Below are 57,671 nucleotides of genomic sequence, written 5' to 3' on the forward strand. Positions count from 1 at the left end.
GTCACCCAGGATTTCGTCATGCAGAACGCCAAGGCGTTCACGGCAGCCACACCCAAGGCTTTCCTGAAGAATCTCAAGCTGCTGGCCAAGACCACCGACAAAGGTCCGGGCTTGAAGAAAGCTTTTCGGCGCTTCTGCGCGGTGTGGAGTCGGTGATCGAAACCATGGGCGGCGAGAGCGGCACGCTGAAGAGCATGGGTGGGCATCCGCTGACCCATGTGCTCGGTGAAACCTTCTACAGTGTGGTGCCGTTTCTGTATGGCGAGCATTACGCCAAGCTGGCGGTGGTGCCGGTAGCACCGACGCTGACCGAGTTGACGGATCAACCTGTCGACCTGGACGATAAACCGGACGGCCTGCGTGAAGCGGTCAGTCATTATTTTGCAAGCCATGGGGGTGCGTGGGAAGTGCGTATCCAACTGGCCACCGATCTCGACGAAATGCCGATCGAGGACGCTTCGAAAGTCTGGTCCGAAGAGTTGAGCCCCTACGTCACCGTGGCGCGAATCGAGGTGCCGGCGCAGGAGGCCTGGAGCGAAGAGGCTATTCAGACCATCAACGAGCAGATGTCATTCAGCCCGTGGCACGGTCTGGCCGCGCACCGTCCTCTGGGCGGCGTCATGCGCGTGCGCAAGCCGACCTATGAAATGTCCACAGGCTTTCGCGCCCAGCACAACGGCTGCCCGATTCACGAGCCGCGCTGAACCTCCTGGCCGGGGGTCAATGCCCGGCCGACGCGTAGGCGGGAAACCGGGTGGTGAAGGTGGTGCCGGCTTGAGCGCTGGACACTACCTCGACGATACCGCCGTGGGCCTTGGCAATCTCGCTGACGATGAACAGGCCAAGGCCCACACTGCGTACTTCGCGGCCTGCCTCCGAGCCCCGTGTCATGGGCGAGAAGATCGAACTCAACTGGGCTTCGTCGATCGCTTTGCCCTGATTGTGCACGGTGATTTCGACCGCGCCCTGAGCTGCCGCGACTCGCACCTCGATCGGAGTGGTGCCATCGCCATAGGTCATGGCGTTGGACACCAGATTGCCCAGCAACTGTGCCAGACGATCTGCATCGGCCTGGCAGAACAACGCTTCGTCGCTGGCGCTGAAAACGATCGTCCGTTGCGGGTAGAGCAGGCGCAATGAATCCACGGCGGCCGCAATGGCGCGGTCCAACTGTACCGGTGCACGGCTGACGGCCAGGCCCTGGCCGATGCGAGCCTGGGTAAAGTCCAGGAGATCGTTGATCAGCCGCTGCGACCGTGCGGTGGCATCGCTGATATGGCCGAGCATTGCGCTCTGGCGCTCGGACATGTCCAGCGAACGCAGATACTGTGCGGCCATGGAAACCACTTGCAGTGGGTTGCGCAGGTCGTGGCTGACGATGCCGATCATCTGCTCGGCGAACAGTGCGCGGTCGACGGCCAGTTCACGTTGCCGATTGAGTTCGTGCTCGAGCGCGACATGACGCTGCAGGGCGTCCTCGGCCTGTCGCTTGGCTTGCAGCAGTTCCTGTTCGAAACGGATTCGGTCGGCGACGATGAACGCCGATATCTCGTCGAACACACCGCCGTTGTGATCGCGGCGACTGGCGTTGAGTACCATCGGCGTGACCTTGCCGTCGGCCGTCAGGAAGTCCAGCTTGACCTCGGCAATCGAGCGCTGCATCACCAGCAACGGCATCCAGTGCGTTTGATAGAAGATGCGGCCGCCCACGGTGAGCAGCTCCTGCAGCTTGCGTACCCCGATCAGCTGTTCGCGGGTGTAGCCCAGCCAGTGGCAGAAGGTCTGGTTGACCTGAAGGATCAGGCCCTTTTCGTTAGTCAGCAGCAGGGCGCATGGAGCTTGCTGGTAGAGCGCCTCGGCGTCGGGCTCGGCGGTCATGCGTGCAGGCGGCCGCAAGTCTGGGTCAGGAACGTCTGGATGGCGCCGATGCAGGCTGCGGGCTGGCTCAGGTGCGGGCAGTGGCCCTCGTTCTCGATGACCACCATGCGGCAGTCGGTGATAGCTTCGGTCAGGTATTGGCCAACGGCCTTGGGCGCAATGAAGTCGTCCGAAGACTGGATCACCAGCACCGGCTCGCGCAGCTCGCGCACGTCCGCACGGCTATCGGTGAGGAAGGTGACGCGGGCAAAACGCTTGGCGATGTCCGGGTCGGTCTGGCAGAAACTGTTGGTCAGCTCGACGCCCAGTTCCGGATGTTCGGGATTGCCCATGATGCTCGGCGCCATGGCACTGGACCAGCCCAGATAGTTGCTTTCAAGGGTCGCGAGCAGGGCATTGATATCGTCGCGGCTGAAGCCGCCGGGATAGTCCGCATCGGTAATGTAGCAGGGCGATGGGCCAACCATGGCATGGGCGCCGATCAGTCCGGGGCTGCGCTTGGCGGCCATGGCGCCGGCCATCGCGCCGACCGAGTGACCGATGAACACCACCGGGCCCTCGCCGAACTCCTGGATGATCTCGACGATGTCGTCGGCGTAGCCCGCCAGTGTCGAGTACTTGTCGATGTCGTAGGCGCTCACGTCCGAATTGCCGCAGCCGACCATGTCGAACAACACGGTCCGGTAATGCTTGGCAAAGGTCGGCTCGACCAATCGCCACATGTTCTGGTCACAGCCAAAACCATGGGCGAACACCAGCGTCAACGGACCTTGGCCCTTGATCACCACGTTGTTGCGAGCCTGAACCGACATCCGTGAAATTCCTGTTTGCGCAAGCGAGCATGCGGGGCCAATCGGACCGCTAGTCTACCGGAGCATAGCCACCAGCGTCAGGCTCGCCAGCGTTTTCAAACGGTGTTTTTTCTCACGTGTTCGAGCAGTGCCTGCAGCGGGTGACGGACCGTGTGACCTTCTTCGCGCTTGACCTGGCTGCGGCAGGAGTAACCGTCGGCAAGCAGATTGCCAGCGTCATGATAACGGGCCAGCAACGGCTGCCAGGACTGCCCGTAGATGACCTTGGAGGTGGCGACATTGCGCGCTTCGTGGCCATAGGTCCCGGACATGCCGCAACAGCCACTCGCCAGCACCTGCAGGGTCGCGCCCAGACGGCTGAACACCTGTTGCCAATGGGTGATGCTGCCGGGCTCGTTGGTCTTTTCGGTGCAGTGCGGCAACAGCTGGTAGACCCCGGCGGTGCCCGGCTGCTGGGTTTGTGGCAGCACCTGGGCAAGCCATTCCTGAGGCAACAGCACGGTAGGGGCGTGGTCCTGGCCCAGGGTCTTGGCGTACTCCTGGCGATAGACCAGGGTCATGGCCGGGTCCAGGCCGACCAGGGCGATACCGCTGGCCTGCAATTGGCGCAGTGATTGCGCGTTGTGCCGCGCGGCCTTGTCGAAAGCACCAAGAAATCCCTGCACCTGCAGCGGCTTGCCGTTGGCCGCGAAGGGCGCCAGGTAGATATCGAAACCCAGCCGCGCGATCAGTTCGAGCCAGTCGGCCATGACCGGTGTGTCGAAGTAACGGGTGAAGGCATCCTGCACCAGGACCACGCTACGCTGACGCTGCTCGGTGGTCAGCCGGGCGAGCTGCTCGGCGCTCGCCGGGCGTACGTTCCAGTCCCGGCAGTGAGCCTGGAAATCGACCAGGCTGAGCAACGGGCTGTCGACCATGCCGGCCACGTGTTGCAGCGCATGACGCACCGGCGAGAACGACATGACCGCGTTGTAGGCCCTTGGAAAGCGTGCCAAATACGGAATGCTGAATTCCAGCGAACCGATCAGGTAGTCCTTCAGCGGCCGTAGGTAGCGGCCATGGTAGAGCTGCAGAAAGCGCGAGCGGAATTCCGGCACGTTGACCTTGACCGGGCATTGTCCGGCGCACGACTTGCAGGCCAGGCAACCGGCCATGGCGTCGTAGACCTCATGGGAAAAGTCTTCGCGGCCCATTCGCCGAGCCAGGCTGTTGCGGGCGCGTTCGAACAGGCTGCCGCTGGCGGTGTGCAATACGTTGGCGCCGTGCAGGCCCTGCAGGCGCAGCCATTCGCGGATCAGCGAGGCGCGTCCCTTGGGCGAATGAATGCGGTTGCGTGTGGCTTTCCATGACGGGCACATGGCGTCGTTCGGATCGAAGTTGTAGCAGGCACCGTTGCCGTTGCAGTGCAGCGCACTGTCGTAGCTGCGCCAGACGCGCTCGTCGATGCGGCGATCCAGTTCGCCGCGCAGGGTCACCTCGTCGACTTGGGTAAGGCGTGCACTGGCAACGCTGGCCGGCGTGGCGATCTTGCCGGGGTTGAGCTGGTTGAACGGGTCAAAGGCGGCCTTGAGCGCCTGCAGGGCAGGGTACAGCTCGCCGAAATACTCGGGCACGTATTGCGAGCGCAGGCCTTTGCCGTGCTCGCCCCAGAGCAAGCCGCCGTGGCGCTGCGTGAGGGCCGCGACCTGATCGGAAATGGGCCGGATCAGGGCCGCCTGACGCGGATCCTTCATGTCCAGGATCGGCCGCACGTGCAGCACCCCGGCATCGACATGGCCGAACATGCCGTATTGCAGGCCGTGACTGTCGAGCAGGGCGCGGAATTCGCCGATGTAGGCCGCCAGGTTGTGCGGCGGGACCGCGGTGTCCTCGACGAACGGCTGCGGCCGGGCCTCGCCCTGGACGTTGCCGAGCAGGCCGACCGCCCGCTTGCGCATGGCATACACGCGCCCCACCGCCAGGGCGCCGACCGCCAGGGTGTGCCCCAGGCGCCGTACCGTGGTGTCCTGCTGCAAGTGGGCGATGAACTGCTCGACACGCTGCTCGACCACGTCCAGGTCGTCGCCGCTGAATTCCACCAGGTTGATGCCCAGGGTCGGCGCCTGTGCGTCAGTGGGGAAGTATTCGGCCACGCCATGCCAGACGATGTCGTTCATCGCCAGCAAGAGGACTTTGGAGTCGACGGTTTCGATCGACAGCGGCTGGTGCGCCATCAATGCGTTGGCATCGTTCAGCGCGTCCATGAAGCCGGCGTAGCGCACGTTCACCAGGATCGAATGCTTGGGGATCGGCAACACGTTCAACTTGGCCTCGACGATGAAGCCCAGCGAGCCTTCCGAACCGCACAGCACGCTGTTCAGGTTGAAGCGCCCGTCGGCCTCGCGCAGGTGGGCCAGGTCGTAGCCGGTGAGGCAGCGGTTGAGCTTGGGGAACACCGCGTCGATCAGCTCGGCCTGCTCGTCGGCGATGGTCGATGCGCAGCGATAGACTTCGGCGATCCGCCCGTCGCCAACCCGATTAGCCTGCAATTGCGCGGCATCGAGGGTATGGCTGTGCAGGCGCTCGCCACCCAGCAACAGGGTGGTCAGTTCCAGCACGTGGTCGCGGGTCTTGCCGTAGGTGCAGCTGCCCTGGCCGCTGGCGTCGGTGTTGATCATGCCGCCAATGGTTGCGCGGTTCGAGGTCGACAGCTCCGGTGCGAAGAACAGGCCGTGGGGTTTCAGGGCCGCATTGAGCTGGTCCTTGACCACGCCGCTCTGCACTCGCACCCAGCGCTGCCCGACGTTGATCTCCAGCACCTGATTCATGTGCCGGGAGAGATCCACCACCAGGCCATCGGTCAGCGACTGGCCGTTGGTGCCAGTACCGCCGCCGCGCGGGGTCAGCACAACGCCGCGATGTTCCGGCTGGCTGGCCAGGTGCGCGAGCAGTTGCACATCGGCCTCATGCCGGGGGAACACCGCCGCCTGGGGCAGGCGCTGATAGATCGAGTTGTCAGTGGCCAGGACCGTGCGGGTGGCGTAGTCGTCGACGATCTCGCCCTGGAAACCCGCACCTTCGAGCTGGCGCAGCAGTGCCTGGTAGGGCGCAAGAGGGGCTTTCTGGCGGGACAGTTCGGCGATCATGGCAGGCGGTATCCGGCTGGTTTGAAGGGTCTGCATTCGAAATATGCGGGCTGGCAGTGGGCACTGCTTACCGCAGTCGCTCTGCAGAGACAGGCCTGCCCATGCTGCAGGTTGCTTGCAACACAGGGGGTGTGGACGTATTTTCGCGAATGCACGACGAGCTGGCAAACGTATATCCTTCGGTTTTTGCATGAGTTCAATGAATGAATCCCAGACGGCTCACGCCCTCCATGTCGTTGTTGCTGGCGTTCGAAGCGGCCGGCCGCCACGGCAGTTTCACTCGGGCGGCGGCCGAGTTGGCCCTGACCCAGAGTGCAGTGAGCCGACAGGTGCAGGTGCTCGAAGCGCTGCTGGAAGTGACGCTGTTCAGGCGTGACGGCAGGCACATCGAGCTGACGGCGGCGGGCGCGCTGTATCAGCACGAACTGGCCGGAGCGCTGGCGCGCATTCGTGGCGCTACCCTGCAGACCATTTCGCACCGTGCCGAGGCCGATACCCTGCAACTGGCGGTGCTGCCGACCTTCGCTTCCAAATGGCTGATGCCGCGGATGGGCGATTTCTACGCTCGCCATCCCGGCAGCCTGGTGCATATCCATTCGAGAATCGTGCGTGGGGACCTGTCCGAAGGCGCGCAGGACATGAGCGCGATCATCTGCGCGGGGTCGGGGCAGTGGCCGGGCTATATGGCGCACCGGCTGCTCTCGGAGAAGCTGGTGGTGGTGGCCAGCCCCAGGGCCCTGCCTGGGCATGCGCAGGTGTCGCTGCAGGACGCCGCTCGGCAATTGTTGCTGGGCGTGGTGTCGCGCCCCCACGCCTGGTCGGACTGGTTCGCCAGCGTCGGGCTGGCAGGCTCGCCGAGCATGCGCCTGGGGCCGAGCTTCGAGCACACCGCGCATTTGATTCAGGCCGTCATCGCCGGGATCGGGATCGGCCTGGTGCCGCGCATCCTGGTGCAGGACGAGATCGCCCAGGGTGAGTTGGTGACCCTGTTCGAACCCATGGAAAGCGGGCGCGGCTACTACCTGGCGTACCCGACGCACAACCAGCAGCTGCCGTCGCTGGTAGCCTTCCGCGAGTGGTTGTTGTCCATTCCGTTTCCGGACAGTTGATCGGATACCCGATCCCCTGTGGGAGCGGTCATCGGCCGCGAAGGGCGCCCTGCGTATTATCTGCCGTACCGCGGCGCTCATTTCGCGGCCACAGACCGTTCCTACATGTTCTGTAGCAACTTCGCCAACCAACCATCGAAGCGGCTAGCTGTCAGAGTGCCACTGACCATGAGGAATCCCTGTGTTTCATATCTATGCGACTGTCGCCTTCCTGTATGTTGCGCTGCGCTTCGTCTACCCGCTGCCCCTGGCCACCGGCTGGCGCGTGCTGATCGGCCTGGCACTGCTGGCCGCGTCCAAGTACCACATGTTGATCCTCGCCTTCACCGGGACGATGTACTCGCCCGAAGTGCCGTACGCGGTGGCCTATGGCGCCGGATGGGCCTTCACTGCGTTTGCCCTGTTGTTCGTGTTCGTGCTGGTGCTGGACCTTGGCATCCTGTTCACCCGTCTGGTCCGGCGCCATCGCCCGTCGCGCGAAGCCCTGGTCAAGTGGCGCTGCGGCGTCGCGGCCCTGGCGGTAGCAGTCTCGGGTTTCGGCGTTGCCCAGGCCACCCGCGTACCCGAAGTGCGTCAGCTGGAACTGCAGATTCCCGGGCTTGCCGCGTCGATGGACGGCTTCAGGCTGGTGCAGTTGTCCGACCTGCACATCAGCGTGCTGTTTCCCGAGCCCTGGGTGGAAGAAGTGGTCAAGCGCAGCAACGCGCTGGCGCCTGATCTGGTGGTGATCACCGGCGACCTCATCGATGGGACCTTGCAGGCGCGGGCTACCGATGTGAGGCCGTTGGCGCAACTGCGCGCCCGCAATGGCGTGATCGCCATCCCCGGCAACCACGAATACTATTTTGGCAACGAAGGCTGGATGGCCAGATTCCGCGAAGCCGGCATGCACAGCCTGATCAACCAGCATGAAGTGGTTGGCGACGCGCGCGGGCAGTTAATCATCGCCGGTATCACCGACAAGGTCGCCACCCAGTACGGCGGCAGTGCGCCGGACCTGGATCTGGCCCTGCGCGGCGCACCGGCCGGGGCGCCGGTCGTCTTGCTCAACCACCGACCTGCGGGGATCGATGAGGCGATCGCTGCCGGGGTCGACCTGCAGCTTTCCGGGCACACCCACGGCGGGATGATTCGCGGCTTCGACCAGGTAGTGGCCAGGGCCAACGAAGGCTTCGTCTCGGGTCTGTATCGGCGCGCCGGCCTGCAGTTGTACGTCAGCAACGGCAGTGGGTTGTGGAACGGCTTTCCAATCCGCCTGGGCGTACCGTCCGAGATCACCGAGTTCACCTTGCGCGCAGTACCGTCCGGCCAATGAAACGGCAGCGCAGGGGAATCAACGGCGCAGGCCGTACTCACTTGTCTGACGCGTGTTCAATCACAACAGGGGCGAGCAGATGAGCAATGCATTCAAGGTCGGCGATGCGGTGCGCTGGAATTCCGAAGCAGGGGAGATTCACGGCAAGGTGACCAAGGTCCACGTCAAGGATGTGGAATTCATGGGCAAGCACCGCCCGGCGTCCAGGGACGAACCGCAGTACGAGGTGAAGAGCGACAAGACCGGGCATTCGGCGCTCCACCACGCCGATGCCCTGCACAAGGCGTGAAGATCCAAGCCGCACCCCCTGTAGCAGCGGCGCAAGCCGCGTCGGCGCTGCACGAGGTGGGTCAGGCGCAACATGGGTGAGGGCCTGACGCGGCTTGCGCCGCTGCTACAGGGAGCGCGCAAGCCGCAGGGGGATGCATGCGCAGGGGCAAGCTCGGGGTTATCTGAAATCCGCGGCGCTATGCCGTTCCGGCACTTGGGTCGCTTCATCGCCCCAGGTGCGGTTGACCCGCTGGCCGCGCTGCACCGCAGCGCGTTGTGCGATGTCCTCGGCCCAGCGCTGTAAGTGAGGGTACTCCTCGACCGACAGAAACTGCGCGGCGTCATACAGATTGCCGCGCACCAGTTGCCCGTACCAGGGCCAAATGGCGATGTCGGCAATGGTGTAGTCGGCACCGGCCACATAACGGGTCTGGGCCAATTGCTGGTCCAGTACATCGAGCTGGCGCTTGGCTTCCATGGTGAAGCGATTGATCGGGTATTCCAGCTTCTCCGGTGCATAGGCGTAGAAATGCCCGAAGCCGCCGCCCAGGTAAGGCGCCGCGCCCATCTGCCAGAACAGCCAGTTCATCGCTTCGGTACGGGCGACGGGGTCCGCCGGCAGGAACTCCCCAAATTTCTCCGTTAGATACAACAGGATCGATCCCGACTCGAACACCCGCACGCTTGCGCCTGCGCTGCGGTCCAGCAGCGCGGGAATTTTCGAGTTCGGATTGATTTCCACGAAACCACTGGAGAACTGATCGCCATCGCCGATGCGAATCGGCCAGGCATCGTATTCAGCCTCGGCGTGGCCCAGTTCCAACAGCTCCTCGAGCATGATGCTGACCTTCACACCATTGGGCGTCGCCAGTGAATAGAGCTGCAGCGGGTGCTTGCCCACCGGCAATGGCTGTTCGTGGGTGGCCCCGGCAGTGGGGCGATTGGTCTTGGAGAACTGGCCGCCGGAGTCTGCGTCGTTTTTCCAGACCTTGGGCGGAACGTAGGGGGTAGGGCTCATGCAGTGCGCCTCCTGATGGGCTTGAGATGTGCCTTCACGGTGCTTGAACACCCGTGCCTGGCATGGGAAGTATGTGGTGAAGATAGGACTTGGCCCGGGCCGGTACAGTTCATCCCCGTACCGTTCGGGACCCGTTGCAGTACCGTCGAATAGCAACCAGCTGTTTTTCAAGAATATTTGTTGCGCATGGGGTTTCCTGTGGAAAAGAAACCTGATAAATTCCCGCTCGTTCATGCAGAGGCCAGCAATTGGCACTTCTTGCACCGGATACAGGGGCGTCGCCAAGCGGTAAGGCAGCAGGTTTTGATCCTGCCATGCGTTGGTTCGAATCCAGCCGCCCCTGCCATTAACCGGTCACTTGAACCAGCATTCTCGTCCCATCCTCTCTCTACCCACAATATACTGTGCATCGATCCCGTTGCGATCGCTTCTATTGACGGCACCTCGAACATTGCGTGGCGAAACGCCTGTGGTCGCTACCTTGGCCTTCTGGCATCGCTTGCGTCTGGAACTGTGCGGTCAGGCCACTGCCTATAAGGCATAGCGATGCAACCATTGATATCACCTTGATAGGGTAGTTGGAGGCGTTCTGAATCACACGACAAACGTGGCAACTGCTTCCCAGGTCGAGCGTCTGCGCCGGGTATTGCAAGAAGCGGGTTTCGATCCGAGCGACGCTCGGACCCGTGCCGCCCTGGAGCAGCTGCAAGCGTCGGTTCCACATCCAGAGCTCGCAGACGATGACGCTGAAGGTCTATCGCAGGCCACGAGTGATGCCCGTGAACGAGCGGCCCTCGAAAGCTTCAAGGAAACCCAGGAGCGTTACCGCCTGGCCGTCAAGGCCACCAACGACGCGATCTGGGATTGGGACCTGAGCCGCAACCATGTGGTGTGGAACGAGGCGCTGGAACAAGCTTATGGGCATCCTCTGGCTTCAGTGGAAGGCACCGGCGAATGGTGGATCGAGCACATCCACCCAGAAGACCGCACCCGCGTCGACACTTCCATCCATGCGGTGATAGACGGCACGCTGTCGGCTTGGTCCGGTGAATACCGTTTCCAGCGGCACGATGGCAGCTATGCCGAAGTGCTCGACCGCGGCCACGTGATCCGCAATGCCGAAGGCCGGGCGGTGCGCATGATCGGCGCGATGCTCGACCTGACCCGCACACGCGCTGCCGAAAGCGCGCTGCGTGAAAGCGAAGAGCGCTTCCGCAAGATTCTTGAAAACATCGAATCGGCCTTTGCCATCGTCGAGGTCAAGTTCGACGAGCAGGATCTGCCGGTCGATTACCGGTTCCTGGAAGCCAACCCGGCCTTCGAGCGCCAGGCCGGGGTCAACCTGCGTGGGCGTTGGGTGACCGAATTCGCTCCGGACCTGGAACAATTCTGGTTCGACACCTATGGCCATGTGGCCAAGACCGGCGAGCCCGCGACGTTCGAGAACTACGCCGAAGCGTTCAAGCGCTGGTTCGATGTGCGGGCGGTGAAGTTCGGTTCCAGCGACGAGCGCATCATAGCCATCATCTTCAGCGACGTTACCGAGCGGCGTAATGCCGAGGAGCGGTTGCGCGCCAGCGAGGCCGTGGCCCGGGAAAACATCGAGCGCGTCCAGCTGGCACTGGCGGCCGGGGCCATCATCGGGACGTGGCACTGGCATCTGCCAACCGATCGTTTTGCGGTCGATGAGGGGTTTGCGGCGGCGTTCGGGCTGGACCCGAAACTGGGCCGCGAAGGCCTGAGCCTCGAGACGATCGTGGCCACTGTGCATCCCGATGACCAGGAGGGCTTGGCTGCCGCCATCGATGAAGTGATCCAGCGCGGTGGCAGTTATTCCCATCAGTATCGCGTGCGCCGGGCCGACGGCCACTACTACTGGATCGAGGCCAACGGTCGCGTCGAGAACGATGCCCAAGGCCAGCCACTGCGTTTTCCAGGCGTGCTGATCGACGTCGAGGCGCGCCGCTCGGTCGAGGCCGAGCGCGATCGGGCCCTGTCTGCGTTGCGCGCGCTCAACGATACGCTGGAGCAGCGAGTCACCGAACGCACGGTCAAGCTGATCCAGGCCGAAGAAAAACTGCGCCAGTCGCAGAAAATGGAAGCGGTCGGCCAGCTCACCGGTGGTCTGGCCCATGATTTCAACAACCTGCTGGCGGGCATTTCCGGCGCGCTCGAGCTGATGAGCACGCGCATCGCCCAAGGCCGCTGGATGGAAACCGACAAGTACATCAGCACTGCCCAAGGCGCCACCAAGCGCGCGGCGGCGCTGACCCACCGTTTGCTGGCCTTCTCGCGGCGACAGACGCTCGACCCGCGACCTACCGACGTCAACGTGCTGATGGAAGGCATGACCGAGCTGATCCAGCGCACGGTAGGCCCCAGTATTCGCGTGGAGACGGTCGGCGCCATCAACCTGTGGCCGACCCTGGTCGATGTCAGCCAGTTGGAAAACGCGTTGCTCAACCTGTGCATCAACGCCCGCGATGCCATGCCCGATGGCGGTCAGATCACCATCGAGACGGCCAACCGCTGGATGGACCGGGAGGCGGCCCGTACCCATGACATTCCCGAAGGGCAATACCTGTCGGTCAGCGTCACCGACACCGGCACCGGTATGTCGCCGGATATCATCGCCAAGGCGTTCGATCCGTTTTTCACCACCAAGCCCATCGGCCAGGGCACAGGCCTGGGCCTGTCGATGATCTATGGCTTCGCCAAGCAGTCGGGTGGCCAGGTGCGGATCTATTCCGAGCTGGGGCAGGGCACCACCATGCGCATCTACCTGCCACGTTATTATGGCGAGGTCGATGACGAACTGCCGGAAACCCGCGAGTCGCTGGCTGCCGCGGCCCATGCCGGAGAAACCATCCTGGTCGTCGACGACGAACCGACGGTGCGCATGCTGCTGATCGATGTGCTCGGCGATCTGGGCTATACCCTGATCGAGGCGGCGGACAGCCTCGCCGGGCTCAAGGTCCTGCAGTCGGATGTGCGCATCGATCTGCTGATCACCGACGTCGGTTTGCCAGGCGGCATGAACGGCCGGCAGATGGCCGATGCCGGGCGTGAGGTGCGCTCCGACCTCAAGGTGCTGTTCATCACTGGCTACGCGGAAAACGCAGCGATCGGCAACGGCTATCTGGGTCCGGACATGCAGGTGCTGACCAAACCGTTTGCCATGGATACCCTGGCTGCCAGGGTCCGGGAGCTGATGAGCCTTTGAGCCGCGCGTCGTAGCGCAGGCCTTCGCAGGAGTTGTCGATGAACCGATTCGTTGCCACCACGGCAGATCTGCAACCCGGCTGGCAGTCGCGATGCCGCCTTGGCTCAGTGGAAATCCCCGCGCACTACATGCGTGGCGGTACGTCGACTGGCGTTGTCCTATGGGAGCCGTTGCTGCCTGCCGACAGCGTGCTGCGCGAGCAGCTGCTGCGCCAATTGATGGGTGTGCCGGCCGCGGGCAGCTATGCCGGCAATCGGCAGATCACCGGCCTGGGCCGTGGCCCGGCGACCAGCAACAAGGTCTTCGTGATGAACACCGAGCGCGTCGGCGACGGTGTCCGTTTGATCAGCACCCTGGCGCAGCTGGCCAGCGATCACGCGCAGATCGACTGGAGCGTCAACTGCGGCAACATGTCCAGTGCGCTGCTGCTGTGGGCGCTGGACATGGAGCTGCTCGAAGCATCGGCCAGTGGCCTCTGCGAAGTCGACATTCGCAATACCAACACCGGCGTGATCACCACGGCGCGCATGCAGCGTGATGCGCAAGGACGTTTCACCGAAACGGCGATTCCCGGCGTGATGGGCGAGTATCCGGCGGTCGATCTGTTTCTCCATGCACCGGTGGGCAACAAGACCGGCGCCCTGCTGCCGACCGGAGCGGTAATCGACCGCATCGAGGGCATCGAGGTGTCCTGCGTGGACGTAGCGGTGCCGATGGTCATCGTGGAGGCGAGCAGCCTGGGCAAGACCGGCCATGAACCTGTGGCGACACTGGCGGCCGATCAAGCCTTCATGGCCAAGCTGCGTACCCTGTGGACCCAGGCCGGATTGAAAATGGGCCTGCGCCGCAAGGATGGCGTGTTGATGACCGCCGCCGAACTGGGCCGCAGCGAAACCATTCCGAAAATCTGCATCGTCGCCGCCCCACGCGATGGCGGCAACATCGCGGTGCGCTACTTCACGCCTCAGACCGGCCACGCCTCCATGGCCGTATCCGGCGGTTGCTGCCTGGCTGCCGCCTGCCTGCTGCCGGGCACCACTGCCCACCGCGTGGCCTTGGGTATTGCCACACCGGGTGTATCCCTCATGGACATCCAGGTCAGCATCGAAAACCCGGCCGGGCGCCTGGACACCACGGTTGTGGCGGCCTTGGACGCTGGGCACCTGCAGATCCACAGCGCGGCCTACCGCCGCAGCACGCAGATCCTAATGCGCGGCCATGTGCCGCTGTCCGGGGCTTCGAGTGAACTGCAACAGGCACTGCTCGGCGTTCGATCCTGAGCCACCGAGCCCTGCAGGGCCCGGCAGCAGCGGGTAGCTACGGCATGCCCAGCCAGTTCGGCAGGGCCAGGGAGATGAAGGGCACGTAGGTCACCAGCAGCAGGAACATCAGCAGGATCGACAGCCACGGCAGGGCGGCGCGAATGGTCTGGCCCAGGGTCAGTCCGGTGACGGCCGAGGTGACGAACAGGTTCAGGCCTACCGGCGGATGGACCAGGCCGATCTCCATGTTGACCACCATGACGATGCCCAGGTGAATCGGGTCGATGCCCAGCTCCATGGCGATCGGGAAGAAGATCGGCGCCAGGATCAGGATGATCGCCGAAGGCTCCATGAAGCTGCCGGCCACCAGCAACACGATGTTGACCATGATCAGGAAGCCCAATGGCGTCAGTCCTTCGGACAGCACCCAATTGGTGATCTGCTGCGGTATCTGTTCGGTGGTCAGCACGTGGGCGAAGAGCATGGCGTTGGCGATGATGAACAACAGCATGATCGTCAGCCGGCCCGATTCGAGGAGCACCTTCGGGCATTCGGCGAGGCGCATGTCCTTGTATACGAACAGCGCGATGAACGCCGAGTAGACCGCCGCCACGGCGGCCGCTTCGGTGGGAGTGAACATGCCGCTGTAGATGCCGCCGAGGATGATCACCAGCAACAGCAGGCCCCAGAAGGCACGACGGGCAGTGCTCAGCCATTCGCGGAAGGTGGCCCTTGGCTGCGCCGGCAGTTTCTTGATCCGCGCAACGATGTAGATCACCACCATCAAGATCACGCCGAGCAGGATGCCCGGAATCACCCCGGCCATGAACAGCTTGCCCACCGAGGTCTCGGTGGCCGCCGAATACACCACCATCACGATCGAAGGCGGGATGAGAATGCCCAGGGTGCCAGCGTTGCAGATGATGCCGGCGCCGAACTCGCGTGGATAGCCGGAGCGCACCATGCCGGCTACGGCAATCGAACCGACCGCTGCAACGGTGGCCGGCGACGATCCGGACAGCGCGGCGAACAGCATGCACGCCAGCACCGCAGCGATCGCCAGGCCGCCGCGGATATGGCCCACGCAGGCGTTGGCGAAATCGATCAGCCGTTGTGCCACGCCGCCGGTGGTCATGAAGGCGCCGGACAGCAGAAAGAACGGGATCGCCAGAAAGGTGTAGCTGTCCGAGGTCTCGAACAGTTTGATCGCCAGCGAGCTCAGAGAGTCCTGGCTGAACAGCAGGATCGACACCGCGCCGGACAGGCCCAGCGAAATGGCGATGGGCACGCCCAGGAACATGAACACGAACAGCAGCAGGAACAGGCAGATAACGGTCATCAGCGTTGCTCCTCGCCAGGGTGGGCCAGCTTGCTGGCTTCAGCAGCCTCGTCGGCCAGGCCCAGCCCGGTCTGCCGATGGCTGTAGATGCGGTACATGATTTCCAGGTAGCGGGCGATGATCAGGGCGAAGCCGATCGGCACGATCAGCGCGATGTGGCCGACTTCGATGCCGTAGCGATCCAGGTCCTCGGCACCGATGCCGGCCACCAGAACCGCCGACACCCACTTGATGCTGGCGACCAAAAACAGGCCGGCATACAGCAGGCAGCAGCCGCAGGCGATCATCGCCAGGACACGCTGGGCCGGCTTGCTGGTTTTCTTGACCAGCACGTCGACTCCCAAGTGGCCGGCAGTACGCACGCCATAGGCGATGCCGAAGAAGATCAACCAGCCGAACAGTGCTTTGGTCAGCGCGATGCTCCAGGTCATTTCCTGGGCGTAACCCATCAGGTGATCACCGATACCGGCGAACAGATCGCTGCTCCACGCCCATTTGTCGCTGAGGACGTAGAACATCGTGTAGAGGTTGTTGAGCGCGACGTAAGTGAACGTCACCAGTGTCATGGCAGCCAGCAGGAAGGCGATCATGCCTTCTTCGAAACGCTCCCAGACTTGCCTGAGCGATTGCATAGGAATTCTCCGAACGTCGTGAGAGCGACCGCCGCCCACCGGGCAGCCGCGCGTCCATCACCGCTGGCCCTAGCCAGCGGATGCAGGGTACGGGACAGGTGCTTACGAGGCCTTGTTGGAGGCTTCGGCTGCCTTGATCAGGTCGGGTCCGATCTGCTCGGAGAATTTGTCCCAGACCGGGCGCATGGCTTCGCGCCACTGTTCGCGTTGCTCGGCGGTCAGTGGGTCGATCTCACTGGTCTTGGCATCGATGATTTTCTGCCGGGCGGTCTGGTTCAGGGCCTCGGCCTGCTTGTTCACCTCGACGGTGACCTGGTCCATGAGCGTTTGCAGTTCGCCGCGGACATCGTCGGGCAGGCCGTTCCAGAACTTGGAGTTGGTGATCACCATGTAGTCGATCAGGCCATGGTTGGTCTCGGTGAAGAACGGCTGGACCTCATGGACCTTCTGGCTTTCGTAGTTCGACCAGGTGTTCTCGGTGCCATTCACGGTGCCGGTCTGCAGGCCCTGGTAGACCTCGGCGAAACTCATCTTGCGCGGGTTGGCGCGGATCGCCTTGAACTGCTCCTCGAGTACGCTGGAGGCTTGCACACGGAATTTCAGTCCGCGGGCGTCCTTGGGCAGGATCACCTTCTTGTTCGCCGACAGTTGCTTCAGGCCGTTGTGCCAATAGGCCAGGCCATGAATGCCCTTGTCGTCCATCGAGGTCAACAGCGCCTTGCCCTGCGGCCCCTGCTGGAAGCGGTCGACCGCAGCCAGGTCATCGAACAGGAACGGCAGATCGAAGATCTGCACCTGCTTGGTGTAGTGCTCGAACTTGGCCAGCGAGGGGGCGAGCATCTGCACGTCGCCCAGCAACAGTGCTTCCATCTCTTTGCCGTCGCCGAACAACGAGGAGTTGGGATAGACCTCCACTTTCACCTTGTCCTTGAGCTTGGGGTCGGCGGCCACCAGTTTCTGGAACAGCAGTGCGCCTTGGCCCTTGGGGGTGTTCTCCGCCACCACATGGGCGAACTTGATGACGACGGGATCGGCGGCCTGGGCCAGGGTTGCCATCGAAACGGCGGCGGCGCAGAGCAGCGCCTGGGTCAGCTTGAACATCGAGATCACCTTGTTATTGTTGTAGGACAATCCATTTTCGGCGGCTGTTTCGAGCCAACCGGCCCGATGCAGCGTAGAAGTGTTTTCAGCTTCAGGGTCGCTCAATCGCGCCTGTGGCGAAAATCTGTATTTGCATAACCCGGCGTTCGGCTCTGGCGAACGCCAATGTGCAGGCTAGCCGCCCGACAATTGCACCAGGCGTCTGGCACGCAGCAGTACCGGTGCATCGATCATCTGGCCCTCGAACTGGAAAGCCCCCGCACCTCCCGCAGCCGTACTGGCCGCCAGCACCGCATGAGCCCATTGGAGCTCTGCCGCGCTGGGCGCCAGTGCGGCATGAATGACCGCCACCTGTCTGGGGTGAATGCACAGTGCACCGCCGTAGCCGAGGTTGCGCGCGTGTTCGATGGCGCGTTGCAACCCCGGCGTGTCGTCCAGGGCGGCGAACACACCGTCCAGGGGCGGCAACAGGGCGGCGGCCCGCGAGTGCAGTTGCACGCTCATGCGGCCCTGATCCAGAAAAGCCTCCGCCGCGGGTGTACCGTGGCTCAGGCCCAGATCCAGGGCCAGGTCCAGACTGCCGAAGCACAGGCGCTGCACCCCGGGGCCATGGGCGATCGCCTGCAGCGCCAGCAAGCCTTTGGCGCTCTCGATGATGGGCCACAACGGTTTGCCGCTCTGGCAGGCCGTGGCGAGTTGCGCGCAGGTCTCGGTCTTGGGCAGCACCACCCCCACCACACCAGGATAGTTCGCGCAGAAGGCCAGGTCGCTGGCGTGCTGGGCATGCCCTGGGGCATTCACTCGAACCATGACCTGCGCCGTGTCGGTGTGCCGGAGGAAATCTGCAAGGTGCTGACGCGCGTGGGGTTTGAGTGCTTCTTCCACGGCGTCTTCGAAATCGACGATCACCGCGTCGGCGCCAGCGGCCAGGGCCTTGGCGAACCGTTCGGGGCGGCTGCCCGGCACGAACAGCGCCGAGCGAAGGGGAGAGGTCGGCATGGCGCGGATTCCCGTGTTGGTCGTGGCACGCCGCAGCAGGCGGCGGCGATACCGAAGGTGCCGGTTGGTGCGTCAGATCACGCCGCTGGCGCTCATCTGCGCCCGTTGATCGGCGGAGTAGCCCAATTCCTCGAGAATCCCCGCCGTGTGCTGTCCCAGCGCGGGCACCGCGTCCATGCGCGGGACGAACGCGGTGTTGCTGGCCGGCGGCAACAAAGCGGGAAGCTTGCCGGAGGGGCTGTCCACCTCACGCCAGCGCTCGCGTGCGGCGAGTTGCGGATGCCGCCAGACGCCGGCCATGTCGTTGACCTGGGCATTGGCGATCTGTGCGGTTTCCAGACGGGCCAGCACCTGTTCGACCGACAGCTGCGCAAAGCTGTCGACGATGATCTGCCGCAGTTCATCGCGGTTGCGCGAGCGTTCGAAGTTGCTGGAAAAGCGCGCGTCGTCGGCCAGCGACGCATCCAGCAGCACCTTGTCGCAGAACAGCGCCCATTCACGCTCGTTCTGCAGGCCGAGCATGATGGTCCCGCCGTGCCCGGTCGGGAACGGTCCGTACGGATAGATCGTGGAATGCGCCGCACCGGCGCGGGCGGGCGGTGGCGCACCCTTGTAGGCGTAATACAGCGGATAGCCCATCCACTCCACCAGGCTTTCGAGCATCGACACGTCGATCCGGCTGCCCACCCCAGTCTTGTCGCGCAGCATCAACGCCGAGAGCACCCCGGTGTAGGCGTACATGCCGGCGGCGATGTCGGCGATCGAGCAGCCGGCCTTGGCCCGCTCGTCTTCGCCGGGGCCGCCGGTCACCGAGAGAAAGCCGCCCTCGCTCTGGATCAACAGGTCGTAGGCTTTTTTCTTCTCATAGGGGCCGCCTTCGCCGTAGCCGGAAATGTCGCAGACGATCAGTCGCGGATAACGCGCGTGCAACGCCTCGAACGACAGGCCCATCCGCGCTGCAGCGCCGGGTGCCAGGTTCTGCACCAGCACGTCGGCCTTGGCCAGCAGGCCGTGCAGGACCGCGTCGGCGGCTTGCTGCTTGAGGTCCAGGGTCAGGCTTTCCTTGGAGCGGTTGGTCCAGACGAAATGCGACGCCAGGCCGTCGACACGCTGGTCGTAGCCACGGGCGAAGTCACCGCTGCCGGGGCGTTCGATTTTCACCACGCGCGCACCGAGGTCGGCCAGTTGGCGGGTGCAGAACGGCGCGGCGATGGCGTGTTCCAGGCTGACGACGGTGATACCGTCCAGCGGACGCGGGTTGAGCTCGGTCATGGGGTCACCTGTGGGTCAGAACAAATCGTTCAGGGTCGATGCGTCGCGCAGGTGCCAGATCTTGTCGATCAACACGCGCGCCTGGCTCGCTGTACGTGCACCGGAAAAGGCCAGCAGACGCAGGAACTTGTCTTCCAGTTCTGCGCGCGAAAGGGTATTGCCAGGGTCGCCCTTGGGCTCGTCGATCGCGGCGCTCAAGGTGCGGCCATCGGTGCTGGTGACGACGACCCGTCCCAGCCAGCGCGCGGGGTAGGCGGCGTCGACCTCGCGGTCCAGCTCCATGCTGACCTTCTCTCGGAAGCCGTCGACAGCAGGGTCGGTCAGCGCCAGATCGCGGAACTCGATCAATTGCGCACTGCCGTGTACGGCAATCAGACCCAATACCGCGCCCATGGAAAACTTGGCCTGGTGCACCGTGCTGGGCTTGACTACCCGCCCGAGCACATCGATGGCAGCCTGATGGACGCGCGTGACGACCTTGGCGATCTGTTCGTGCTGCAGGCCCTCGCGTTGCATCAAGTGCAGCAAGGCGTCGGCGGCAGGGTGGGTGTGGCGGCACGATGCGTGGAACTTGAACGAGGTTTCCGCCAGCGCCCAGCGGCTGCCGAGCCGATCGTCCAGGCGGGTGGCGTCGGCGTCGCTGGACATACCGGCCGCCAGGCCTTGCTCGCCTTCGAGGATGTTGCGCGCACCGCTCAAACCGTCTTCGGTCATGTACGCCGCCAGCAAGCCATCGGCAGCAGCCTTGGCGGCGTGCAACTGCTTGGAATCGGCCGCATCGCGCAGGAATTCCCAGAGCCCGGCGGCCTGGGTGCCGGCAGTGCCCAACAGGTTGATGAACTGTTCGTGGTCGAACCTCAGCAGCTTGCCCACGGCCACGGCGGCAGCCAGGGTGCCGACCGTGGCTGTGGTGTGGAAGATCCGATAGTGGGAGCGGCCCATGAACTCGCCGATGCGGATGCCGGCCTCGTAACCGGCCACGGCCGCCAGCAGCAGCTCGCGCCCCGACTTGCCGCGATCCTGAGCCGCAGCCAGGACGGCGGAAAACACCACCGTGGCCGGGTGCAGTACCGAGCTGTTGTGCAGGTCGTCCTGCTCGACCAGGTGCGACGCGGCACCGTTCACCAGCGCGGCGAAGTAGGCCGATGTGCCTTGGCCGCTGCCCAGCATCCTGGCGGGGCCGTCGCCGGGCCCCATGCGCCGTGCATAGCGCTCGAACAGGGGAATGGGATGGGCACCCTGGCTGGCCAGCGCCGAGCCCATCCAGTCCAGGAACAGGTCTTCGCAACGGGCGAGGACGGGCTCGGGAATGTGCTCGTAGTGCAGGTCGGCGAGGAAGGTGGCCAAACGGTGCGTGGCGTTCATCGACAGCTCCTCAGAAACTGCGTGGCAATTCGAGCAGATGCTCGGCCACGTAGGACAGGATCAAATTGGTGGAGATCGGCGCGACCTGGTACAGGCGGGTTTCGCGAAACTTGCGCTCGACGTCGTATTCGCAGGCGAAACCGAAGCCGCCGTGGGTCTGCAGGCAGGCATTGGCGGCCTCCCAAGAAGCCTTGGCCGCCAGGTACTTGGCCATGTTGGCGCTGGCGCCGGCGTTCTGCCCGCTGTCATATTCGACACAGGCGCGCCAGCGCATCAGGTCGGCTGCTTCGATCTCGATGTGCGCTTCGGCAATCGGGAACTGCACGCCCTGGTTCTGTCCGATCGGCCGGCCGAAGACCACTCGATCGCGGGCGTAGGCACTGGCCTTTTCGATGAACCAGCGACCATCGCCGATGCATTCGGCGGCGATCAGCGTCCGCTCGGCATTGAGGCCGTCGAGGATATAGCGAAACCCCTTGCCTTCTTCGCCGATGAGGCTGTCGGCGGGCAGTTCGAGGTTGTCGAAGAACAGCTCGTTGGTCTCGTGGTTGACCATGTTGGCGATCGGCTGCACGGTCAGCCCCTTGCCGATCGCTTCACGCAGATCGACCAGGAAGATCGACATGCCTTCGGATTTCTTCGTCACCTGGGCCAGCGGTGTAGTACGCGCCAGCAGAATCATCAGGTCCGAATGCTGCACTCGGGAGATCCACACCTTCTGCCCATTGATGACGTACTTGTCGCCCTGGCGCACGGCGGTGGTCTTGATCTTGGTGGTGTCGGTGCCGGTGGTCGGCTCGGTTACCGCCATCGATTGCAGGCGCAATTCGCCACTGGCCAGCTTGGGCAGGTAGTGGCGCTTCTGCGCCTCGCTGCCGTGGCGCAGCAAGGTGAACATGTTGTACATCTGCCCATGCACCGTGCCCGAGTTACCACCGCAGGCGTTGACCTCTTCGAGGATCACCGAGGCCTCGGCCAGGCCCAGGCCCGAGCCGCCGTATTCGCTGGGAATCATCGCCGAGAGCCAGCCGGCATCGGTGAGGGCCTTGACGAAGGTTTCAGGAAAACCCTTCTCCTCATCGATCTTGCGCCAGTAGGCTGCGTCGAATTCTGCGCACAGGGCACGAACGCCCTCGCGGATGGCATTGAGGTCTTCTTCATCGTAGACGGACATGGCACGGTTCTCGGAGTCGATGATGGGTTCGCGGTCAGTGGCCGGACTGGGGCGGGGAGCTGGAGTCGAAGGTGACATCGGCGCTTTGCGCGACGCCCGCCTCGTTGCCGGCCCACAGCCGCGCCTTGCCCTGTTCGAGCAGGCAGCCACTGAGCTGGAACGCAGTGGGCACGGTCAAAGGGCGTACGCCGCGGTAGGCGAAGTGGCGCACAGGCTTTCGAGGGTTGGCGCGGATGAAGCTGCGCAGCAGCAAGGTGGCGATCAGCGGCCCGTGCACCACCAGGCCAGCGTAGCCCTCGACGTCAGTCACGTAGGGGTGGTCGTAATGGATGCGATGGCCGTTGAAAGTGACGGCCGAGTAGCGGAACAGCAGGGTCGGGGTCGGCTTTACCGTTTCACTCCACTGCGCAGCGACCGGTGCAGGGTCACTGGACAGTTTGGGAGGGTTCGGCTCCCGGTAGACGATGTCCTGCTCTTCGCGCAGGCACAGGCGGCCGCCCTGGGTGTAGTCGTGGCGCACCGTGACGAACAGCAGCGCGCCGGTGTGGCCGTGCTTTTCCTCGATACGCAGGATAGTGGACAGGCGCTCGGCGGCGCTGCCCACCGTCAGTGGCGCGATGAACTCCAGACGGCCACCGGCCCACATGCGGTTGCGATTGTCGGCGGCGGGCAGAAAGCCGCCGCGCAACGGGTGGCCATCGGTGCCCAACTGGTCTTCCGTGACTGGCGCCTGGAAAAAGCACCACTGCCACAGGGGCGGCAGCGGCTCGCCGTCTTTTGGCGCAGGTTCGCCGAAGGTCGCGGCGATGCGCTCGGCAATGTTCTGGCTGAGCACATCCTGCGCCTGTTCGGTGCGGCCCATCCAGGCGCTGTAGTCGATGGCTGAATCTGATGCGCTCATGGTGGCCTCTGCATTTTTGTTGTGCTGCGATGATGCGAGGGCCGCGGCATTCTGTGAATTTGCATTTGCGTAAGGCGGCGTTCATATTTGCCGAACGCTTGAAGGTAGGATCCCCACCATGCACTTCGACCTGGCCGACCTGCGCCTTTTCATCCATATCGGCGAATCACCCAGCCTGACCCAAGGCGCGCGCCGGGCGTTCCTCTCGCCGGCTGCGGCCAGTGCCCGGATCAAGGCACTGGAGCAGCAACTCGATACGCGCCTGCTGTACCGTGACAGCCGCGGCGTAGAGCTGACGCCGGCAGGGCAGAAGCTGCTCGTGCATGCCCGGCTGATCATGCGTCAGGTCGACTACCTCAAGGCCGACTTCACCCACCTGGGCGCCGACTCGGCCGGGCACATCCGTATCTTCGCCAACACCACGGCGGTGACCGAGTTCCTGCCCGAAGTGCTGGCCGGTTTTCTCGCCCGGCGCCCCGGGGTAAGCGTAGATCTGCAGGAGCGCCTGTCGCGCGACATCGTTCGCGGCGTGCTCGACGGCAGCACCGACATGGGCATCATCGCCGGCCCGGTCGAAGCGGCGGGGCTGCAGGTAATGCATTTCAGCACCGACCGGCTGGTACTCACCGTGCCCGTGGGGCACGAGCTGGCACAGTGCAGGCGCATCAGCCTGAAACAGACCCTGGCGTTTCAACACATTGCCCTGCACGAAGGCAGCACCTTGCTCAGCTTTCTGCGTGAGCACGTCGAGCGAATCGGCCAGGGGCTGTCGCTGCGCATCCAGGTGTCGAGCTTCGAAGCGATCTGCCGGATGGTCGAGGCCGGGGTCGGCATCGGTATCATTCCAGAGTCGGCGGCCCTGCGGCACAGCCGTACCATGCGCCTGGTGACCATCGAACTGGACGAGCCCTGGGCGATACGCGAGCGCAGCATTCTGGTACGCGAGCTCGAGGCGTTGCCCGGCACGGTTCGCGCGCTGATCGCCACTTTGATGCCGACACCGGTGCCGGATTGAGATGATGCGTTGCAACTTGGCCCCAGGCTTTCTATCATCGCCGCGGGTGCACCGCTGCATACGGCAGGGGGCAGGTTAAAGTTCAGCGTTGGTCGGGCCGCCAGCGGAGAGCCACCGTGCCTGCAAAAAGACCGGCGACACCTGCCATCCCCCGTCCTCAACAGCTCACCGAACGCGCCCTGGCGGCGCTCGAACGCTTCTCCCACATCGAGGCCGTCAGCGGCATCGTGTTGCTGCTTGCCGCGATCACCGCACTGGTCTGGGCCAACAGCTCGATAGGGGATTCCTACGAGCACTTCTGGCATACCCAGGTCACCTTGGGCCTCGGCGATTTCAGCGTTTCGCAGTCCCTGCATTTTCTGGTCAACGATGGCCTGATGACCATTTTCTTTCTGGTGGTGGGTGCCGAGATACGCCAGGAAATCAAGGATGGCGCGCTGGCCAACCTGCAGCTGGCAGCCCTACCGCTGGGTGCGGCACTGGGTGGCGTGCTGATGCCCGCCTTGCTCTACCTTGCTCTCAACCACGGCACACCGGCCAGCGCCGGCTGGGCAGTGCCGACCGCTACCGACATCGCTTTCGCCGTGGGCGTGCTGGCGCTGCTGGGTAAATCCATTCCCGCCAGCGTGCGGATCCTGCTGCTGGCACTGGCGATCATCGACGATATCGTGGCCATCCTGATCATCGCCGTGTTCTATACCGCCAGCCTCGACTACCTGGGTCTGCTGGTGGCCGTGGCCGGGTTGCTGCTGGTGCTGCTGTTCCAGCGCATGGGCATCAGCAAGGCATATGCCTATGTGTTGCCGGGCGCGATCGTCTGGTTCGGCCTGCTCAAGACGGGCGTCCATCCCACCCTGGCTGGGGTGATTCTGGGCTTGATGACGCCGGTCTATTCGAAGCCGATGAGCGAGCGCCCGGTGGATATCATCCGCCGCAATTTCAACGAGCTGATGGAGCGCTTCACCCCCGGCAGCGACAACCGCGAGGCGGTTGCCGAGCCGCTCAGGCAGTTGCGCGATGCGCAGCGCGAAGTGCTGCCGCCGGTGCAGCGGATACAGGTCGGGCTGCATCTGTGGGTGGCGTTCGGCGTCATGCCGTTGTTTGCGCTGGCCAATGCCGGGGTCAGTTTCGCCGGCGCCAACCTCAGTGACGCGGTGTCGCAGCATGTGTTTGGCGGGGTGATGCTGGCCCTGGTGCTGGGCAAACCGCTGGGCGTGCTGCTGTTCAGCTTTCTGCTGGTCAGGCTGAACATCTGCAGGCTGCCCGAGGGTGTGACCTGGAGTGGGGTAGGCTTGGTCGGTCTGCTCGCCGGGATCGGCTTCACCATGTCGATCTTCATCGCGTCGCTGGCGTTCTCCGACCCGACCCTGCTGGCTTCGGCCAAGCTCAGTGTACTGGCGGCGTCCACGGTGGCGGCGGTGCTGGGTCTGGTCTGGGGCAAGCTCACGTTCGGCAAGAAGCGGCCTGCGTGATAGCGATGGCCTGAGGTTGCGCTGGCCTTGGTGAGAGGCCTGAGCTTGTTCTGGCTTTTGTGGGAGCGGGCTCTGCCCGCGAAGAGGCCAGCGTGGACCTCTTCGCGGGCAGAGCCCGCTCCCACATGAATCTGCTGCTGGTCACATGAGTCTGCTGCAGCCCACATGAATCTACTGCTGGCCATATGAGTCTGCTTTGGCAAGAGCCTAGGTGTTCATGGAAGGTCGCGGCTGGCCGATAGCCTTGTATCGGTTCCGCGCATTCTCTTTCAGGCCATCCATGCTCAAGTCCAGTTTCACCTCTCCGGCATCCTCCGCCAGGCCTGCGAGCAGCACCGCCCTGGCGCAGACCTCGTTGGTCACCTTTTGCGCCAGCCTCGCCGTGGTCTTTGCACTGGCAGTCGCTCTGTCCCTGTATTTCGCCCACGGTCTGGATCGCACCGAGCGCGTCCAGGGTCAGTCGATGGTGCAGAAAAGCATCGAGTCCGAGCGCCGGCTTCTGCAACTGACCATCAAGGACTACTCGTTCTGGGGGGAGGCCTATCGGCACCTGCATCTCAAGGTGGACATGGAATGGGCCTATGTGCGGGAAAACTTCGGTCCGGCGTTGTACGACGATTTCGGCTACCAGGCCGCGTTCGTCATAGGGCCGGGCAACCGCTCGGTGTATGCGGTAATCGACGGCAAGTATGAAACCATAGCGGCTGCGGATTGGCTGGGCCGCCCCGTCGATGAGTGGGTCGCCGCCGCACGCGCCCTGGCCGACGACGAAAAGGTCTTCACCGCACTGACCAGCCTGGCCGGAACACCGGCCCTGGTGGTGGCGGCAGCGATCACGCCCAGCACCGACCCTACGGTGCAGACCGACGACCGGCCGCCGTCGGTCATGCTGGTGGTCAATCGGCTCGATCCGCAGCGGCTTCAGGCGCTCGGCGAGAGCATGGGCCTGCGCGGGCTGCGGGTGGCCCGTACCGATGACACCACGGCTGCCCACGCGCTGGTCGCGGCCGAGCACGGCATGACTCTCGACATGCAGTGGGACGCAGCAAGGCCGGGACGACAGATGATCATCGTGGTATTGCCCATGATCATCCTGGCGACGCTGATCATCCTCGGCATGACCTGGGTCATGCTGCGGCGCAATACCCGCGCTGCGCGCGCCCTGGACGGCAGCCACGAACTGCTGCGCGACAGCCAGGTGGCGCTGGCGCTGAGCGAGTCGCGCTTTCGCGACGTAGCCGAAGCCAGCTCCGACTGGATCTGGGAAACCGATGGCGATGGTCATGTCACCTACCTGTCCGACCGCTTCGAGACGGTCACTGGCGTGGGCAAGGCGCAATGGCTGGGCATCTCGATCGACGACCTGGTCGAATTGCCCCAGGGCACGCTCCTGGCGTGGCTGCGCGGCAATCCAGGGCAGGGCAACCTGACCACCGAATGCAGCTATATGGACGTGCATCGGCAACGGCGTACGGCGCGGATCGCTGCGCGGACCATCGGCGATCAAGGCTTTCGGGGTACCGCCACCGATGTCACCGAGGAGATTGACGCGCGGCGACGGGTCGAGTACCTGTCGCGCCATGACGTGCTGACCGGCCTGCCCAACCGCAGCCAGTTGCGCGACTACCTGGAAAGCCGTCTGGAAAACGCGCTTGCCGCCCGCCAGCCCCTGGTCATGCTGACCATCGACCTGGATCGCTTCAAGCCGGTCAACGACTTGCTCGGCCATGCTACCGGCGACCGCGTGCTGTACCAGATCGGCGAGCGCATCAGGCAATGCGTGCGCAGCCAGGACATCGTCGCCCGGGTCGGTGGCGACGAGTTCGTCATGGTCGTGGCGGGCGCGGTCGGGCATGCGGAGATCGAGGCACTGTGTCGACGGCTGATCGAGCTGATCGAGCAGGTCATCGAGGTCGACGACCAGGACATCCATGTCAGCGCCAGTATCGGCATTGCCGTGTCGCCGGGCGATGCGGCGCACGCCCCTGAACTGCTGCGCTATTCGGACATCGCCTTGTACGAGGCGAAGGCGAGCGGGCGCGGCACCTGGCGTTTCTATGATGGCGACATGAATGAGCGGATCATCGAACGTCGGCGCCTGGAAAGCGACCTGCGCTATGCGATCAAGCATGGCGAGTTATGCCTGCAATACCAGCCGCGCTTCCGCATTGCCGACGGCCAGATGGTCGGGGCCGAGGCGCTGGTGCGCTGGCAGCATCCACAGCGTGGCCTGCTGGCGCCTGATGCATTCATTCCGATCGCCGAAGACACGGGCTTGATCACCGCACTTGGCGACTGGGTGATGAACGCGGCCTGCCGGCAGGCCAGTCAATGGCCTGAAGAGCTGTTCGTGTCGGTCAACGTGTCTTCCAAGGAGTTCCAGGGCGGACAATTGGTGGAGCGGGTCAGGGCCGCCTTGTTGAGGTCGGGCCTGACGGCGGCGAGGCTGGAGCTTGAGGTTACCGAAAGCGTGATGCTCGAAGATGCCGACAATGCGTTGACCCTGATGCGAGCGCTGAAGGGCCTCGGCGTCCGGCTGGCCATGGATGATTTCGGCACCGGCTATTCATCGCTGAGCTACCTGCGCACGTTTCCCTTCGATGGGCTCAAGATCGACCGCAGTTTCGTCGGCAGGCTGGGCGACAGCCAACCCGACCTGGCCATCATCGAGGCGGTGATCGGCCTGGGTCGGGCACTGTCGCTGACGGTGACGGCCGAAGGCGTGGAAACGCTGGAACAGCTGCAACTGCTGGATTCGGTGGCTTGCGACGAGGGCCAGGGTTATTACCTGAGTCGGCCCCTGGACGGCGCGCGGTTCGAAGAGCTGCTGCTGGCCAGTTGCGCGCGTTGATCGACCAGGCCAACCCTCCAAAGCCCGCGGGTATCGCATGCACCGCCGACGCGGCTCGCGCCGCTGCTACAGGGGCTGCGCGTGACTGCTGACGCGGCTTGCGCCGCTGCTACAGGGGCTGCGCAGGTGTGTGGGGGTGTGCGTGACCGCCGACGCGGCTTGCGCCGCTGCTACAGGGCTGCGGGGGTGTGTGGGGGCGCCTGCACTCCCCGTAGGAGCGGTCATCGGCCGCGAAGGGGCGCTGCGGATTATCTGGCACACCGCGGCAACGGCTGCGCGGCCACAGACCGCTCCTGCGAAGGCCCTGCGGGAACGCCTGTGTCCCCTGTAGCAGCGGCGCGAGCCGCGTCCGGGGGCAACGCGTGGCTGCGGGTACACGCCCACCGTCACTGACCGGGCCGGTGCAGCTTTTCCAACGCCTGCAACTGCATCAGCAACGGATGATACGGCGCGCGGGTACCTGCACCGTCGGCGTCGCCGAACACGCCTGCGGGACAATAACGGCCGTCATCCCAACCCGGATAGTCCAGGAACGGGTACCAGCACAGCCCCTGCACATCGACCCCGCGTTGCAGCGCCACTGCCAGCTGACTGCCCACGTAGTCCAGCCACGGCCCTCGCGCATCACCCTCGGCGCCGGTTTCGGCCAGCAGGATCGGCCTTCCATAACGCCGATGGAGCTCAGCCAGCAGCCCGGCCAGCGGGCGGAACTCGGGGTGCCCGCGCAAGATCCGTTCGCCATTGTACCGCCACTGATTCTGCGGGTAGAAGTTGGCCCCGATGATGTCCAGGTACGCTTCACAGCCGCCCAGCCCCGGCCACTGCCGACCGGCCAGCATGTCCCAGGCCTGGAACTGCGACAGCCGCTGACCCTCGGCGCGCTCCTGGTCCACGGCGCGTGATGAGTCCGGCACGACGTGAATCAGCGGGTCGCACTGAACCAAACGCGCCGCAGGCGCCTGCGCGCGAATGGCCTCGATCGCCTCGATGCTGGCCCGCACCAGCTGATGCTTGAGTTCCAGCCCACGGCCATGCGCGCCGGGGTTGAAATAGCCGACGTCGCCGCCGGCCCAGCTCCAGAACGACATCTCGTTGACGGGGGAACAAAAGGGCGCCTCGAAGCCTTCATCGACCATCAGCCGTGCCGCGGCCCCGGCGAAGCGCGCAAAGCGTTGGACGAATTCGGGTCGCCAGATATCCAGGCCATCGGGGTAGCCGTAGTGACACAGGTCCCACACCACCTGCAGATTGCACTCGCGGGAGGCGCGCAGCAGGGGCAGGAAACTGCTCCAGTCGTAATACCCTGAACGCTGTTCGATCACATGCCAGCGCAGGCCGTCGCGCGCGGCACCAATGCCACTGGCCAGCAACTGACGATAGTCATGGGCCGCCCAGCGCAGATGGCCGGTGCTGACCTGCACATCCACACGTTCACCATCGCGCCGCCGCTGCGCGGCGCATTCGTAGCCGGCCATGATGAAGGTATTGAACAGGCCAGGCGGCTTCAAGCGCCTTGCTCGTCGAGCGCCGTCGACGCCCCGGCTCCCTCGGTCGGCAAGGCTTGCTGCTCGATCCGTTGATACAGTGCCAGCGCCTGGCCCACGACCTGATCCATGTTGTAGTACTTGTAGGTGCCCAGTCGCCCGAGGAATGTCACCCCCGGCGTGTCGTCCGCCAGCGCCTTGTAGCGTTGATACAGCTGGGCGTTTTCGGCTCGCGGAATCGGGTAGTAGGGGTCGCCTTCGGCGCAGGGGTATTCGTAGGTGATGCTGGTGTGCGGATGTTGCTGACCGGTGAGGTGCTTGTATTCGGTGATGCGCGTGTAGGGCACCGCTTCATCGGGGTAGTTGACTACGGCCACCGCCTGCAACTGTGGTTGCTGGAGGGTCTTGTGTTCGAAGCGCAGCGACCGGTAGGGCAGGCGACCCAGGCGGAACTCGAAGTATTCGTCCACCGGGCCGCAATAGATCAGCTGGGTGCACGCCAACTGCTCGCGCACCTGGGCGAAATCGGTGTCCAGCAACACGTCGATGCGGGGATGGTCGAGCATGTTCTCGAACATGCGCGTGTAGCCATCGAGCGGCATTGCCTGAAAACTGTCGGTGAAGTAGCGGTCGTCGACGTTGGTGCGCGTGGGGATCCGCGAGGTCACCGACTTGTCCAGCTGCGAAGGGTCCAGGCCCCACTGCTTGCGGGTGTAGCCCTGGAAGAACTTCTGGTAGAGCTGCTCGCCGATCTGATTGATCACCACATCCTCGGAGGTGCGGATGCATTCAACCGGCTGCGCCCGTTCGGCAAGAAAGCGCTCGGCCCCGGCCTCGTCCATCTGCAAGTCGAACAGCGTATTGAGCGTGGTCAGGTTGATCGGGATCGGCACCAGGTGGTCGTCGACCTGGGCCAGCACGCGGTGCTCGTAAGGGCGCCACTGGGTGAAACGCGACAGATAGTCGACGATGCGCTGGGCGTTGGTATGGAAGATGTGCGGCCCGTAGCGGTGGACCATGACGCCCGCTGCATCCAGGTGGTCGTAGGCGTTGCCGCCGATATGCTCACGGCGGTCGATCACCAGCACGTTCATGCCAAGCCCTGCGGCCAGGCGCTCGGCAATGACGCTGCCAGCGAAGCCGGCACCCACCACCAGGTAATCATAAGGGCGTCCATCGCCGTGAGCGGACGGACCACGGCAGGCGCTGTCGAGGGTTACCTGAGGCATTCGATCTGCTCCTTCATGGCGTTGCAGGTCTTGTCCCACGACATGCCATCCAATGCGGCATCGGCCTGGACGACCACGCTGTCACGGGCTTCGGCACCCAGTGCGCGTTCCACCGCAGCGATGAATGCCGCGGGGGTGTCGGCGATGCTTACGACACCGCTGGTGCCATAGCCGCTGATCACGTCGGCAATCGGTGTCGACACCACCGGGCGCCCGCCAGCAAGGTATTCGGGGGTCTTGGTCGGGCTGATGAAGCGCGTGGAAGCATTGATCGCGAACGGCATGAGGGCAACGTCCCAGCCGGCCAGGTAGTGGGGCAATTGCTCATACTGCTTCGCCCCGAGGTAGTGAATGTTGGCGCGTCTTGGCAAGGTCTGCGGATCGATCTTCACCACCGGGCCGATCAGCACGATCTGCCACTGCGGCCGCTGCCGGGCCAGCTCATCGACCAGGTGGATGTCGAAACGCTCGTCGATGACACCGAAGAAGCCCAGCCGCGGGTGGCCGATCGCGGCCTGATCGGCCGGATCGGGCAGCAACGCCCGGGCCTGGGCGAAGTGGGCGATGTCGACACTGCTGGGCATGGCGTGGGCGTTGCCGTGCTGATGGCGCTTGGCCACCCATAGACTCTGCCCCCCGGTGAACACCACGTCGGCACGCGCCAACAGTTGGCGTTCCCTTTCGATGAGTTCCGGCGGAGCGCCCATGAACGCGGACAACTCGTCCATGCAATCGAAGATAGTCACCTGGCCGTGCAGATGGTCAGTGAACGCCAGGCTCATCGGGGTCAGGTACCAGAGCAGCAGTTCGGCGTCGCGGTGCTGGGCCAGGTAGCCATCGAGCAGGTCGCGCTGCATCGCGATGACCTGGTCGTGAGGGGTGCCCGCCGGCAGCTGCGGCACCAGCACGGTCACGCCGTGTGCTGGATGGCTGGCCAGCAACTGCGGTTGCACATGCTCGGCGAACAGCGGTTCTTCGAAGAACAGCACGTCGTAGCTCTGCGCCAGGCGTGACATGAGGTGCTGGGGTCGCTGGTAGACGAACCCCCAGCGCAAGTGCGACAGACATAGCATCAGCGGTCGGCCTGTGGGCGTCGCGGTGCGCGCTGGAGTGGACAGTGGGGCAGGGGTGAAGCCGGGCGGCGCCACATCGGTCATGGGGGTGTCCTTGGTCAGTGCCTGAATCGGGACTGAAGCCAGGTTGAGCTGGGCTTCGACGCCACCCGTATGGATGTTGCAAGGCAGTGCGGCGAGCGAGTGCATGCGCGCGGTGCGTTGGTAATGATTGAGACGCCGTCGCTGCAGGAGGCGTTCAACTTTGATTTGCCGACCGCCTGGGATATGCCAACCGTCTGGCTGCCGCCTGGAACTCCGCGCCACCGCGCGCGCCCATAGTTTCATAGGCCTGATCCCGTCGTCGTATCACGCAGGTGCTATCCCTTGATCTTGACCGGTGCGCCTGCGGGCGACGGGAGCGACGGCGATGATTCTGGTCACAGGCGGTACGGGTTACATCGGCGCACAGGTGGTGCTGCAACTGCTTGCTCATGGGCAGACTGTGGTGATCTTCGACAACCTCTGCAACAGCTCGCGTGCAAGCCTGGAGCGTATTGCCCGGCTGGGCGGACGGCGGGCCCGGTTCGTACTCGGCGACGTGCGCAACCGAGCGCAGCTGGATGCCCTGTTCGCGGATTTTCCCATCGCTGCGGTGATTCACTGCGCAGGCTTGAAAGCGGTTGGCGAGAGCGTGCGCGAGCCGTTGCGCTATTACGACAGCAATGTCGGCGGCAGCATTGCGCTGTGCCAGGCGATGGCGGCCGCCGGTGTCTTCACGCTGATTTTCAGCTCTTCGGCGACGGTCTATGGCGACTGCGCCACGATGCCCATCGACGAAACCTGCGCCACCGGATTGCCGACCAACCCGTACGGGTTTTCCAAGCTGATGGCGGAGAACGTCATGCTCAGCCTGGCGGCTTCGGATGCGCGCTGGTCGGTCGGGCTGTTGCGCTATTTCAACCCCATCGGCGCCCATGAATCGGGCGAGCTGGGCGAGGCGCCGGCACAGGTGCCGAACAACCTGCTGCCGTACCTGCTGCAGGTGGCCAGTGGGCGGCGCGACGTGCTGCAGGTGTTCGGCAACGACTACGCTACGCCGGACGGCACCGGCGTTCGTGATTACGTGCATGTGATGGACCTGGCCGAAGGGCACTGGCGGGCTTTGCAGGCATTGTTGGGCGGCAGCGGGGTGCGCGTCTGGAATCTGGGAACCGGGCGGGGGTATTCGGTATTGCAGGTGGTCGATGCTTTCACCCGCACCTGCGGAGTGCCCATCGCCCTGGCCTTCGAGCCCAGGCGCACGGGCGACGTGGCGCAGTGCTGGGCCGACCCAGGCAAGGCGCGCCGCGAGCTGGGCTGGCAGGCCCGACGCAGCCTGGACGACATGCTGCGCGACGCCTGGCGCTGGGAGTGCCGCCTGGCAGAGGAACACCGGCCCATCGTCTATACAACCGAAACCTCTACCCCGATCCCTGTAGCAGCGGCGCAAGCCGCGTCCGGATACGCCGCGGTGTGACAGCCGGATAGCATGCACCGCCGACGCGGCTCGCGCCGCTGCTACAGGGGCTGCGATGGTGTGGGGGGATGTGCGTGACCGCCGACGCGGCTTGCGCCGCTGCTACAAGGGGCTGCGGTGGTGTGGGGGATGTGCGTGACTGCCGCCAGCACCCTGCGTAGGAGCGGTCATCGGCCGCGAAAGGGCACCGCGGATGGTCTGGCACACCGCGGCGACAACTTCGCGGCCACGGACCGCTCCTACGAAGGCCCTTGAGGAACACCTCCGTCCCCCTGTAGCAGCGGCGCAAGCCGCGTCCGGACACGCCGCCGTGTGACAGCCGGATAGCACGCACCGCCGACGCGGCTTGCGCCGCTGCTACAGGGGCTGCGGTGGTGTGGGGGGGTGTGCGTGACCGCCGACGCGGCTTGCGCCGCTGCTACAAGGGGCTGCGGTGGTGTGGGGATGTGCGTGACTGCCGCCAGCACCCTGCGTAGGAGCGGTCATCGGCCGCGAAAGGGCACCGCGGATGGTCTGGCACACCGCGGCGACAACTTCGCGGCCACGGACCGCTCCTACGAAGGCCCTTGAGGAACACCTCCGTCCCCCTGTAGCAGCGGCGCAAGCCGCGTCTGGATACGCCGCGATGTGACAGTCGGATAGCATGCACCGCCGACGCGGCTTGCGCCGCTGCTACAGGGGGCTGCGGTGGTGTAGGGAGATGTGCGTGACCGCCGACGCGGCTTGCGCCGCTGCTACAGGGGCTGCGGGGGTGTGGGGAGATGTGCGTGACCACCGACGCGGCTTGCGCCGCTGCTAGAGGGATTTCAGTGCATCGGTCGCTGCGGGGTGTTGGACACCCCGCAACACTTGTATTTACAACACCACGCTCGGCAGCCAGAGGGAGATGGCCGGAATGTAGGTGACCAGCATCAGCACCAGGAACAGCGCCAGGTAGAACGGCAGCAGCGCCTTGACCGTGGCTTCGATGGTCACCTTGCCGACCGCCGCACCGACGAACAGCACCGCGCCGACCGGCGGTGTGATCAGGCCTATGCCCAGGTTGACCAGCATGATCATGCCGAAATGCACCGGATCCACACCCACGCTGACGATCACCGGCAACAGGATCGGTGTGAGGATCAGAATCAGCGGCGCCATGTCCATGATCGTGCCCAGCATCAGCAACATCACGTTGATGCACATCAGGATCACGTAGCGGTTGTCCGACAGCGTCAGGAACGCCGTGGTGATCTTCATCGGGATTTCCATCAGCGTCAGGATGTAGCCGAAGCTGGCAGCGAAACCGATCAGAATCATCACGATGGAAATGGTCCGCGCCGCCCGGTGCATCAGCTTGGGCAGGTCGCGCCACTTGTAGTCGCGGTAGATGAACATGGTCACGAAGAACGACCACAACACGGCGATGGCTGCCGATTCGGTCGCGGTGAACACGCCCGAAAGAATGCCGCCGAGAATGATCACCAGCGCCATCATTCCCCACAATGCCTCACCGGCGATCTTAAGCGCCTGGCGCATCGGAATGACTTCGCCCTTGGGATAGTTGCGCTTGCGCGCAAAGATCATGCACAAGCCCATCATCACCGCACTGAGCAACAGCCCTGGCATGATCCCGGCCATGAACAGCGAAGCGATCGACACCGAGCCGCCAGCGGCCAGCGAGTACAGCACCGAGTTGTGGCTCGGTGGCGTCAGCAGGGCCTGGACCGAGCCGCTGACGGTCACGGCCGTGGAGAAATCACGCGGATAGCCGGCCCGTTCCATTTCTGGAATCAACACCGAACCCACCGACGCGGTATCGGCGACCGACGAGCCGGAGATGGCCCCGAAAAAGGTCGAAGCGACGATGTTGACCAGCGACAACCCACCGCGCACGAAACCCACCAGCACGCCGGCGAAGGCTACGAGCCGGCGCGACATGCCGCCTTCGGCCATGATCGCACCCGCCAGCACGAAGAACGGAATGGCCAGCAGCGAGAATTTGTTCACCCCACCGGCAATCTGGATCATCAGGGCGTCGGCCGGGATGTCGATCCACCAGGCACCTATCAATGCCGACAGGCCCAGCGCATAGGCCACCGGCATGCCCACCAGGATCAAGGCGATGAAGCTGCCCAACAGTATGAGAGCATCCATTTACGCGGCACCTTCACTGGCTTCTACGACGTCGAACCGCATCACGGCGCGGTGGCTCTGGTCACCCAGGAACAGCTTCTCGAGGATGAATACCAAAGTCACGATGCCGCCGATCGGGATGGGCAGGTAGGAAATGCCTACCCGCATGGAAGGAATTTCACCCAGGTACTGGTTCCAGGTGTTGGCGCACAGCTTGAAGCCCTTGAAGATCATGAACAGCGCGACCACCGCCATCAGGAGCTGAACCGCGAATGCCGCCACTCGGCGAATCTGCGCCGGCATGCGGTCCACGGCCATGGCTACCGCCATGTGTGCGCCGGCGCGGTAGCTGGCGGCGGCGCCGAAGAAGGTGAAGACCACCATCAGCAGGATTGCCACCGGCTCCGGCCAACTGGAACCGCTGCCCAGTGCGTAGCGGGTAAAGATGCCCCATGGAATGATCAGGGTCATGGTCAGGACCGACAAGCCGGCGATCCCGATGCACACCCGGTAAAGCAGGTCGTTGAAACGCAGCACAGTGTTTTTCATGAGGCTCACCCAGCGGCGGGGGAGCGGGCACATGCCCGGTCCCCCGTGGTGTTGACGGACAGACTTACTTGACGGCTTCGATGCGGGTGATCAGCTCTTTGTACGGCGCGCCGTACTTGTCGCGCACTGGCTGGGTCGCATCGTAGAAGGCTTTCTTCTGCTCGGGCGTGAGGGTGATGAACTCTACGCCACCGGCCTTGAGCTTGGCTTCGGCTTCGCTGGATTTCTTGTCCCACAGCACGCGCTCTTCCATTTGTGCTTCGCGAGAGAGCTTTTTCACCAGCGCCTGTTGCTCGGGGTTGAGCTTGTTCCAGGTGATCTTCGACATCACGATCGGCTCGGGCAGGATCAGGTGTTCAGTGAGCGTGTAGAACTTGGCGTTCTGGTAGTGGTTGTGTTCGAGCATGGTCGGCGGGTTGTTCTCGGCGCCGTCGATCACGCCGGTCTGCAGGGCGCTGAAGATCTCGCCGGTGGCCATGGCGATGCCGTTGCCGCCCATCTGGTTGATGGTGTCGATGAACACCGGGTTGCCTTGCACGCGGATCTTCATGCCCTTGAGGTCACTGATCTGCCGTACCGGCTTCTTGGTGTAGAGGTTGCGCGTACCGCCATCCATCCAGCCCAGCGCGACCAGGTTGAATTCGGAGTTGGTGATCTTGTCGAGAATCTCCTGACCGATCTCGCCGTCGATGATGCTGCGCATGTGGGCTTGGTCGCGGAAAATGAACGGCAGGTTGAACACGTTCACGTCCGGTACTACCGGGCCGACGATGCCCAGGCTGACGCGGGTCATCTGCACCGCGTTGCTCTGCACCTGCTCGACCACTTCCTTCTCGGAACCCAGTACACCGCCTGCGAACATCTTGAAGCTGATCTCGCCCTTGCTCTGCTCTTCGAGTTTCTTGCCCATGGCCTGCTCGGCCACCACCGGCGGGTAGCCGGCCGGGTGCACTTCGGCGAACTTGATCTTGATCTCGGCCTGCGCCAGCCCGGACAGGCAGAAGGCGAGCGGGAGAGCGGCTACGAGTAACGTGCGTTTGAAATCCATGGATAACTCCAGCGTTGTTGTTGTTTTAAAGTCGCAAAGGATTCAGTTGTCGCCAAACGGCCCGGCGGCCACGAAGGCGCCGCCCTGATAGACCCTCGCCGGGTCGTCGGCGGCAGGCATCGGCTGAGCTTCGATCTTGTCGCGGAACACTTCCGAGCTGTCCTTGGGTGTGAAGCCCAGGTGCGCGGCAAAACGGTTGTCCCACCACAGATCGCGGTTGGCCGAGGCGCCATACACCACCGTGTGGCCGACGTCCGGGGTGAACAGACTCAGCTCGATGAGGCGGGTCAGGTCGTCGAAACTGAGCCAGGTGCTCATCATTCGGCGATTGGCTGGCTCGGGAAACGAAGAGCCGATGCGGATGCTGACGGTTTCGATGCCGTAGCGATCGAAGTAGAACGTTGCCAGGTCTTCGCCGTAGGACTTGGACAGGCCGTAATAGCTGTCCGGACGCCGGGGCGAATGGGCGTCGATGGTCTGGTCCTGCTTGTAGAAACCGATAACGTGGTTGGAGCTGGCGAATACCACGCGTTTGACGCCATGCCGGCGTGCGGCTTCGTAGATGTGGAAAACCCCGCAGATATTGGGCCCCAGGATGTCTTCGAACGCGTGCTCCACCGACACCCCGCCAAAATGCACGATGGCGTCCACGCCCTGCACCAGCTCGTGCACTGCCTGCTTGTCGGCGAGATCGCACAACTGGAATTCTTCCTGGGTATCGGAACGAGTAGCTGTATCGGTAGAGGCGGGAAGCGGGACGATATCGGAGAGCCGCAGGGTACGGGCGAAGGGTTTCAGACTTTCTCGCAGCACCTTCCCCAGACCGCCGGCGGCGCCGGTCAGGAGAAGGCGATCGAAGGGATTCTGGACGGAGTGAGTGCCTGTCATGAGCGAGTCCTTTTATCGTTATTATTTTGTCATCTGTTGTCGTATGACTTATTTCGGATTATCGACAGCTCTCGGCGATCTTGTCAACGCGACTAATGTCGAAATACACCAAGGTCGAATGCCGCTTGCGGTCGGCACGGCCTGGCTACAGGCGAATCCAGCGCTGGCGCATCCAGCCGCTCAAGGCATCCACCGCCAGCACCAGGGCCAGCATGGCCAGAATGAGCGTGCTGGCCCGTGCTTCCTGGAACAGGCTCAGGCTCACGTAGAGCATCTGTCCCAGCCCGCCGGCACCGACGAAACCGAGGATGCTGGCCATGCGAATGTTGTTTTCCCAGCGGTACAGGGTGTAGGCCAGCAGTTGCGGCCACAGATTGGGCAAGGTGCCGTAACAGAAGGCCAGCCAGGCATTGCCGCCCTGCAGGCGGATGGCGGCGGCGGGTGCGGCAGGGGTGTTTTCCAGGGCCTCGGCAAACAGACGGCCGAGGACCCCGGCGGTGTGCAGCGCCAGGGCCAGGGTGCCGGCATTCGGCCCCAGGCCTGCGGCGAGCACCATCAACACCGCCCAGACCAGTTCGGGAATGGCCCGCAGGGCATTGAGCACCAGTTTCGTCACGCCTTGCGCCAGCCAGCCCAGGCGCCCGGCTGCGGGGATGGCCAGCAGCAGACCGGCGAGCGCCGCCAGCAGCGTGCCCAACGCCGACATCGCCAGGGTTTCCAGCGCGCCATGGCCCACCGCGCGCAGGTGGGTGGCACTGAGGTCAGGCGACATGAAGCGTGCCGCGTAGCTGGTCATGTGCTGCAGGCTGTCGACATTGGTCAGGGTGAACAGGTCCAGGCCCAGATAGACGAAGGAGCCGACCACCGCCAGCACCATCGCCAGCACCAGCAGCAGGTTGCTTAGGCGCCTCATGCGAAGCGTCCCCTGAGCAGGCGGCTGAGCAGGTCCGCGAGCAACACCAGGGCGATGAACGTCAGCAGCATGCTGGCCACCTCGGCCGAGGCGAACATGCGCATCGACAGGTCGATCTGCTGGCCCAGGCCGCCAGCGCCGACGAAGCCCATCACCACCGAGGCGCGCACGGCGCATTCCCAGCGGTACACGGTGTAGGAGGTCAGCTCGGCGGCAGCGGCCGGGAGAATGCCATAGGCGAACGCGGCCAGGCGGCCGGCGCCGGCGCGCAGCAGCGCCTGGGCCGGGCGCTGGTCGACCGACTCACAGATCTCGGCATACACCTTGCCGAGCATGCCGGCGTAGGTGATGGCGATGGCCAGCACGCCGGCCGTCGGGCCCAGGCCGACGGCGCGGACGAACAGCAGGGCCCAGACGATTTCCGGCACGCTGCGCAGAAAAATCAGCACGCCACGCACCGGCCAGCGTACGCAGGTGCCGGCCCAGCCGGGTTGGCCGCCGAGGTTGGCAGCCGACAGCGACAGCGCGCGGCTGGCCAGCAGGCCGGCGGGAATGGCCAAGGTCAGCGCCAGGGCCATGCCGGCCGTGGCGATGGCCAGGGTCTGCAAGGTGGCGTCCAGCAGCAGCGTCAGAAACGCGGGGTCATGCGCGGGCGGCCAGAAGTCGGCGAGAAAGGCCCCCATGGACTGGGTGCTGGCCGGGTCGAACAGGACCCATGGATCGAGCTCGGCCAGGCGTATGCCGGGCCACAACAACAGCACCGCCAGGGCGGCAAGCAGAAGGCGCGGCAGCGCGGCAGGGTCGCGTCGGTCCCTTTTCAGCATCGCGGCAGCCAGTGAGCAGGGGTGTCGACCGGCGTTTGCACGCGGCTCAGGTGTTCGTTCGCGTACAACGCCTCCAGGCGCTGCGCGGTGACCTGCGTGGCCTCCAGGTCGAAAGCGATCTGGCCGTCGCGCACGCCGACGATCCGTGGGAAGCAGGCCAGCGCCAGCTCCACCGTGTGCAGGCTGGCCACCAGCGTGACGTGCTGTTCGCTGGCGTGCTGACAGAGCATGTCCAGCGTGTGCCTGGCCAGCCGTGGGTCCATCGCCGAGACGGGCTCGTCGGCCAGCAACAGCTCCGGCGCCTGGTACAGGGCGCGGGCGATGCCGACACGCTGCAACTGGCCGCCGGACAATTGCTGGCACTGGGCGAACAACTTGTCGTCCAGGTCCAACCGCGCCAGCAGCGCGCGGGCCCCGTCGATGTCCACCGGGTGCAGCAGGTTGAGCAGGCTCTTGCCCAGCCCCCATTGCCCCAGCTTGCCGGCCAGCACGGCAGTCACCACCCGTTGCCGCGGCGGCAGCGGCGGGGCCTGATGGATCAGCGCGATACGTGCGCGCAGACGCTGGCGCGCGCGACTGCCGAGGCGCCAGGGCTGCATGCCCAGCACCTGCAGCTCACCGGCGCTGGGCGGCAGAGCGGTTGCCAGCACGTTGAGCAGGCTGGACTTGCCGGCGCCCGAAGGGCCGATGATTGCCACGCGCTCGCCGGGCTCGATGCTCAGGTTCACATCGCGCAGGGCCTGCACACCGTTACGGTGGCGCAGGTCAATGGCCGACAGCCGCAGGGTCATTTCAACAGGTCGGCAGCGCGAGCGGCGTCCTCGATACCCTTGTAGTTCTCAGGCTTGGTGGCGATGAAGCGGCTGGCCGCCTGCAGGTCGAGAATGGCCTTGTCGTCGGGCTTGGCCGGGTCGAGGGCGAGGAAGGCCTGTTTGATCTTTTCTGCCAGGGCCGGGTCCAGGGTACCGCGCACGGTCCAGTTGTAGTCGAAGTAGGTCGGCGTGGTGGCGAACACCTTGACCTTGCTGGTATCTACCTTGCCGCTGTTGACCAGCTTGTCCCACACGCTGGCATTGAGCACGCCGGCGTCGACCTTGCCCGCCTGTACCCACGCCGCGGTGGCGTCATGGGCGCCGGAGTAGGCAACCCGGCTGAAGTAGGTTTCCGGCTTGATGTTGTCCTGCAGCATGAAGTAGCGCGGCATCAGGCTGCCGGAGGTCGACGAGATCGAACCGAAGGCGAAGGTCTTGCCCTTGAGGTCGGCCAGCGACTTGACGTTCGGGTCGCTGGTGATGAACTTGCTGGTGAACTGCGCATCCTGCTCGCGCTGTACCAGGGGAATGGCGTTGCCGGTCTTCAGGTTGACCTGAACGAAGGTGAAACCGCCCAGCCAGGCCATGTCCAGGCGATCGGTCGCCAGCGCCTCGACCACGGCAGGGTAGTCGGCCACCGGCACGAACTCGACCTTCATGCCGATCTGCTTTTCAAGGTAGGCGCCCAGCGGCTTGAACTTGCGCAGCAGTTCGGTGGGCGCCTCGTCCGGGATGGCCGAAACCCGCAAGACATCGGCAGCGAAGCTGGTGACGGCGCTGGCGCAAAGAGCGAGGCCGGCGACCAGTGACAGGGAGCGCTTGAACATGGTGGGTCTCCGAAAGATGACGCAAGCAGCGCGGGCAAGGCCCGGCACGCGTGGATACGAGGTGGCGCGATTATAAGAGTCACTGCAGGAAAGGCCAGCTTTGATAGAATTCGCAGCCTGATTCCAGGACGTCGAGAATGCTGCCATGAATTCGCCTATCCGTTTGACCCAGTACAGCCATGGAGCCGGTTGCGGCTGCAAGATTTCGCCCAAGGTATTGGAGGTGATTCTGGCCGGCAGCGGCGCACAGAACCTGGACCCGAAGCTGTGGGTCGGCAATGCTTCGCGCGACGATGCCGCGGTGTATGCCATCGACGACGAGCGCGGTGTGGTGTCGACCACCGATTTCTTCATGCCCATCGTCGATGACCCCTTCGATTTCGGGCGCATTGCCGCTACCAATGCCATCAGCGACATCTATGCCATGGGCGGCGATCCGTTGATGGCCATCGCCATTCTCGGCTGGCCGGTCAACCTGCTGCCCCCGGAAGTTGCCCGCGAGGTGATCCGCGGCGGTCGGGCGGTGTGCGATGCTGCCGGCATTCCCTTGGCCGGTGGCCATTCGATCGACGCTCCCGAACCCATCTTCGGCCTGGCGGTGACCGGTCTGGTCGACAAGCGCCACATGAAACGCAACGACACCGCCCAGGTCGGCGACCGCCTGTATCTGACCAAGCCGCTGGGCATCGGCATTCTCACCACGGCGGAGAAGAAATCCCGGCTACGTGAAGAAGACGTGGGCGTGGCCCGCGACTGGATGTGCACGCTGAACAAGCCCGGCAGCCGCTTCGGCAAGCTGCGCGAGGTCACCGCGATGACCGACGTCACCGGTTTCGGCCTGCTCGGGCACCTGGTCGAAATGGCCGACGGTGCCCAACTGACCGCACGCCTGGAATACGCCGCGGTGCCGCGCCTGCCCGGCATCGACCACTACCTGCGCGAGGGCTGCGTGCCGGGCGGCACCCAGCGCAACTTCGACAGCTACGGCGAACGCATCGCCGCGTTGAGCGACGAGCAGCGTGACCTGCTCTGCGATCCGCAGACCAGCGGCGGCCTGCTGGTAGCCGTCAGCGCTGCCGGCGAAGCCGAGTTCGTCGCGCTGGCCGCCGAACTGGGTCTGCACCTGGCGCCCATCGGCACCTTGATCGAGCGCCAGCCCCACGCTGTCGAGGTGTTCTGATGCGCGAAGACAGCAGCGACTACCGCGCGTTGTTCCTCGGCGAGGTAGCGATGATGGACGCGCGCGCGCCGGTCGAATTCGACAAGGGTGCATTTCCCGGGGTGCACAACCTGCCGTTGATGGACGACCTGGAACGGCAGAAAGTCGGTACCTGCTACAAGCAGCACGGCCAGGAAGCCGCCATCGAGTTGGGGCACCGCCTGGTGTCCGGCGAGATCAAGGCACGCCGGGTCGAAGCCTGGGTGGCATTCGCCAAGGCCAATCCCGAGGGCTATCTGTATTGCTTCCGCGGCGGCCTGCGCTCGCAGACGGTGCAGCGCTGGCTGCGCGAGGCAGGCGTCGAGTACCCGCGGGTACTGGGCGGCTACAAGGCCATGCGCAGCTTTCTGCTCGACACCCTGGAACAAGCCGTCGAACAGTGCCAGTTCGTCGTGCTGGGCGGCATGACCGGCACCGGCAAGACCGACGTACTGGCGCAATTGAGCAACGCCCTGGACCTGGAAGGCCATGCCAACCACCGCGGCTCCAGCTTCGGCAAGCGTGCGACCGGGCAGCCTGCGCAGATCGATTTCGAGAACAGCCTGGCGATCGACGTGTTGAAGAAGCGGGCTGCCGGCATCGAGCAGTTCGTGCTCGAGGACGAAAGCCGCCTGGTGGGCAGTTGCAACGTGCCGTTGAGCCTGCATCAGGGCATGCAGGCGTATCCATTGGTTTGGCTGGAAGACAGCTTCCAGAATCGCGTCAAGCGTATCCTGCGCGACTACGTGGTAGACCTGTGCGCAGACTTCGTCGGGTTGTACGGCGAGCGCGGTGAAGCGCTGTTTGCCGAGCGTCTGCTGCAGAGTCTGGACCGCATCCACAAGCGTCTGGGCGGCGAGCGCCATCAACGCCTGCAGGGGCTGATGCAGGCCGCGCTGGAAGAGCAGCGGCGCTATGGCCTGGTCGACCTGCACCGCGGCTGGATCGAAGGCCTGCTGCACGAGTACTACGACCCAATGTACGCCTATCAACGCGAGAGCAAGGCGGCGCGCATCGAGTTCGCTGGCGATCAGGCAGCCGTGGTCGACTACCTGCGCGAGCGTCTGGCCAGGGGCTGAAGACGGCGAGTGCAGCCTTCAGCCTGGCCAGCCTTGGCTCAGTTGATCCGCGGGTGCTGTTGCACCAGCACTTCGCGCTTGGCTTGCAGCGCGGCGATCTCGCTGTCGATGTCCTCGATCTTCTGCTCGATGTTATCGTGGTGCTCGACCAGCAGTTCTCGGGCTTCGGCGATGTCCGAGGCCGCTGGCGCAGCGCCGCGCAACGGCTTGTTGGCCGTCTCCTTCATGGTGATGGCGGTGATGAAGCCGACCACGGCGAACACCATCAGGTAATAGGCAGGCATGTACAGGTCGTCGGTGCTTTCCACCAGCCAGGCCACGGCCGTCGGTGTCAGGCCGGCAATCAGTACTGATACGTTGAATGCACTGGCCAGGGCGCTGTAGCGGATGTGCGTGGGGAACATCGCCGGCAAGGTCGAAGCCATGACGCCGATGAAGAAGTTAAGCACCACGGCCAGCATCAGCAGCCCGGCGAAGATCCAACCGATCTGGCCACTGTTGATCAGCATGAAGGCCGGGATGGCCAGGATGAACAGGCCGATGCTGCCGAACAGAATGAAAGGCTTGCGGCCGAACTTGTCGCTGGCGAAGCCGATCAGCGGTTGGGCGAACAGCATGCCGACCATGATCGCGATGATGATCAGCACGCCATGGCTTTCGCTGTAGTGCAGGTTGTGCGACAGGTAGCTGGGCATGTAGGTGAGCAGCATGTAGTAGGTGACGTTGGTCACCGCGACGATGCCGATGCAGGTCAGCAGGCTGCGCCAGTGCTTGGTTGCCACTTCCTTGAACGATACCTTGGGGCCGCCGGCCAGGCCTTCGCGGTCGCCTTGTTCGAGCTTTTCGACGTGCTGCTGGAAGGCCGGGGTTTCTTCCAGCGCGTGGCGCAGGTAGAGGCCGATCATGCCCAGCGGCAGGGCCAGGAAGAACGGCACGCGCCAACCCCAGTCAAGGAACTTCTCTTCGCCGATCACTGCGGAGATGCCCACCACCACGCCTGCACCGAGCACGAAACCGGCAATCGAGCCGAAGTCCAGCCAGCTGCCGAGGAAGCCGCGTTTGCGGTCCGGAGCGTACTCGGCCACGAAGATCGAGGCGCCGGTGTATTCACCGCCCACCGAGAAGCCCTGGGCCATCTTCGCCAGCAGCAGCAGGATGGGCGCCCAGATGCCGATGGAGGCATAGGACGGAATCAAGCCGATCGCGAACGTACTCAACGACATGATCACGATGGTGGCAGCCAGGACTTTCTGCCGTCCGTACTTGTCGCCCAGGGCGCCGAAGAACAGGCCGCCCAGCGGGCGAATCAGGAAGGGTACCGAGAAGGTGGCCAAGGCCGCGATCATCTGCACACTGGGATCGACGTCCGGGAAGAACACTTTGCCCAAGGCGTAGGCCACGAAGCCGTAGACGCCGAAGTCGAACCATTCCATGGCGTTGCCAAGCGCGGCGGCGGTGATCGCCTTGCGCATCTTGACGTCGTCGACGATGGTGATGTCGTTCAACCCGATCGGGTTGACGGTTTTTCTGCGAGATTTCATGGGTGTTTCTCTTGTGTCAAAGCGGCTTGTCCCCATGAGATACAAAATGACACTAAATAATTCACTGATGACGGCGATTTAGTATCGCAGCGGTTGTCCGGGCGCCAGCGTACCCATGGGAGCGACAGATCGCCCAAGACGGAGACGCCAAAAAACCGGATAATGCCGGCCATTCGTTTTAGCTGTCATCAGGTGCTGCCCCATGGAAATCAAGGTCAATTTTCTCGACAACCTTCGACTTGAAGCCAAGTTCGACGATTTCACGGTGGTGGCCGACCAACCGATCCGCTACAAGGGCGACGGCTCGGCGCCGGGCCCGTTCGATTACTTCCTGGCATCCTCGGCGTTGTGCGCGGCCTACTTCGTCAAGCTCTACTGCAACACCCGCAACATTCCCACCGACAACATCCGCCTGTCGCAGAACAACATCGTCGACCCGGAAAACCGCTACAACCAGATCTTCAAGATCCAGGTCGAACTGCCTGCGGACATCTCGGCCAAGGATCGCCAGGGCATCCTGCGCTCGATCGACCGCTGCACCGTGAAGAAGGTCGTGCAGACCGGCCCGGATTTCATCATCGAGGAGGTCGACAACCTCGACGCCGATGCCCAGGCCTTGCTGATGCCCGCGCAGGCGGAAGGGGCGAGCACCTATGTGCTGGGCAAGGACCTGCCGCTGGAGCAGACCATCGCCAACATGTCTGGCATCCTCGCCGGGCTGGGGATGAAGATCGAGATCGCCTCGTGGCGCAACATCGTGCCCAACGTCTGGTCGTTGCACATCCGCGATGCCTACTCGCCGATGTGCTTCACCAACGGCAAGGGTTCGACCAAGGAAAGCGCGCTGGCGTCGGCCCTGGGTGAATTCATCGAGCGGCTCAACTGCAACTTCTTCTACAACGATCAGTTCTGGGGCGAAGACATCGCCAATGCCGCCTTCGTCCACTACCCCGACGAGCGCTGGTTTCAGCCGGGCCGCAAAGATGCGCTGCCTGCCCAGATACTCGATGCCCACTGCCTGGCCATCTACAATGCCGACGGCGAACTGCGCGGCTCTCACCTCTACGACACCAACTCGGGCAACGTGGAGCGGGGTATCTGTTCGCTGCCTTTCGTGCGCCAGTCCGACGGCGAGACGGTGTATTTCCCGTCCAACCTGATCGAAAACCTCTACCTGAGCAACGGCATGAGCGCCGGCAACACCTTGGCTGAGGCCCAGGTGCAGTGCCTGTCGGAAATCTTCGAGCGCGCAGTCAAGCGCGAGATTCTCGAGGGCGAACTGGCGCTGCCCGACGTCCCGGCCGAGGTGCTGGCGCGCTATCCCGGCATCCAGGCCGGCATTCAGGGGCTGGAAGAGCAGGGCTTTCCGGTGCTGGTCAAGGACGCCTCTCTGGGCGGTCGTTTCCCGGTGATGTGCGTAACCTTGATGAACCCGCGCACCGGCGGCGTGTTTGCCTCGTTCGGCGCCCATCCAAGCCTTGAAGTGGCGCTCGAACGCAGCCTCACCGAATTGCTCCAGGGCCGCAGTTTCGAGGGGCTCAACGATTTGCCGCAGCCGACCTTCGAAAGCCATGCACTGATGGAGCCGAACAACTTCGTCGAACATTTCATCGATTCCAGCGGCGTGGTGTCGTGGCGCTTCTTCAGTGCCAAGGCCGATTTCGCCTTTATCGATTGGGATTTCACCGCACAGGGAGAGAGCGCCAACGCCGAGGAAGCGGCGACGTTGTTCGCGATCCTCGCCGACATGGGCAAGCAGGTGTACATGGCGGTCTACGAGCACTTGGGCGCCAAGGCGTGCCGGATCCTGGTGCCGGGGTATTCGGAGATCTATCCGATCGAAGATCTGATCTGGGACAACACCAACAAGGCGCTGTTTTTCCGCGAAGACATCCTCAATCTGCACCGGCTCGATGACGACGCGCTGGGCGACCTGCTGCAGCGCCTGGAAGAGTCGGAGCTGGACGACTACACCGATATCCGCACCTTGATCGGCATTGAGTTCGACGAGAACACGGTGTGGGGGCAGTTGACCATTCTGGAGTTGAAGGTGCTGATCCAGCTGGTGCTGGAGCGCTTCGACGACGCCAAGGAGCTGGTCGAGATGTTCCTGCAGTACAACGCCAATACGCTGGAGCGCGGCCTGTTCTTCCAGGCGCTGAACGTGGTGCTCGAGGTGCAGCTGGACAGCGACCTGGACATGGCCGACTACGAGTTCAACTTCCGCCGCATGTTCGGTGACGCGCGGATGGAGGCAGCGCTGGGATCCGTGGATGGCAGCGTGCGTTTCCACGGCCTGACCCCGACCAGCATGAAGCTCGAAGGGCTGGACCGTCACCTGCGCCTGATCGACAGCTACAAGAAACTGCACAGCGCCCGCGCCAGGGCCTGATCCCCCGCGCTGCCCTTTTCGCGGCCACGGGCTGCTCCTACGGAAAAAGGCTACACCGTCTTCAAAGCGCGGCAGGCAGGTAATGGTCCAGCAGACGCTGGATGGAGCCGTTGCGGTGCAGCGTCTCCACCGCCTTGCGCAAACTGCTCACCACGCGCGGCGAGCATGTCTTCGAACACGCCAGGTACAGGTCCGTGGTCATCAGCACCGGGCTCATCAGCAGCGGCTGCTTGGAGACCTGGCGCCAGATGTACTGCGATTCCGGCACCCCGTTGAACCAGGCATCGACCCGTCCCAGCAGCAGCATCTGCGCCGGATTCTCACCGATGCGCAACGGGTAGATCTGCGACGCATCGAACCCTTCGTCGTACAGCTTGCGCTCCTGCGCGCTGCCCATGCCCACGGCGATCCGTCGATAGGTCCGACGTGCCTGGGCAAAGCTGTCGACGCGCTTGTCGAGGGTGAAAAACGCCCGGTCCATGCTCATGATCGGGGCGATCCAGGTGTAGCTGGTTTCCCTGTCGGGAGTTCGCGACAGCGGCACGATAAGCATGTCCTGCCCGTGCTGCACAGTCCGTTGCGCGCGAAGCCAGGGCAGCACATTGATATTCATGTGATAACCCGCCAACGTCATGGCCTGCCGAGCGGCGTCAGCGACAATACCTTGCTGGCCCGCATCCCCCGCCATGCTCAGCGGCGGCGCCTCGGGCATGTACAGATCGAAGGTGCGCGGGTGCGCGGCCCAGGCAGCGGGGAGGAGAGCGCTGCACAGCAGCAGACCGCAGACAGACTTGAACAGCAATCCGCAAGTGCGGTTCAGATGACCCATGGCAACGATCCGATGACTTTCAATGGCAGGCTCCTGGACGGCCAGCATAGTCGCTAATGACGCTACCTGCTCGCATGGGAACCGCGTCGACCTCAGCCCATCCATATCCGATATATACCTACGCACTGAGGACACTCCAGGTGGAGACCAAGCAAAGCTGGTCGTTCGATGCAGCGCAGATCGCGCAGGCGCAGCGCTTCAACAAGACCCTCGAGCGGCTGCCGCGGTTCCGCATCCGCCACCGCGTCACGCCAATGCTGATCCAGACACTGCTGCGTGCCGGCCAGCTGGGCAAGGCGCTGAAGCCTGTCAGCCATGGCCTGGCCATCGAGAACCGCGTGCTGGTCAGCGCCGATGCCGTTCCGGTAAGGGTGCGCATCATCCGCCCGCAGGGGCCAGCCAAGGGCTTGGTGCTGGATTTCCATGGCGGCGGCTGGGTGATCGGCAACGCGCAGATGAACGATGACGTGAACATCGCCCTGGTTCAGGCCTGTGACGTGGCGGTGGTCTCGGTGGACTACCGGCTGGCCGTGTCGACCCCGCTGCAGGGTTTGCTCGATGACTGCCTGGCGGCCACGCGCTGCGTGCTCGGTGGCGGCTTTCCCGAGCTCGAGGGCCTGCCGGTGATCATGGTCGGTGAGTCCGCCGGTGGCCACCTGGCAGCGGCCACGCTGCTGCAGCTCAAGCGATGGCCGGCGTTGCTGCAGCGCGTCTGCGGGGCGCTGCTGTATTACGGGGTATTCGACCTGACCGGCACGCCCAGCGTGCGCGATGCGGGCCCCGAAACCCTGGTGCTGGACGGGCCAGGCATGCTCGAGGCCTTCCGTCGGCTAACCCCCGGCCTGGACGACGAGCAACGGCGGCAACCGTCGCTGTCGCCGCTGCATGGCGACCTGGATGGACTGCCGCCGGCGCTGATGTTCGTCGGTGAACTGGACCCATTGCGCGACGATACCCTGCTGATGGCCGAACGCTGGGGCAGGGTGGCCGGCGTGGAGCTGCGCCTGTTGCCGGCCTCGCCCCATGGCTTCATCCACTTCCCCACACCCATGGCCGCGCGGGCGCTGGCATACAGCCGTGAATGGGTCGTGGGCCTGCTGGCGGCACGCGCTGCGCAGGATCCTGCCGGATGAGTTGAAATACGCCGGCGTGCTCGCCAGAATGCCCGCCCATGCGGGCCTGAACGGCACGCGTTGAACCTGGAGAATCGTTGCCTCGTGAACCCGCAGAGCTTGTCTCACCGCCTGGAGCAGGTCGCCGCTCAGGTCCCCGCCGGCGCGCGTCTGGCTGACATCGGTTCGGATCATGCCTACCTGCCGGTGGCCTTGGTGTTGCGCGGCATCGTCTCTCGGGCGGTGGTCGGGGAGGTCGCCCGGACACCGTTTCTGGCGGCCCGGCGCAGCGTTGACGAGAACGGGCTGGCGCATTGCATCAGCGTGCGCCAGGCCGATGGCCTGGCGGCAATCGAAGCGAGCGACCGGATCTCGGCGGTGACCTTGTGCGGGATGGGCGGCGAAACCATTCGCGACATTCTGCAGGCGGGCAAGGCTCGTTTGTGCACCGGCGAGCGGTTGATCCTGCAGCCCAATGGCGGTGAACGCCACCTGCGGCAGTGGCTGATGGACAATGGCTATGGCATCCGCCATGAAGAGGTGCTGCGGGAAAATCGCTTCGACTACGAGATCATCGTCGCTGACCCTGGCGAGCCGGTCGCGTACAGCCCACAGGAATTGTTTTTCGGGCCCTTGCAACTGCAGCAACGCACGCCGGCGTTCCTGGCCAAGTGGCAACGCCTGCTGCACCTCAAGCGCCGCACCCTCGAACGCCTGGCCCACGCCCGGCAGACCGGGCTCGACGGCAAACGCATGGAGCTGGCCGAACACATCGACTGGATCGAATCCCTGAATCCCCGCTAACCCTACGCATAAAGCACGGTTTTACCAATCGATCGCCTGCCCATCCCAGGCCCAGAAGCTGCCGGTCTGCGTCGGTCCGTGCTGGCCGATCAATTCGAGCAGGCAGCGTGCGGCGAAATCGGGGTCGAACAGTTTGCCGGCCGGCACGTTGGCTTGAAAGGGCTGGGACAGGCGGGTGTCGGTGGTGCCCGGGTGCAAGGCCAGGACCGTGGCGGCGGGGTTCAAACGCTTGAGCTCGATGCTGGCGGTGCGCAGCAACTGGTTGAGCGCCGCCTTGCTGGCGCGATAGCTGTACCAGCCACCCAGACGGTTGTCGCCGATCGAACCGACGCGGGCCGACAGCGCCGCGAAGGTCGCCGGCTGTTTGCGCAACAACGGCAGCAGATGCTTGAGCAGCAGCACCGGCGCAAAGGCATTGGTGGCAAAACTGGCCTGCAGACTGCTCAGCTCCAGTTGCGCCAGACCTTTTTCCGGCCGCGCGCCGTCTTGATGCAGAATGCCCAGCGTGCTGATCACCAGGTGCAAATGATTGCAATCGCCCGCTACTGCACTGGCCAGCCGCTGCAGCGCCTGCTCATCGCGCGCATCACAATCATGGGTGACCAACCGCGATCCATGGCGCTGGGCCAATGCCGCGAGTTCGACGCTCGTGGTGGCCTCGCGGGAGACCGCAAACACCTGCGCGACATCCTCACGCTGCAACAGCTGCTCGCATAACGCCAAGCCGATGCCCTGACTGGCACCACAGATCAGCGCGCAGGCGCCACTGGATAGATCGGGTATCAACGCCATGCTGCACCGCCCGGGACAAGGATCATACCGATAGGACCCGGCACTGCGGTCGAACGTTCTTGGGGGCGTTCATGGATAGCTACCCTGCGCCCTGACAGGCGACCGCACACTGCCGCCGCATGGCCCGTGACGCGCCACCCGAACTCGCGTCAGTCCTGCTCGGCGGCCGGGCGCGGGGCATCGTCCTCGAGCGCCAGCTTCGCCCGATCGGCCTTGCTGATGTAGCGGTCCTTGCTCTGTGGTGCCAGCTTGGCGCTGGCCTTCTTGGCGTGTGCCTGCAACAGCTGTTTGATTTTCTTGCGGCGATTCATGGCGTGGCCCAGGCGGAAAGTGGGGCGATGATACCAGTACGGCTCATCGACCCGCTTGTTGCGCCCGATCAGAAGCTGTACTTGGCCGTCAGCATCAGGTTGCGCGGATTGCCGTAGCTGTCGCCGCCATAGCTGGTCGAGTTGGCGATGGCATTGTAGTACTTGCGGTCGAACACGTTGTTGGCATTCAACTGCAGGTCCAGGTTGCGGTTGACCTGATAGCCGGCCATCAGGTCGGTGATGGCATAGCCACCCTGTTCCAGGCGGTAGCGGCTGCCGTCGGCCAGGTCGATGTCGTTGTACAGGCGGCTCTGCCAGGACAAGGTGCCGCCCACGCGCAGTTTTTCCAACGGGCCCTGGAAGCGGTAGCTGGTGGTGACCTTGAACAGGTGCTCGGGAATGTCGGTGTCGAAACGCTGGTTTTCATTCTGTGGGTTCGCGTTGTCCTTGAGCGTGTGGACCCGCGCGTAGGTGTAGCCACCGCCCACCTGCCAGTTATCGGTCAGCGCCCCTTGCAGCTCGAAGTCGATACCCTGGCTGCGCACCTCGCCCGAGGCTTCGTAGCAGCTGAGTTGCGGGCAGTTGTCGACGAAGATCTGCACCGCGCGGTTTTCCTGGTCGACCCGGAACAAAGCCAGGCTGGCGTTCAAGGCGCCGTCGAAGTACTCGCCCTTGATGCCGATTTCGTAGTTCTTGCCCACGATCGGCTTGACCGGCGTGCCGCTGGTGTCCTGCGCGCTCTGCGGGGTGAAGATATCGCTGTAGCTGGCGTACACCGAATGGTGGTCGTCCAGCGTGTAGATCAGGCCGGCGTAGCGGGTGACGTTGCGAGTCACCTTGTAGTCGCCTTCGCCGTCGCGATTGTCATAGTCGTACCAGTCCACCCGACCACCCAGGATCAGCTTCAGCGGGTCGGCAAGGCTCAGCCGCGTGGTCAGGTACACGCCATCCTGGGTAGTGACTTCGCGGCCGTTGTCGGTGTGGGTGAAGTTCGGCTTGCCGGCGTCGATCGGCCAGTTGGTGTCGTACGGGTCGTAGTTGTGGGTGGTCATGTCGTAGATGCGCTTGCTGGCCCCCACGACCAGTTCGTGGGTCCGCCCGAACGCCTGGAACGGGCCGCTGGCAAAGGCATCGAGGCCGGCCTGGTTTTCGTCGTGGGCGGACTGGTAGACGGTACGTGCCAGCGTGTTGTTGACCCAGCGCGACTGATAAGAGCCGGAGAACAAGCCGTTCTGCTCGGCGTAGTTGGCGTTGACCTGCAGGTTCCAGTCGTTGGCCAGGCGCTGGCGCACTTCGGCGAACACGGTATTGATTTCCTGGTCCTTGTTTTCCCAGTCGGTACCCGGATTGTAGGAACGCGGCAGGTCCAGATGATGGCCGTCCTGGCCGATCATCGAGGAGCCCCAGAAGTAGTTGGTCTTGTCTTTCTGATGGGAGAAACCGAGGGTCAGCAGGGTGTCTTCGCCCAGGTCCGCCTCGGTGACGGCGTAGAACAGGCCGTGGTCCTCTTCGACGCCGTCGATGAAACTGTTTGCGTCTCGGTACGAACCCACCACTCGGCTCCGCAGCGTGCCGGCCTCGTTGAGCGGGCTGGACGCGTCGATCTCGCCACGGTAGTCGTCGTGGCTGCCGGCAGCGCCGGTCAAGGTCACCTTCTGCTCGGCCAATGGCCGTTTGCGCACCAGGTTGATCGCCGCCGAGGGGTTGCCGGCACCGGTCACCAGCCCTGTCGCGCCGCGCACGACCTCGACCCGATCGAACATGGCCAGGTTGGGCTGGGCACCGATGGTGACGCCCGAATAGCCGCTGGGTATGCCGTCGTACATCAGGTTGTCGATGTCGAAGCCGCGCGCCGAATAGGCCTGGCGGCCGGGGCCGTTGGCATAGTTGAGGAACAGGCCCGGGGTGGCGCGCACCGCATCGTTGATGCTGGTCATGGCCTGGTCATCCATGCGCTGACGGGTGATCACGGTCACCGATTGCGGCGTTTCGCGCAGGCTCAGCGGCAGCTTGGTGGCGGTTGCCATGGCGCCGGTGGTGTAGGACTGCGAGCCTTCGGTGAAGCTGCCCAGCTGGAACGAATCCGAGGTGATCTGGCTGGCACCCAATTCGATGACACCCGGGGCCGTCTGTCCTTGGGTCTGGGTGCCATCGGCGGCCAGTGCCGGGGCCATCGTGGCCATGCAGATGGCCATGGCCAACAGATTGCGCGGAGCGTGGGGGCGTTGCAGCGGGGTAGGGCGTGACATGTAAAGCTTCCTGGCCAGACAAGGTTAATGCGAATCGTTAGCACTATTGTCTCAGAAAATTCCTACACATGGCGCAGGCGTATCAAAAAAACCGCCTTCCTTTCTGCGAATTGCTCGCTGGCTTGTAGGAGCGGTCATCGGCCGCGAACCCGGCGCCACGATGCATCAGCCGATCCGTGGCGCTCCATTCGCGGCCAATGACCGCTCCTACGGGGTCCCGGATGTACCGGTGGTCGCGGCCAGGGCCTACAGGGCCGACGCGTCACCCATATGTCACATTTCATGTCTAGCTTCGATCATCACACCCCGGGCGCCGGCCTTCTTCCCTACCGCAAAGAGCCGCCATGGAAATCGATATCTTCAAAGACCTGCTGGTCCCCGTCATCGGTGGTCTGGGCATCTTCATGCTCGGCCTGGAGTTCATGTCCGATGGCATCAACAACCTGGCGGCCAACCGCATGCGCGCCTGGCTCGCCAAGCTGGCCGGCACGCCGGTGAAAGGATTGGCCGCCGGCACGGTGATCACCGGCGTGCTGCAGTCGAGCACGGCCATGACGGTCATGGTGGTTGGCCTGGTCAATGCCGGCGTGGTCGGATTGCGACCCGCCATCAGCGTGATCATGGGGGCCAACATCGGCACCACCCTGGGCAACGGCCTGATCGCCATGCCGCTGGGTCCGCTGGGGCTGATCTTCGCCGGGGTGTTCGCCCTGGTCTACGTGTTCAGCAAGAGCGAGAAAACCCGTCACCTGGCGCTGGCCATCATTGGCTTCTCGCTGATCTTCTATGGCCTGAACCTGCTCACCGGCGGCCTCAAACCCCTGCGCGGCCTGCCCGAGGTGATGTCGGTCATTTCCAGTCTGCAGGCCGACAGCTATACCGGGCTGGCCATCTGCGTGCTGACCGCCGCGGGCATCACCGCGATGATCCATTCGTCCTCGGCCACCATCGGCATCGTCATGGGCCTGGGCGCCGCGGGCATCCTGGACTGGCAAACCGCCGTCGCGTTCTCCCTGGGCGCCGACCTGGGCACCACCGTCACCTCATGGCTGGCTTCGCTGAACCTGTCGAAGAACGCCAAGCGCGCCGCTTACGCGCACATCGCCTTCAACTTCATCGGCGTCGCAGTGATGTTTCCGCTGTTCTTCCTGTCCATGGACATCCTGCAAGGCGCCATGGGCCTGTTCGGCATGGACGTCACCCGCTCGGAAATGGTCGACGGCAAGGAAAGCTTCCCGCTGGTGCCCGTGGCAGTGGGGCTCTATTCAATCGGCTTCAATATCTTCAACACGGCGCTGATGTTTCCCTTCATCGGCGTGTTCGACCGCGTGCTGTCGCGCATCGGCGCCAGCCGCAGCGACGAGGAGGACTACGCCGTGCCGCGCTATCTCGACCGCGCCGCGCTGGCCAGCGTGAACACCGGTGTCGCGGCGGTCAGCCAGGAACTGACCCGCCATGGCCAAGGCATGGGTTTGCTGCTGGATGCGGCGCGTGGCCAGTCCCAGGCGCTGAAGAACGCCACGGAACATGAGCACGCGCTGGACACCCTGAGCCAGGAGATCCGCGGCTACACCGCGCAGATGTTCAAGAACGATCTGACTGCGCGCCAGACCAACCTGCTGGCCAGCCTTATCGAGGAAGAGGATTTCAGCGCGAGCCTGACCCGAACCCTGTCGCAGATCACCCGCCGCATCGAGCGTCAGGTGTTCAGCGCCAACGCGCGCAAGATCATCGACGCCATCCTCGATATCGTCGAGCCGGCAGTGCGCAAGGGGCCGCAAGGGGTCTACCTGCCGAATGCCCACGCCAAGGACTTGCTGGCCTTGCGCGAACGTTGCCTGCAGGGCGAACAGAAGCTTGGCTGGGATGAACGCGGCGCGATTCTGGCATTGCTGGGCAGCGCCGAGCGCGCGCTGAATCTGGTCCAGCGTATCGCTGAGGAACGCCTGTCGGTGTCGCGTGAACTGGACCAGGGCGAACCAGCCACGGCGGCCGACCATGCCCCGGCAGGGGTGTTGGCCAAGCCGCTGTAACCGACCTGGGGCTAGCGCGCAGCGGCCGCTGGCGAAGCGTGATACCAGGGTCGCAGCAGGCTGAGCAGGCCCAGCAGCGCCATGCCTGCGCCCACCCAAAGGGGCGCTCGCAGGCCCAGCCCGGCATCGATCACCGCGCCGCCGGCCCAGCTGCCCAGTGCCAGCCCGGCAGTGATGACCGAGGTGTGCAGGGTGTTGACCAGTGCGCCGGGCTCGGCGGCTTTCATCACGCGCGCGACCATGGCCGGGTTCAATGCCACCCCGGTCAGGCCGACCGTGAGGAAGCAGGCCAGGTTCAGCCAGAACACCTGGCCGGCCAGGGCGAATCCGCCCAGGGCCAGTACCAGCAGCGCCAGGCCCCAACCCAGCGCCGCGTAGGTGTGCCGATCGGCGATGCGCCCTACCACCATGTTGCCGAGCACGTTGGCCACGCCGTACAGCGCCAGCAACGGCGCCACCTGGGCGGGCGCCACGCCGACTTCCTCGATGAGGATCGGCGTGCAATAGCTGAAGGCGGCGAAGGTGGCGCCGATGATCAGTCCGCTGGTGACATAGGCACCCCACAGGCTGCGATTCTTCAGGCTGATCCACTGGCTGCCCAGCGACGGCTCGTCTCCAGCCTCGGCGCGAGGCAGGCGGGTGGCAACCAGCACCGTGCACAGCGAGGCCAGCGCCACTACCAACCAGGCACTGGCACGCCAGCCATAGTGATGCTCGACCCAGGCGGTCGCCGGCACGCCGGCCACCGGCGACAGCATTAGCCCGGCCAGCACCACCGAAATGGCCCGGCCGCGGTCCTGCAGGCTGACCAACCCCGCGCACAGGGTCATGCACAGGCCGATGCAGGCCGCGCTGGAAACCCCCATGACGATCCGGGCCAGTGCCAGCACCGTATAGGTGGGCGCGGCCGCGGCCAAGGCGCCAGCCAGCACATACACCGCCAGCAGCCCGACCAGGGCGCGCTGATTGCTGATCCCGCGCGACAGCAGCAGAACCGTGACCGGCGGTCCGCCCAAGGCCATGCCCAGCGCATACAGGGCGATCAGGTTGCCGACCTGGGCCAGGCTCACGGAAAACGCCGAGGCCAGGGCAGGCATCATGCCCGCCACCATGAACTCGGCAGTCACCAGCGAGAAAATCGTCAAACCCAACAGGTAGACGGTTGGCGGAAGCTTGGAACGGGTGGTCATGGGCATCTCGGACAAAAATGAAGCTGGCTACCCTAGGGATTCTTGAACGAATGGTCAAATAACCATTGGCGCTGTACTCATGCCCGGCGACGGTCGGCGCCGACGCTTGCATCGCGCGAGCGGCGCGGCGATGCTCACAGGCTTTTCCAACCGAGAGCGCTGTCATGCCCTGCGTAACGCAAAGCCCTGCCGAACTGGCCATGGATGAAACCCTCTGGAAGGACGTTGCAGCGCGTTACCCGCGCGACGATGGGCCAATCAACCTCGATGGCGGCTATTTCGGGCGCATGAGCGAGGGCGTGGTACAGGCCTATGAAGATGCGATCAGGCAGGTCAACCGCGGCAACTCGGTGCAGGTCCGTGAGCATTTCGACAAGCACCAGGCCGAAGCCATCCGCCAGCAACTCGCCGAGCTGATGGGGGTACCCGCCGACGAGCTGGCTTTCGCCCGCAGCGCGTCGGAAGCCCTCTATTCCCTGATCCGCAATTACCAGCGTCTGCAGCCGGGCGACCAGGTGCTGATCAGCGACCTGGACTACGGCTCGGTACAGGGCGCTTTCGACTGGCTGCAGCAGGCGCGCGGGGTCGAGCTGGTCACCCTGGTCCATGCCCACCCTGCAACCCACGACGGCCTGCTGCACAGCTACCGTGAGGCCTTCGCCACCCACCCACGGCTCAAGCTCATGGCGTTGACCCACGTTACCCATCGCACCGGCCTGGTCATGCCGGTCAAAACCATCGCCACCGA

General features: G+C 64.2%; 45 protein-coding genes, 1 tRNA gene and 1 pseudogene (2 of these 47 running past the window's edge). 18 read left to right on the plus strand and 29 right to left on the minus strand.

Translation table 11 applies throughout. The annotated features are described in order from the left end of the window. Positions 1-704 (plus strand): annotated as a pseudogene (locus ONG87_RS07095) (catalase family protein) (it extends 422 nt beyond the left edge of the window). 16 nt (positions 705-720) lie between these two features. On the opposite strand, the gene ONG87_RS07100 reads toward ONG87_RS07095, so the two are convergent. From ONG87_RS07100 to ONG87_RS07110, 3 genes are all read right to left on the minus strand, one after another. Further along, on the minus strand, positions 721-1,878 hold the full coding sequence (locus tag ONG87_RS07100) for a PAS domain-containing sensor histidine kinase (RefSeq protein WP_264382508.1): 1,158 nt from the start codon (positions 1,876-1,878) through the stop codon (positions 721-723). Then, entirely contained in the window at positions 1,875-2,690 is an 816-nt protein-coding gene (locus ONG87_RS07105) for an alpha/beta fold hydrolase (RefSeq protein ID WP_264382509.1), read from the minus strand. The genes ONG87_RS07100 and ONG87_RS07105 overlap by 4 nt, the downstream gene beginning before the upstream one ends. A gap of 95 nt (positions 2,691-2,785) precedes the next feature. After that, positions 2,786-5,815: an FAD-binding and (Fe-S)-binding domain-containing protein gene (locus ONG87_RS07110; protein ID WP_264382510.1), complete on the minus strand. Its 3,030-nt coding sequence runs from the start codon at positions 5,813-5,815 to the stop codon at positions 2,786-2,788. A 203-nt stretch (positions 5,816-6,018) separates the two neighbouring features. Between ONG87_RS07110 and ONG87_RS07115 the strand changes: the two genes are divergently transcribed. The 3 genes from ONG87_RS07115 to ONG87_RS07125 all read left to right on the plus strand — a co-directional run bounded on the left by ONG87_RS07115 (position 6,019) and on the right by ONG87_RS07125 (position 8,528). Next, positions 6,019-6,924, plus strand: coding sequence for a LysR substrate-binding domain-containing protein (locus ONG87_RS07115; RefSeq protein WP_264382511.1), 906 nt, complete (start codon positions 6,019-6,021; stop codon positions 6,922-6,924). A gap of 181 nt (positions 6,925-7,105) precedes the next feature. Continuing rightward, a complete protein-coding gene (locus ONG87_RS07120; protein WP_264382512.1) occupies positions 7,106-8,239 on the plus strand; it encodes a metallophosphoesterase in 1,134 nt (377 codons plus the stop codon). A 79-nt stretch (positions 8,240-8,318) separates the two neighbouring features. Further along, positions 8,319-8,528: a DUF2945 domain-containing protein gene (locus tag ONG87_RS07125; RefSeq protein ID WP_192054028.1), complete on the plus strand. Its 210-nt coding sequence runs from the start codon at positions 8,319-8,321 to the stop codon at positions 8,526-8,528. A 159-nt stretch (positions 8,529-8,687) separates the two neighbouring features. Here ONG87_RS07125 and yghU read toward each other — a convergent pair whose 3' ends face one another. Further along, a complete protein-coding gene (yghU, locus tag ONG87_RS07130; protein ID WP_264382513.1) occupies positions 8,688-9,527 on the minus strand; it encodes a glutathione-dependent disulfide-bond oxidoreductase in 840 nt (279 codons plus the stop codon). A 271-nt stretch (positions 9,528-9,798) separates the two neighbouring features. Between yghU and ONG87_RS07135 the strand changes: the two genes are divergently transcribed. The 3 genes from ONG87_RS07135 to ONG87_RS07145 all read left to right on the plus strand — a co-directional run bounded on the left by ONG87_RS07135 (position 9,799) and on the right by ONG87_RS07145 (position 14,030). After that, positions 9,799-9,873, plus strand: a tRNA-Gln gene (locus tag ONG87_RS07135). A gap of 261 nt (positions 9,874-10,134) precedes the next feature. Then, positions 10,135-12,750: a PAS domain-containing protein gene (locus ONG87_RS07140; RefSeq protein WP_264382514.1), complete on the plus strand. Its 2,616-nt coding sequence runs from the start codon at positions 10,135-10,137 to the stop codon at positions 12,748-12,750. A gap of 38 nt (positions 12,751-12,788) precedes the next feature. After that, positions 12,789-14,030: a PrpF domain-containing protein gene (locus ONG87_RS07145; protein WP_264382515.1), complete on the plus strand. Its 1,242-nt coding sequence runs from the start codon at positions 12,789-12,791 to the stop codon at positions 14,028-14,030. Between the two features lie 37 nt (positions 14,031-14,067). On the opposite strand, the gene dctM is transcribed toward ONG87_RS07145, so the two are convergent. From dctM to ONG87_RS07185, 8 genes are all read right to left on the minus strand, one after another. Next, a complete protein-coding gene (dctM, locus tag ONG87_RS07150) occupies positions 14,068-15,351 on the minus strand; it encodes a C4-dicarboxylate TRAP transporter large permease protein DctM (RefSeq protein WP_122479017.1) in 1,284 nt (427 codons plus the stop codon). Continuing rightward, positions 15,351-15,983, minus strand: a complete 633-nt coding sequence (locus ONG87_RS07155) for a TRAP transporter small permease (protein WP_185793792.1) — start codon at positions 15,981-15,983, stop codon at positions 15,351-15,353. The genes dctM and ONG87_RS07155 overlap by 1 nt, the downstream gene beginning before the upstream one ends. Positions 15,984-16,085: 102 nt before the next feature. Beyond that, on the minus strand, positions 16,086-17,084 hold the full coding sequence (locus ONG87_RS07160) for a TRAP transporter substrate-binding protein (protein WP_122479700.1): 999 nt from the start codon (positions 17,082-17,084) through the stop codon (positions 16,086-16,088). A 174-nt stretch (positions 17,085-17,258) separates the two neighbouring features. Beyond that, positions 17,259-18,083: a CoA ester lyase gene (locus ONG87_RS07165; RefSeq protein ID WP_264382516.1), complete on the minus strand. Its 825-nt coding sequence runs from the start codon at positions 18,081-18,083 to the stop codon at positions 17,259-17,261. 72 nt (positions 18,084-18,155) lie between these two features. Continuing rightward, positions 18,156-19,355 carry a CaiB/BaiF CoA-transferase family protein gene (locus ONG87_RS07170; RefSeq protein ID WP_122479012.1) on the minus strand — a complete coding sequence of 400 codons (1,200 nt, stop codon included), beginning with the start codon at positions 19,353-19,355 and terminating at the stop codon, positions 18,156-18,158. Positions 19,356-19,370: 15 nt separating this feature from the next. Continuing rightward, on the minus strand, positions 19,371-20,720 hold the full coding sequence (locus tag ONG87_RS07175) for an MmgE/PrpD family protein (protein ID WP_264382517.1): 1,350 nt from the start codon (positions 20,718-20,720) through the stop codon (positions 19,371-19,373). 10 nt (positions 20,721-20,730) lie between these two features. Then, positions 20,731-21,894: an acyl-CoA dehydrogenase family protein gene (locus ONG87_RS07180; RefSeq protein ID WP_264382518.1), complete on the minus strand. Its 1,164-nt coding sequence runs from the start codon at positions 21,892-21,894 to the stop codon at positions 20,731-20,733. Between the two features lie 34 nt (positions 21,895-21,928). Then, positions 21,929-22,795: a transposase gene (locus tag ONG87_RS07185; protein WP_185793788.1), complete on the minus strand. Its 867-nt coding sequence runs from the start codon at positions 22,793-22,795 to the stop codon at positions 21,929-21,931. Positions 22,796-22,913: 118 nt separating this feature from the next. On the opposite strand from ONG87_RS07185, the gene ONG87_RS07190 reads away from it, so the two are divergent. The 3 genes from ONG87_RS07190 to ONG87_RS07200 all read left to right on the plus strand — a co-directional run bounded on the left by ONG87_RS07190 (position 22,914) and on the right by ONG87_RS07200 (position 28,133). Further along, positions 22,914-23,810, plus strand: a complete 897-nt coding sequence (locus tag ONG87_RS07190) for a LysR family transcriptional regulator (protein WP_264382519.1) — start codon at positions 22,914-22,916, stop codon at positions 23,808-23,810. A gap of 116 nt (positions 23,811-23,926) precedes the next feature. Beyond that, positions 23,927-25,282, plus strand: a complete 1,356-nt coding sequence (gene nhaA, locus ONG87_RS07195; protein ID WP_264382520.1) for a Na+/H+ antiporter NhaA — start codon at positions 23,927-23,929, stop codon at positions 25,280-25,282. A gap of 280 nt (positions 25,283-25,562) precedes the next feature. Continuing rightward, on the plus strand, positions 25,563-28,133 hold the full coding sequence (locus tag ONG87_RS07200; protein ID WP_264382521.1) for an EAL domain-containing protein: 2,571 nt from the start codon (positions 25,563-25,565) through the stop codon (positions 28,131-28,133). 386 nt (positions 28,134-28,519) lie between these two features. Here the strand turns inward: ONG87_RS07200 and ONG87_RS07205 are convergent, their stop codons facing one another. The 3 genes from ONG87_RS07205 to ONG87_RS07215 are packed head-to-tail and all read right to left on the minus strand — an operon-like array spanning position 28,520 to position 31,919. Beyond that, entirely contained in the window at positions 28,520-29,641 is a 1,122-nt protein-coding gene (locus ONG87_RS07205) for a beta-glucosidase (RefSeq protein ID WP_264382522.1), read from the minus strand. Beyond that, positions 29,638-30,846, minus strand: coding sequence for a UDP-galactopyranose mutase (glf, locus tag ONG87_RS07210; RefSeq protein ID WP_264382523.1), 1,209 nt, complete (start codon positions 30,844-30,846; stop codon positions 29,638-29,640). Before glf ends, ONG87_RS07205 begins: the two co-directional genes overlap by 4 nt. Further along, complete coding sequence (locus ONG87_RS07215; protein WP_264382836.1) at positions 30,834-31,919, minus strand: glycosyltransferase family 1 protein; 1,086 nt, start codon at positions 31,917-31,919, stop codon at positions 30,834-30,836. The genes glf and ONG87_RS07215 overlap by 13 nt, the downstream gene beginning before the upstream one ends. Before the next feature lie 409 nt (positions 31,920-32,328). Between ONG87_RS07215 and galE the strand changes: the two genes are divergently transcribed. Next, positions 32,329-33,417: a UDP-glucose 4-epimerase GalE gene (gene galE, locus ONG87_RS07220; protein ID WP_264382524.1), complete on the plus strand. Its 1,089-nt coding sequence runs from the start codon at positions 32,329-32,331 to the stop codon at positions 33,415-33,417. A gap of 855 nt (positions 33,418-34,272) precedes the next feature. Here galE and ONG87_RS07225 read toward each other — a convergent pair. From ONG87_RS07225 to ONG87_RS07260, 8 genes are all read right to left on the minus strand, one after another. Continuing rightward, positions 34,273-35,553: a TRAP transporter large permease gene (locus ONG87_RS07225; protein WP_122478995.1), complete on the minus strand. Its 1,281-nt coding sequence runs from the start codon at positions 35,551-35,553 to the stop codon at positions 34,273-34,275. Beyond that, on the minus strand, positions 35,554-36,081 hold the full coding sequence (locus tag ONG87_RS07230) for a TRAP transporter small permease (RefSeq protein WP_192049469.1): 528 nt from the start codon (positions 36,079-36,081) through the stop codon (positions 35,554-35,556). 64 nt (positions 36,082-36,145) lie between these two features. Beyond that, positions 36,146-37,129: a TRAP transporter substrate-binding protein gene (locus tag ONG87_RS07235; protein WP_185793782.1), complete on the minus strand. Its 984-nt coding sequence runs from the start codon at positions 37,127-37,129 to the stop codon at positions 36,146-36,148. Positions 37,130-37,171: 42 nt separating this feature from the next. Continuing rightward, on the minus strand, positions 37,172-38,017 hold the full coding sequence (locus ONG87_RS07240) for an NAD(P)-dependent oxidoreductase (protein ID WP_192049466.1): 846 nt from the start codon (positions 38,015-38,017) through the stop codon (positions 37,172-37,174). Between the two features lie 145 nt (positions 38,018-38,162). Next, positions 38,163-38,930 (minus strand): phosphonate ABC transporter, permease protein PhnE, encoded by a 768-nt coding sequence (gene phnE, locus ONG87_RS07245; protein ID WP_192057460.1) that lies wholly within the window; start codon positions 38,928-38,930, stop codon positions 38,163-38,165. After that, a complete protein-coding gene (locus ONG87_RS07250; RefSeq protein WP_192054049.1) occupies positions 38,927-39,754 on the minus strand; it encodes an ABC transporter permease in 828 nt (275 codons plus the stop codon). Before ONG87_RS07250 ends, phnE begins: the two co-directional genes overlap by 4 nt. After that, entirely contained in the window at positions 39,748-40,545 is a 798-nt protein-coding gene (locus tag ONG87_RS07255) for a phosphonate ABC transporter ATP-binding protein (RefSeq protein ID WP_264382525.1), read from the minus strand. Before ONG87_RS07255 ends, ONG87_RS07250 begins: the two co-directional genes overlap by 7 nt. Beyond that, entirely contained in the window at positions 40,542-41,393 is an 852-nt protein-coding gene (locus ONG87_RS07260; RefSeq protein ID WP_122478983.1) for a putative selenate ABC transporter substrate-binding protein, read from the minus strand. The genes ONG87_RS07255 and ONG87_RS07260 overlap by 4 nt, the downstream gene beginning before the upstream one ends. 145 nt (positions 41,394-41,538) lie before the next feature. On the opposite strand from ONG87_RS07260, the gene selD reads away from it, so the two are divergent. Together selD and mnmH are read left to right on the plus strand one after the other, a co-directional pair. Then, entirely contained in the window at positions 41,539-42,573 is a 1,035-nt protein-coding gene (gene selD, locus ONG87_RS07265; RefSeq protein ID WP_122478980.1) for a selenide, water dikinase SelD, read from the plus strand. Then, complete coding sequence (gene mnmH, locus ONG87_RS07270; RefSeq protein ID WP_264382526.1) at positions 42,573-43,670, plus strand: tRNA 2-selenouridine(34) synthase MnmH; 1,098 nt, start codon at positions 42,573-42,575, stop codon at positions 43,668-43,670. Before selD ends, mnmH begins: the two co-directional genes overlap by 1 nt. Before the next feature lie 38 nt (positions 43,671-43,708). Here the strand turns inward: mnmH and proP are convergent, their stop codons facing one another. Then, positions 43,709-45,211 carry a glycine betaine/L-proline transporter ProP gene (gene proP / locus ONG87_RS07275; RefSeq protein ID WP_264382527.1) on the minus strand — a complete coding sequence of 501 codons (1,503 nt, stop codon included), beginning with the start codon at positions 45,209-45,211 and terminating at the stop codon, positions 43,709-43,711. 202 nt (positions 45,212-45,413) lie between these two features. On the opposite strand from proP, the gene ONG87_RS07280 reads away from it, so the two are divergent. Continuing rightward, positions 45,414-47,603 (plus strand): OsmC domain/YcaO domain-containing protein, encoded by a 2,190-nt coding sequence (locus ONG87_RS07280; protein ID WP_264382528.1) that lies wholly within the window; start codon positions 45,414-45,416, stop codon positions 47,601-47,603. A 61-nt stretch (positions 47,604-47,664) separates the two neighbouring features. Here the strand turns inward: ONG87_RS07280 and ONG87_RS07285 are convergent, their stop codons facing one another. After that, the gene (locus tag ONG87_RS07285; protein ID WP_264382529.1) at positions 47,665-48,432 is read right to left on the minus strand and encodes an ABC transporter substrate-binding protein; all 768 of its coding nucleotides are present in this window, start codon (positions 48,430-48,432) and stop codon (positions 47,665-47,667) included. A gap of 140 nt (positions 48,433-48,572) precedes the next feature. On the opposite strand from ONG87_RS07285, the gene ONG87_RS07290 reads away from it, so the two are divergent. Together ONG87_RS07290 and ONG87_RS07295 are read left to right on the plus strand one after the other, a co-directional pair. Then, the gene (locus ONG87_RS07290) at positions 48,573-49,565 is read left to right on the plus strand and encodes an alpha/beta hydrolase (RefSeq protein WP_264382530.1); all 993 of its coding nucleotides are present in this window, start codon (positions 48,573-48,575) and stop codon (positions 49,563-49,565) included. Between the two features lie 84 nt (positions 49,566-49,649). Next, positions 49,650-50,348: a tRNA (adenine(22)-N(1))-methyltransferase TrmK gene (locus ONG87_RS07295; protein WP_264382531.1), complete on the plus strand. Its 699-nt coding sequence runs from the start codon at positions 49,650-49,652 to the stop codon at positions 50,346-50,348. Positions 50,349-50,369: 21 nt separating this feature from the next. Here the strand turns inward: ONG87_RS07295 and ONG87_RS07300 are convergent, their stop codons facing one another. From ONG87_RS07300 to ONG87_RS07310, 3 genes are all read right to left on the minus strand, one after another. Then, positions 50,370-51,140, minus strand: a complete 771-nt coding sequence (locus ONG87_RS07300; RefSeq protein WP_264382532.1) for an SDR family NAD(P)-dependent oxidoreductase — start codon at positions 51,138-51,140, stop codon at positions 50,370-50,372. A gap of 149 nt (positions 51,141-51,289) precedes the next feature. Next, positions 51,290-51,451, minus strand: coding sequence for a DUF2986 domain-containing protein (locus tag ONG87_RS07305; RefSeq protein WP_264382533.1), 162 nt, complete (start codon positions 51,449-51,451; stop codon positions 51,290-51,292). A gap of 68 nt (positions 51,452-51,519) precedes the next feature. After that, on the minus strand, positions 51,520-53,700 hold the full coding sequence (locus ONG87_RS07310; RefSeq protein ID WP_264382534.1) for a TonB-dependent siderophore receptor: 2,181 nt from the start codon (positions 53,698-53,700) through the stop codon (positions 51,520-51,522). A 344-nt stretch (positions 53,701-54,044) separates the two neighbouring features. On the opposite strand from ONG87_RS07310, the gene ONG87_RS07315 reads away from it, so the two are divergent. Beyond that, complete coding sequence (locus ONG87_RS07315; RefSeq protein ID WP_122478967.1) at positions 54,045-55,733, plus strand: Na/Pi cotransporter family protein; 1,689 nt, start codon at positions 54,045-54,047, stop codon at positions 55,731-55,733. Positions 55,734-55,744: 11 nt separating this feature from the next. On the opposite strand, the gene ONG87_RS07320 is transcribed toward ONG87_RS07315, so the two are convergent. After that, entirely contained in the window at positions 55,745-56,923 is a 1,179-nt protein-coding gene (locus tag ONG87_RS07320) for an MFS transporter (RefSeq protein WP_122797482.1), read from the minus strand. A gap of 164 nt (positions 56,924-57,087) precedes the next feature. Here ONG87_RS07320 and ONG87_RS07325 point away from each other — a divergent pair, with 164 nt between their 5' ends. Then, positions 57,088-57,671: the start of an aminotransferase class V-fold PLP-dependent enzyme gene (locus ONG87_RS07325; RefSeq protein WP_264382535.1), read on the plus strand. It continues 613 nt past the right edge of the window; 584 of the gene's 1,197 nt are visible here — the first part of the coding sequence; the start codon lies at positions 57,088-57,090; its stop codon lies off the right edge, out of view.

Source organism: Pseudomonas sp. MM227, assembly GCF_947090715.1.
GTDB lineage: Bacteria > Pseudomonadota > Gammaproteobacteria > Pseudomonadales > Pseudomonadaceae > Aquipseudomonas > Aquipseudomonas baltica.

Excerpts from the sequence above, each read along its gene's own strand:
- ONG87_RS07225 (WP_122478995.1), bottom strand. The coding sequence starts at position 35,553 with ATGGATGCTCTCATACTGTTGGGCAGCTTCATCGCCTTGATCCTGGTG.
- ONG87_RS07320 (WP_122797482.1), bottom strand. The coding sequence starts at position 56,923 with ATGACCACCCGTTCCAAGCTTCCGCCAACCGTCTACCTGTTGGGTTTG.
- ONG87_RS07115 (WP_264382511.1), top strand. The coding sequence starts at position 6,019 with ATGAATCCCAGACGGCTCACGCCCTCCATGTCGTTGTTGCTGGCGTTC.
- ONG87_RS07260 (WP_122478983.1), bottom strand. The coding sequence starts at position 41,393 with ATGTTCAAGCGCTCCCTGTCACTGGTCGCCGGCCTCGCTCTTTGCGCC.
- ONG87_RS07175 (WP_264382517.1), bottom strand. The coding sequence starts at position 20,720 with ATGAACGCCACGCACCGTTTGGCCACCTTCCTCGCCGACCTGCACTAC.
- proP (WP_264382527.1), bottom strand. The coding sequence starts at position 45,211 with ATGAAATCTCGCAGAAAAACCGTCAACCCGATCGGGTTGAACGACATC.
- ONG87_RS07305 (WP_264382533.1), bottom strand. The coding sequence starts at position 51,451 with ATGAATCGCCGCAAGAAAATCAAACAGCTGTTGCAGGCACACGCCAAG.
- dctM (WP_122479017.1), bottom strand. The coding sequence starts at position 15,351 with ATGACCGTTATCTGCCTGTTCCTGCTGCTGTTCGTGTTCATGTTCCTG.
- ONG87_RS07165 (WP_264382516.1), bottom strand. The coding sequence starts at position 18,083 with ATGCCGACCTCTCCCCTTCGCTCGGCGCTGTTCGTGCCGGGCAGCCGC.
- ONG87_RS07110 (WP_264382510.1), bottom strand. The coding sequence starts at position 5,815 with ATGATCGCCGAACTGTCCCGCCAGAAAGCCCCTCTTGCGCCCTACCAG.
- ONG87_RS07155 (WP_185793792.1), bottom strand. The coding sequence starts at position 15,983 with ATGCAATCGCTCAGGCAAGTCTGGGAGCGTTTCGAAGAAGGCATGATC.
- ONG87_RS07240 (WP_192049466.1), bottom strand. The coding sequence starts at position 38,017 with ATGACAGGCACTCACTCCGTCCAGAATCCCTTCGATCGCCTTCTCCTG.
- phnE (WP_192057460.1), bottom strand. The coding sequence starts at position 38,930 with ATGAGGCGCCTAAGCAACCTGCTGCTGGTGCTGGCGATGGTGCTGGCG.
- ONG87_RS07200 (WP_264382521.1), top strand. The coding sequence starts at position 25,563 with ATGCTCAAGTCCAGTTTCACCTCTCCGGCATCCTCCGCCAGGCCTGCG.
- mnmH (WP_264382526.1), top strand. The coding sequence starts at position 42,573 with ATGCGCGAAGACAGCAGCGACTACCGCGCGTTGTTCCTCGGCGAGGTA.
- ONG87_RS07315 (WP_122478967.1), top strand. The coding sequence starts at position 54,045 with ATGGAAATCGATATCTTCAAAGACCTGCTGGTCCCCGTCATCGGTGGT.
- ONG87_RS07235 (WP_185793782.1), bottom strand. The coding sequence starts at position 37,129 with ATGGATTTCAAACGCACGTTACTCGTAGCCGCTCTCCCGCTCGCCTTC.
- ONG87_RS07255 (WP_264382525.1), bottom strand. The coding sequence starts at position 40,545 with ATGACCCTGCGGCTGTCGGCCATTGACCTGCGCCACCGTAACGGTGTG.
- ONG87_RS07160 (WP_122479700.1), bottom strand. The coding sequence starts at position 17,084 with ATGTTCAAGCTGACCCAGGCGCTGCTCTGCGCCGCCGCCGTTTCGATG.
- ONG87_RS07190 (WP_264382519.1), top strand. The coding sequence starts at position 22,914 with ATGCACTTCGACCTGGCCGACCTGCGCCTTTTCATCCATATCGGCGAA.
- ONG87_RS07285 (WP_264382529.1), bottom strand. The coding sequence starts at position 48,432 with ATGGGTCATCTGAACCGCACTTGCGGATTGCTGTTCAAGTCTGTCTGC.
- ONG87_RS07145 (WP_264382515.1), top strand. The coding sequence starts at position 12,789 with ATGAACCGATTCGTTGCCACCACGGCAGATCTGCAACCCGGCTGGCAG.
- ONG87_RS07170 (WP_122479012.1), bottom strand. The coding sequence starts at position 19,355 with ATGACCGAGCTCAACCCGCGTCCGCTGGACGGTATCACCGTCGTCAGC.
- ONG87_RS07125 (WP_192054028.1), top strand. The coding sequence starts at position 8,319 with ATGAGCAATGCATTCAAGGTCGGCGATGCGGTGCGCTGGAATTCCGAA.
- glf (WP_264382523.1), bottom strand. The coding sequence starts at position 30,846 with ATGCCTCAGGTAACCCTCGACAGCGCCTGCCGTGGTCCGTCCGCTCAC.
- ONG87_RS07300 (WP_264382532.1), bottom strand. The coding sequence starts at position 51,140 with ATGGCGTTGATACCCGATCTATCCAGTGGCGCCTGCGCGCTGATCTGT.
- ONG87_RS07310 (WP_264382534.1), bottom strand. The coding sequence starts at position 53,700 with ATGTCACGCCCTACCCCGCTGCAACGCCCCCACGCTCCGCGCAATCTG.
- yghU (WP_264382513.1), bottom strand. The coding sequence starts at position 9,527 with ATGAGCCCTACCCCCTACGTTCCGCCCAAGGTCTGGAAAAACGACGCA.
- ONG87_RS07185 (WP_185793788.1), bottom strand. The coding sequence starts at position 22,795 with ATGAGCGCATCAGATTCAGCCATCGACTACAGCGCCTGGATGGGCCGC.
- galE (WP_264382524.1), top strand. The coding sequence starts at position 32,329 with ATGATTCTGGTCACAGGCGGTACGGGTTACATCGGCGCACAGGTGGTG.
- ONG87_RS07105 (WP_264382509.1), bottom strand. The coding sequence starts at position 2,690 with ATGTCGGTTCAGGCTCGCAACAACGTGGTGATCAAGGGCCAAGGTCCG.
- selD (WP_122478980.1), top strand. The coding sequence starts at position 41,539 with ATGAATTCGCCTATCCGTTTGACCCAGTACAGCCATGGAGCCGGTTGC.
- ONG87_RS07100 (WP_264382508.1), bottom strand. The coding sequence starts at position 1,878 with ATGACCGCCGAGCCCGACGCCGAGGCGCTCTACCAGCAAGCTCCATGC.
- ONG87_RS07180 (WP_264382518.1), bottom strand. The coding sequence starts at position 21,894 with ATGTCCGTCTACGATGAAGAAGACCTCAATGCCATCCGCGAGGGCGTT.
- ONG87_RS07250 (WP_192054049.1), bottom strand. The coding sequence starts at position 39,754 with ATGCTGAAAAGGGACCGACGCGACCCTGCCGCGCTGCCGCGCCTTCTG.
- ONG87_RS07280 (WP_264382528.1), top strand. The coding sequence starts at position 45,414 with ATGGAAATCAAGGTCAATTTTCTCGACAACCTTCGACTTGAAGCCAAG.
- ONG87_RS07215 (WP_264382836.1), bottom strand. The coding sequence starts at position 31,919 with ATGCTATGTCTGTCGCACTTGCGCTGGGGGTTCGTCTACCAGCGACCC.
- ONG87_RS07230 (WP_192049469.1), bottom strand. The coding sequence starts at position 36,081 with ATGAAAAACACTGTGCTGCGTTTCAACGACCTGCTTTACCGGGTGTGC.